We start from the raw sequence: 57,671 nt of genomic DNA on the forward strand, positions 1-57,671 counted from the left end.
CAGCCTGAGGTGCATCTGCGCCCTGTGGCGGTGGTGCCTTACAAATCGGTCGCCGCTGTCATGGCTGCGGCACAGCGTTTGGGCGTCACCAAGATCGGGATGGTCGGGAATGAGCAGTTCTTGAAATAAACCAGGCAGTTTTTTGCCAGGCAGCATCGATGAAAAGGCAGGGCTCAGTTTTGATGCCCTGCCTTTTTACTTTTCACTTCGCTACCATCTGACAGGTTGCATGCCGTATTCAGGCTACGTGTGGCGGTGCCTCATATAATTCCAGCGGTAAATTATCCGGGTCTGCAAAAAAAGTATAACGCCTCCCGGTAAATTCATCGATGCGTATCAACTCCACGATAACACCCAGCGACTCCAGATGTGCCTTGCAGGCTTGCACATCATCGACTTCAAAAGCCAGATGCCGCAAGCCTTGCGCTTCAGGACGTGAAGGCCGTAACGGTGCATGTGGAAAAGAAAATAATTCCAGTTGAGCACCATCCGGCAGAGCCAGATCCAGCTTGTAAGACTGACGTTCTTCCCGGTAATTTTCAGCGATGATGCGCAGGCCCAGAACTTCCGTGTAGAAATGCCTGGAAACCTGGTAATCGGCACAGATGATGGCCGCGTGATGAATGCGTTTGAGCATGAGTCAATGCCGGAAATGTTTAATGCCGATATGAATGACTACCTGTCCCATCGCCAGCACTGTTATGCGGACGATGGGACATAAAGTAGGCCACAGCCCTATGCTTTTTCCATGAATGCAAAATACAAATCACGCGCACGAGTGGCGATTTCACCGACGGGCAGGCTACGGTCTTCAAAGCGCGTACAAGGTGTGACCTTGGCAAAATTGCCGGTATTGAAGATTTCTTTAGCGGTCAGCAACTCTTCTGGTTTTACAGTGCGCTCGGACACATTTTTGCCGTCTTCTTTCAACAAGCCGATGACGCGTGCCCTGGTGATGCCTGACAGGAAACTGCCGTTCGCCACTGGCGTAACGATTTCATCATCAGCAGTGACGAAAAAGATATTGGCCGTAGCAAACTCTGCCACATTGCCATGCACGTCGCACACCACGCCATTATCAAACCCACGCTCTTTGGCTTCGCGCAGTGCCTTGGTTGAATTGGGATACAGGCAAGACGCCTTGGCATCTGTTGGTGCCATCGATGGATCAGGGCGACGCAGGCTCGACAGGCAGGCTGAGAAGCCTGAGAAAGACGGCATCGGTGCATCAAACAATGTCAATGCAAAACCGGATGTCGCCGCGTCAGGGATCAACAAACCATCAGTACCAAAAACCAGCGGGCGTATATACAGCTCCGCATCGGCCGGGAACAGTTTGATGCCTTCACGGCACAAGGCTTCAAGTTCATCAACCGTGTAAGGACATTGCAAACCCAGGCGTTGTGCTGACTGGATGACGCGTGCCAGATGCAGACGCAAATCCGGTGTCAGCCCACGTATGGAACGTGCACCATCAAACACGGAAGAACCCAGCCAGACCGCATGGTCCATGGCACCAAACAGGGGGGTATTACCTTCGCTCCATTGTCCTTTGAAATAGCTGCGGTACATTTTTATTCCTTATACGGGTGAAGTAAACTGGGGTTGCTGCGCATTGCAAAACTGAACAAAATGCAAACAGGCTGTGCCTGGCAAGCTTAAAGCTAGCTTAAATGTAGCACATACCCAAACCGCCTGATGCTTCCGGCCGGTTTCAAAGACTAGTTTAATGAATCGTTTAGTTGCCAGCAGGATCAATGGCATGATTATTGGTCGTGCCTGCTGGTGCCGGGTTCACACTGCGGTCACTGCTGCGGATAACTACATATTGCTTGCGAAATTCCAGGCCACGCTGTGGCCATTTTTTTGCATAAGATTTCAGGTAATCAAGGGCAGGTAAAAAGTCTTCTCCATTTACACGGCAGTCCGCCGCCAGATTGCCGTCATTGTCACGTGACGCAAATAGTCGCACACCAAGAAACTGGTCGGTTTGCAATAGGTCATGAAATGCATCCATGCTTTCGGTAAACAGGCAGCAAGGGCAAAACGGGTGTTCTTCTTTTTGTTTCGGTGCAGCCAGGGTCGCCAGATGGGCAACAGGCCCGAGGATGACCTGGCGAAAGGGCGATTTACCTTCGGCAGTTTCACTTTCCGGTGTCACATTCATCTCTATGACGGTGCATGCCTTCGGGGTATCGTCAATGGCATCGAGCAGGGTCAGCAAATCCATCCTGGCCCAGGTGCGAAAACCCTCAGTTATCGCCGCCTCTTCTATTGCGCCCATGGCATGCTGATATTCATTCAAACCTAGGGGGAAATAACTGGCATGGTTCAGGTAAATGCGGGTGCAGGTACGTATCTTGTCTTCTGCCAGGGTGATATTTTCCAGACGTTCTGCCGTCAATATCAGGCCACCTGGCAACAACAGGCTAGTCCCTTCCGGGGCTGGCTTCATGCCTTCAGCAATCAAGACATCGGCCAGCATTTGCATCAATTGCGGATCAGCTTTGATCTGTGGCAATGTCAGCGCAGGTAAGTCCTGACTGACTTTAGCGGAAGTGAATTTGTTCCTGATGGCCTTGAAGGCGTTGGTGAATGACATAGAGATGCAGGCTTAAAATTAAATCAGCCTGCATTGTAGCAAGAATGTTTCAGCTACCGCCGCAGGGTCATGTCTTACGCAGCGGTGCCGGCATTGCCTGCGTTAGCGTCAAGCGCCTGTGCATAGCGCGCCAGCGAACGATTGTAGCGTGGCAGATAAGTGGACAAGGCTGTCAGGCTCAGGGCAAGGGCTTCACGTTCACGACCCAGGTCTGCCAGCGCCAGGGCCAGGAAACCACGCAATGCGCCATCGAGTTCATCACTGCCCGCCTGCATTTCGGCAAATAATAAATCAGCCGCCCGTTGCGGGTCCCCCAGGTAACGGATGGAGCTGGCCATTTGTATATACGCACGCCGACGTCGCAAGCCACTCAGCCCCGCTGCCAGCGCCGCCTGGTATAGAGGCACGGCAAGTGCTGTAACACCGCATGAATCACGTGCGGCCCCACGTTCAAACAGAGCGATGGCATCGCCTTGCGGCAATTCAGCTGTCATTGCATCGATACGGTCGATGAAGTCGGCAGCTTCCAGCGTATCCAGTGCAGCCCATAATTCTGCCAGCCGCTGTTCCCAATCCGGGGGAATACTATGCATGATTTTCCCTTATGCGCTTATCTGCATGCGCTTACTTTGTATGTTCAAGTTTATGCCTTGATCGCGCTGATCAGGCCACGTGCATAGGCGGGTAACTCGTCATATTGCCTTACGCAAATCAACAACTGGCGCACAGCCCAGTTGTCGGTCAACCGTAACTGCCTGAGCGACATGATTTTTTCATAGCGCTGAGCCGCCGTCTCGGGGATGATGGCAATACCAGCACCACTTTCCACCATGCGGCATATGCCGTCAAAACTGCGCAAACGCAGGCGGTAACGCAAGCGCAAGCCGAGTTTTGCTGCATGCTCATTCAAATATTGTTGCAAGGCGCTGTCACCGGCCAGACCGACAAAATCATAAGCCAGGCAGGCAGCAAACGACAAATGATGATTGCTGTTCGCCAGTTGCACCAGCGGGTGATCGGCAGACGTTACCACGACAAGTTGATCGTTGCGGAAAGGGAAAGTCTGCAAACCCGCCGTGCTGACTGTATCGGCGACAATGCCTATGTCACCGAGGCCCTCAAGCATGGCATGCACGATGTCATTGCTCAGTCTTTCTTCCACTTCGATGTCCACTTGTGGATGTTCGCGCATGTAAATCGCCAGCGCCTGCGGCAAAAATTCTGTCAGTGCCGAGGTATTGCATAACAGGCGTATATGGCCTTTCAGACCCTGCGCATATTCACCGAGGTCACCGCGCAGTCTTTCCATTTGCTGCATCACTATGCGTGCATGATGCAGGAGCGTGCGGCCAGCATCGGTCACGTCGACGCCGCGCCGGTTTCGCACCAGCAAAGGCACGCCCAGCAAATCCTCCATGCCGCGCAGCCTGGCACTGGCCGACGCCAGCGCCAGATGGGCGCGCTCTGCCCCGGCGGTAATGCTGCCCGCTTCGACAACATGGCGAAACAGTTGCAGGTCTATCAAGTCAAAGCGCATGGCAGTAATTTCCCTATGGATAAAACGAAGGCTGACTGAGTATATTCCACATTTCCATCAATTGTTAAAAATGGCAAACTGTCCATATGGAAAACCTTTTCAACTTCAGCAATGATGGCCTGCCCCAGCATTTGCTGCTGATATGTGTCGTGTTTGTCATCGCAGGCCTGGTCAAGGGTGCGATTGGCCTGGGCCTGCCCACGGTCGCGATAGGCTTGCTGAGTCTGGTCATGAAACCCATGGAAGCCGCGGCCTTGCTGATTTTACCTTCGTTTTTTACGAATATATGGCAACTGGCCGCCGGGCCCGATTTAAAGCTGCTGTTACGCCGATTGTGGCCCATGCTGCTAGGTGTATGCATTGGTACATTTGTGGCTGGTCTGGCATTCAGACAGGTCAACAGCAGGTGGTCAGGCATGGGCTTGGGGCTGGCACTGATCATCTATGCACTGATGGGCATGGCATCCATACAATGGACAGTCAAGGCAAATAGCGAGCGCTGGCTGGCTCCGGTGATTGGTACCGTGACAGGCATGATCACCGCAATCACTGGTGTCTTTGCGCTGCCAGCTGTACCTTTTTTACAGGCACTCAAGCTGGAAAAGGATGCGCTGGTACAGTCAATGGGACTGGGCTTCACGGTATCGACCGTGGCCCTTGCGGTCAATCTGGCATTTGCCGGCTCCCTCGATTTGTCACGGGCAGGCAATTCCCTGTTTGCCCTGGTACCCGCACTGGCGGGCATGTGGCTAGGGCAAATATTGCGCAGCAAGATGAACCCTGTGCTTTTCAGGCGCTGTTTCTTTGCCGGCTTACTGGGCCTGGGTTGTCATTTCTTTTGGGGAGCCATCGCATGATCAATACCCTTCATCATCTCACTGCCCTCAATAACATCAATACGCCTGATGCAGCAGAGAATGCGTCCCCTCTGAAAATTTGCAGACAGCAAGCCGATGCCGACAAGGCCAACATCGTGCTGTATGCCTTTCTTGACCAGCAGCACGTGGGGGCGCTTGATTGCAGTATCCTGGAACAGCAAATTGATGTGCATGTACTGTATGTCAGGCCCGCGTATCGCCAGCAGGGCATCGCCAAAGCCCTGCTGGCCTCCTTGTGCCATGATTTTCCCGGGCGGGAAATTCACTGTCAGCAGCAACATATTTGATAGCCATGAGGTATGAAAATCCGCACCTGAAATCGCCACAAGCCGCTTAATTTGCTCTACCATCAGTGATACACGCAAGTAAAATTGACATCGCTGAAGAAGGTAAGCCGCAATGAATATTGAAGTTCTTTTCCCCACCCTGATAGGTACAGCACAAGCCGATACCGCCACCATCAGCCTGATCAATGCCGAAGTCTTAAAGCAAAAAGACACCATGAACAAGTTGCTCAGCTATGCATGGGGCGACAATGTCCTGTCTTCATTTGATGCCGAGAAAAACATCTTTGTTGCAGCCAGTTTACAGGCGCTGAAAAAATTCGTCGAGGACAATGTCTTGCAGTTTGTGCAGATGACCAGGAAAGACAAGGACTGGAAAATCGATCACCAGTACACGCAAAGCTGGATCAATGTCACGAAAAAATTCGGTTACCAGGAAAGGCATAATCACGAAAGAAATGTCGAAGGCATACCCATCAGTGGCGCCTACTATTTCAATACCAATCAAAACGATGGCGAGCTGGCGATCTTCCCTTGTGACATGCAATACAAACAATTTGAAAATCACGTGATAGAACCTGTCATAGGCAAGCTGGTCTTGTTCCGCTCAGATGTATTTCACCGGGTTGGCCCCAACCTGACTGACACGGACAGGGTCTCGTTCAGCTTCAATTATCTGTTGAATAAATAATACGGCGGCCCAGAAACCAGCCTGCACCGGATGCAGGCCGTATCTGGCAAGGCTTATTCATTGCTGAGACAATAAATGCTTCGCGAAGAATGCCGTGATTTTCTGGTCTACATCGGCTATCTGGCTGCGGTCAAAACCTGGTGGATCGTTCAGCATATCACCCAGCAAACCTGTAAAACCGGGCGGCAAGGGTGAGAGCAAGGCACCATGTCCACCGGTCTGTATATCTGCAATGCGTTCGCAGGTTTTGCAAGCCTGCATCACACGCTCGCCATGAAATTTTGGAACCAGCCAGCGGTCTTGCCGGGCAGTGACCAGCCCCAATAGCACCGATGGGTTTTCCAGTGAGGTCATGTCAAAATCGGCTGCGGCCGGTACACCAGCGACTACAGCGGCCACACGTGGATCATGATGTTCGCGCATGGTGGTATCGCTGAAGCGATGGCGTATGATCAGGAGGGCGACCCATTTTTTCAGGCCGTCCAGCATGCCACCTGTCAGACGGGTATTGAGCCCGACGCAGGATTGAAAGTCTTCTGCAAGGTCAGCTTCACAATGCTGCTTGAACCCGGCTGGTGACCAGCGCCCGCCCGCCATACTCAAGGCCGTGTGACCGCCGGCGGACATACCGTAGACCCCCACTTTATCCAGATTCAGCAAGGGGGCAAAACGCGGGTCGCGGCCAACTGCATCAATGGCGCGCGACACTTCCCGTGGCCGCAGGGTCCAGCTATCGGGGCCGGGATGACTGTCATCCTTATAATTATCAGCATGATGTTCTGGCAGGGCGACAACAAACCCGGCATTGACCAGCGCCGTCGCCAGATCGGCGTGTACCCAGGGAGAACCGCCAGAACCGTGCGAAATGATGATGAGATGGCCATTACCGCGTACTGGCGCGCCTTGTGCTGCGGCTGTCAGGTCAAGACGGCCATGGTGAATCACCCGCATGTCATCATGGGACGGGTAATACAGGGTTACCGGCCCATCGGTGGCATTAGCAGGAATTTCGCTCAGGCCAACACCAGCCCAGGCAATATTGGAACCCATGCCCCAATCAGCGAGCAGGCTTAACATCAAGGCAAAGAAATAGCGTGACCGGCCTGGCCTGATCATATTCAACACGGCATTCATAGCGGTTTCCTGAAAATGTCCCAAAGGCGGCTGCCCAGGGTGACATCACTATGCGCATCGTCAGCGCCTATGTCTTGCCTAAGACTGAAATTTGAGTTTTCGGCTAGGCGATTTCAGGAATCGGCCATATTTAATTTGCGAAACTCGCTGGGTGTGAGCCCCGTGGCTGCCTTGAACGCCCGGTTGAACGGGCCTATGGATTGAAAACCGGATTCCAGTGCAATACTCAATACCGGCAATTCACGCCTGGCTGGATCACGCAATGCCGCACATGCTTCATCCAGACGAAAGCCATTGATATAGGCATTGAAGTTGCGATGACCAAGACGCTGGTTGATCAGGCGTCGCAGGCGGTATTCAGGAACCTGCAAACGCGTTGCCAGACTGGCCAGGCTCAAGTCTTCGCTACGATAGGCACGCTGGTCTTTCATTAATTGTTGCAAGGCCTGTGCCAGGCTGTCATCGGCGGAGTCGGTCTGGCTGGCTTGTTCAGGTGAATCTGGTGTGTGCTTATCGATACCTTTGCCCGCTAGGTCGCGGTCAGAAACGGCTTCAGTTTGTGCAGGCTGCGAGGCAAGCTGAAAAGCAAGCTGCGAAGATGGAAATAATTCCGTACTTCCCAATTTAAGCAAACGGGAAGCGGTTACAGCAACAATAACCAGCAAAACCAGCACATCCACCATCGCGGCTGGTGCCGCCATCCGGCCTTGCGGCGAACCCAGCCGCATCAGCAAAGACGCAATGGTATAGACAATGCCAGTCAGCACGATAAATGCCCGCAAGCGGCGGCGTGGTTCGACCAGATCAGACTGCCAGTGCCTTGCTGCTGCCACGGCAGCCAGCACCGCAAAAACCAGAGGTGCACCGCGCTGCACAGCGAAGCTGATGTCAGCGAATGGCAAGCCGCTATTGGCAAGCACAGCGCAATTGAGGCCGCTCATGCCAGCCACGGCTACCCACAACATGAAATACAGAGGTTTGAAACTGAATTCGTCGTCAAACAGGGCCAGCGCAAATAGCCAGAACAAGACGGCATTGCCGACCGATACGGCGACCAATGGTGCCTGCCACAGGCGGGGCGCGATCGCTTCAAACAAGGGCGTGCTGGCAAAGACCTGCACACATAAACCCAGGCATAAGGCGAGACCGATACGCACAACAACCAATTGAGACCGCTCGCGCCACAACACCACAGTGAGCGTCAGCAACAGTGCTGACAAGGTGCCGCGCAAGGCGGCATCGATGAGGACAAGTGGGTCAGTTGCGGACATAAAGGTTCATCACTGGCGTATCGTCTATTGGTATCGGCTGATAATGCCAACTCGTTTTCAACAACGATTTTAAATGCCGCTCAACTATCGAGATGCGATATCAGCAAATTGCTGAAGCGTGACAGTTCCTTGCGCTTGATATCTTCCGCACCGGCAGTGTCCGGCGCATCCACCGACAGGCCCACAGCCATGATATCGATGAGCAGCAATTGCAAAATGCGCGAAATCATAGACAGGAAAGTGGCATTGTCCTCGGTATGATTGACCGCCAGGCAGACCGTGGCCTTCTTTGCCAGCGGTGACTGGTTAGGGGTAATGGCAATCACATCCGCACCGGCATGGCGGGCAGCGTCAACGGCTTTCAGCAATTCTGGCAACTTGCCTGAATTGGAGACGACAATGACGACATCACCAGGATTGAGCAATTCTGCCGCCATCGAAAACAGGTGAGCGTCTCCATAAGACGCAGTAGGGATGCGGAAACGGAAGAATTTATGCTGTCCATCCAGCGCCACGGCGCGTGAATTGCCCATGGCATAAAACTCGACCTTGTTCGCCTTGCGCAATAAGGCAATGGCCTGGTCGAGTGAGCGTACATCCAGCTGGTCGCGGAAATTCAGGATGGCCGACACCGTATTGTCGATGACCTTGGCGCTTAAATCATGCGTGCTGTCACTCATGCGCACCTGGCTGTGACGCACAGGGATGGTACCGGTCAGGCTGCTGGCAAACTTGAGTTTGAAATCAGCCAGACCGAGGAAGCCCAGCGAGCGGCAAAAGCGGATGACGGTAGGCTGGCTGACATCCGCCAGGCGGGCGATTTCAGCAATCGCTTCATTCAATACCGTGCGCGGGTTTTCCAGTACCAGGGCGGCAACACGGCGCTCTGCCGGTGTCAGCTCGGTCTGGATTTGCTGTATGCGGTCCATCAGTGAACTGTCGCCACTGCGGCCACGTAAATGTTCGGACAAAATTGCCGACACACCATAAAACGCTGGATTGGGCGTGGTAATGATAAAGGTTGGTATTTGCGCCAGGTAACTGGAAAAACGCCCTTTCGCTTCAAAGCGCATGCGGAAGGCCGACGTCAAAAACCAGTCACCCATGAGCGGCACGATACCGCCGCCTATGTAGATGCCGCCAAAAGCCCCCAGCGTCACGGCGAGGTTGGCACTGAAGCTGCCCAGCATGGCGCAAAAACATTCCAGGGTTTCCAGGCACAGTGCATCGCCATCAGTCAATGCGCCACGCATGATCTCCTGTGCGGGCAAGGCTTTGGCGCTGACCTGGTTGCGGTCAGCCAGCGCACGGTAAATCAGTTCCATGCCGGGGCCGGAGATCAAGCGCTCGGTCGATACATGCGGCCATTCTTTCCAGGCGAATTGCAAAATCGCATATTCGCGTTCATCCGTTGGTGCAAAATTGACGTGACCGCCTTCACTACCCAGTGTCACAAAGCCGTCAGAAGTCGGGATCAGGCCAGATACGCCCAGACCAGTGCCCGGCCCCAATACCCCAATGACAGATTTTGCCACTGGCGTGCCACCGCCGACCTGCATCACGTCTTTTGCCTGCAAGCCTGGCAGGGACATCGCCAGCGCAGTAAAATCATTCACGATCAGGAGTGTGTACAGGCCAAATTCACGGCGTACATCTTCGATGGAAAACGCCCAGTCACGATTGGTCATCCTGACCTGGTCACCGTCGATAGGGTTGGCAATCGCAAAAGCAGCATGATGGACTTTGCTGTTCGGGTTGCCTGACAGGTAATCGCGCAACAAAGGGACGATGCCCGTGTATTCATCGCACTTCAATACACGGACGGCTTCAAATACACCGGGTGAAGATTCCAGCGTAAAACGCGCATGGGTTGCGCCGATATCTGCCAATAAGCGTGGCCCACCGGAAAAGCCCGCTGCGCTGCCATGTTCTACAAGTGCGTGTTCTGTCGTCATGCTGTCTTCATTTTACGGTTTGTTGCCATTTTTTCACAAAGAATGCGATCCCGCAATTTACCACAATCCCTCCTCTGTTCAGGCGACAACATAACAAAAATCCCTGCAGTAAGAAAGTGTTGGCGAATACGTCAGCAATGATATTCAGAGAAATATCATTTATTTAAGTGGATCTGCAAATTTGCGACGGTATTTTTTTGCCAGTGCATATCCAGCGTCAACAGCTTCCCGGCTTCATCCCAGTTAAAAGGCACGATCCTGTTTTGCAGGCGTACCTGCACTGGCTTCTTGATGACATTATGGACATACAACGTGATATCCCTGTCGACGGGCTCAGCATGCCGGCCAGTTTTAGCCCGCAAGCCTATGCGCAATTCTTTTGCCCTGGCGGTGCTATTAAAATGCATGAGGGTATAAGCCCCTTTTTCAAAGGCATTTGCAGTTTCACCATCATCGTCATACAGCTTGCCCGAAGACTGATGGACAGTCGCATCATGGTAATAATGCAGTTCCAGTTTTTTGGCTGAATAGTCACGCGTGTTTTGTATCAACCCTGTCATGGGTACAAACGCACCACCGCGTACATAGAGCGGGATATGGTCTTCCAGCACTGCGACCCTGGCAGTCGTGCCAGCGGGGTATGACTGCCCGCTGTAAAAATCAAACCAGTTGCTGCCTGCCGGAAAATAAACGGTGCTCTCTTTTTCAGCGGCCTTCAATACCGGATGCACAAGAAAGCTGTCACCCCATAAATAAGTGTCATCCACGTTCAACAGTTGCTGATTATCCGGCTCGGCATAAAACAGGGGGCGCATGAAAGGCAAGCCATGCTGGTTATTATCAAAAGCCAGCGTGTAGTTATAAGGCAGCAGACGATAACGCAATTCAATGGCCGCTTTTGCCAGTGCCTTTGTCTTTAGCTCGCGCAAAACCGGCTCAGACGCCACCTCTTCTTGCGCATGCGGGCGAAACACCGGCTGGAATACACCATACTGTAACCAGCGCGCATATAACTCGTCATCGAGATTGGCCCCGGCAAACCCGCCCAGATCAGAATGCATATATGCCATGCCCTGCATGCCCATCTGCAAGGCGATTTCAGGTTGTGAACGCAAGCCACCCCAGGTGCGGTTGACGTCGCCGGACCACGGTATCATGCCCATTCTTTGCGAGCCGGAATAACCAGAACGCATGAGGATGAAGGGCCGTTGATCCGGGTAATCCTTCTTATAGCCATCCGCAATCAGTTTTGCCCAGTTGTGACCGTAGATATTATGCAGTTCATCCGCACTGCCGGTCTTGTGCTGCAAGGCAGAGGGATGCACTTCAGGTTCACCCAGGTCGCCCCACCACCCTGCCACGCCCATATTTTTGAGGTCTTTGTAGATAGACCAGAACCAGTCCTGTGCAGGCGGGTTGAAAATATCGATGAGGCCGGTGTTACCAAAATAAAAATCGTAAGTAAACGGCTTGCCCTGTTTGTCAATGGCCAGCACATTTTTATCTACCGCTTCCTGCCATCTTTTTGAAGTCGTCAAAATGAAGGGTTCGGTAATCAATATCGTCTTGATACCCTGCTGGGCGAAATCGGCGATCATGCGCCTGGGATTGGGGAAACTGTCCGTATCAAATTCCAGGTTGCCCATGGTGCCCTTGATATCCTTGCCGAACCAGTAAAGATCAAAGATGATGGCATCGACCGGGATTTTTTCAGCACGGAATTTATCCAGTATGCTGCGCGCCTCGGCTTCATTATGATAACCAAAGCGGCTGGCGAAGTTGCCAAAAGTCCAGCGTGGTGGCAAAGGCTGGCGACCAGTCAGTTGCGTGTAATTGTCGACGATATCAGCCCAGCTGTCGCCAGCGATCACCTGGTAGGTTTTACGTCCGCTGATGGTTTCATACGCGAGTACATTTTCTTTCCTGCTGTCCAGATCAAGCTGGCCTGTGGCGGCATTATCAAAATGCAGGCCATACATTTTTGATGAAAATACCAGCGGCATGGCAAAGTTCATCTGCGCTGAACGCTCTTCATAGCCATAATGTGCCTTGTTATACAAGGGCAGACGGTTGCCACGCCGGTTCATGCCCAGCGCACGTGCGCCACCACCATACAGGGCTTCGCTGCTGTCGAGATTGAAATCGAGGATGTCGGCATCGCTGGCTTTGCGGTAACCATTTTTTTCCGACAGCAAGTACTTGCCCTTATAAGCATAGGCAACCTGGAATGGCGATTTCGTAATGGTGACCGTCACGCCACCAGCCTGGTAAAGGATGCTGTCAGCGCTTTCCCTGAAGCTGGTCTTCATGCGTGCGGCGGCCAGCACCACCGCGTGCGAAGCCGGGTTGAAGCTTTCCCCGGCCGGAATAAAGCTGGCCTCCATGATCTTGCCAGAATAAGGCTTGAACATATACAGGCCATCATTGGTCCTGATTTCAAGATGGTCAGCCAGGCGGCTTACCTGCACAATGCTGCGCTGGGTATTTTGCGCCTGTACTGCGCTTGCCAGCAAACAGGCGGCAAGGGTGAACAGACTCAATTTTGCTATGTGCTTTTTTTTCATACTGTCTTTACTGATTTTATTTTTTTGCTTTTGCTTTTATTTTCGCCAAAGCAGACTCGTCGGCGGCAATCAGCGCAACGCTCAGGCTGCTGTCAAACTGTACCTGGCCATTGTGGACGATGGCAGTTGTGCCTGAATAGGCGTCCCTGAGCTTTTGCCCATCAGCAAATACACCGCTTACGGTGATCGCTGTCTTCCCTGTCGCGGGCAGGTCGAGTGCAATGACGACCTTGTCGCTGATACCGTCTTTGTTATAAGTGCGCTTGAAGGTGTAGGGCTGGTCTGCCAGTTTTTCATGCAAGCCCGCACCTATGGCAGGATGGGCACGACGGAATAAACCAAGCCGGCTCCAGTGCTGGCGGACATCGGCGATGCGGTAGCCCTGCCTTTCCATATTGCCTGCCAGTTCATCCCAGTTCATGGGCGAACGCAAGGCAGCATCACCCTGTGCATCAGCTGCATTCAACACACGTGCTGTTTCATCACCATAATAAATTTGCGCGGCACCCGGGCTTAACAGCAGCTTGTTCGCGGCTTCAAAGGGCTTCTGGCGTTGCAGGTCAAACGGCCCGCCATCATCATGTGAACTGATGTAATTCAATACCGAATAGCCTTCCAGGGAGCCATGCAGACGAGTGGAATAGTCACTGAACAAGGCTTCATACGATCGTTTCGCATCCGACTTGAAACCAAAATTGATCAGGCTGTCAAAACCATTCTGATAAAAATTGACACTGCGACCAGCTCCCATGTCAAACAACAAGCCATGCGCGAGTGCATAGTTATACACTTCGCCGGTCATGAAGAAGGCCTGATCGCCCAGCTTTTTGGCAGGGTTATTGCGCTTCCATTCTTCATACGCGGCGCTGGCGACGGTGCGCAGTTCTTTCCATACTTCCGGCTCGGTATGTTTGGCGGTATCAGCACGAAAGCCATCGACGCCGTATTTTCTTACCCAGTCGGTATGCCATTTCATCAGGTAATAACGTGGTGCACGTGGCCAGCCGGTATGGGTAAAGAAATCATCCAGCTCGTTGACTTCCCGTTCATAGCGCCCTTCTGCTTTCCACTTGTCGACCAGTGCCGGTGGCAGTACCACATCGGCCGTGCTGTCGGTGCGTATATCCGGCAGGTTGTCTACCAGGGTGCAACTGACTGTGGTTTCGGTATCTTTATAGGTACAGGTAGGGCTGGTTCTTACCCAGGCATCTGGCCAGACCGGGTCTTGTGGCGTGACCGGCCCCAGATGGTTCATCACCACGTCGAGCAAAACACGTATGCCGTGTGCATGGGCGGTATCGACAAATTCCCGCATGTCAGCTTCCGTACCCAGGTTGGCATCGACACTGCTGAAGTCACGCGCCCAGTACCCGTGAAAGCCATAGGATTTGCCTGTGCCTTCATCCGTACCGGCATGGATTTGCTCTACTGGCGGCGTCAGCCAGATCACATCGACGCCCAGATCCCTGAAATAGCCAGCCCTGATTTTGGCAGTGATGCCAGCCAGGTCGCCGCCCATATACGCACGCAAGGGCGCGGCATCCCGCTGGCGGCCATAGGCCAGGTCATTGCCAGGGTCGGCGTTGTAGAACCGGTCTGTCAGCAGGAAATAAACGGTCGCGTTTTCCCAAAGAAAGGGCTGTACTGCTGCCGTCCTGTTTTTTGTGGTTTGTGCCGATTGAGCAAAGGACGCGGGAATCGAACCCGCGGCCAATGCCACAGCAAGCGCTATGGCCTGCGCTGCCAGCCTCATGTTTCTCATGTCTGCAAACTTCCTGTCGTTGCAATCAGATGATGGCTGCACTGGCGGCAGTTTCATCTGACGCTGCTACCTCTACATGTTCTGCCGCTTCATCCTTGACCAGCAGGGTCAGCACACCCGCAAGTATCATGCAGAAGCCACCCAGCATCAATACCTTGACCGACTGGTTATTGAAGAAGTTTTTCATTATCGCGCCCAGGACCACGCCGGCAACGATCTGCGGTATCACCACGAAGAAATTGAACAGGCCCATGTAATAACCCATGCGGTTGGCTGGCAAGGCACCAGCCAGTATCGCATAGGGCATGGTCAGTACACTGGCCCAGGCGATGCCGACACCCACCATGGGCAACAGCAGCATTTGTTTGGACGTGATCATGAAGATGCTGACCAGGCTGACACCGCCAATCACCAGGCACAACATATGGACAAACTTGCGGCTGGTCATTTTCGCCAGTACCGGCAACAGAAAAGCTGCCAGCGCAGATACGCCGCCATAAACGGCAAACATGATGCCGACCCAGTTGCCACCTTCCTGGAAAGCGGCTGATTGCGCGTCACTGCTATGAAACACGGTTTGTGCAATCGAAGGCGTGGTGTAGACCCACATCGCGAACAGCGCGACCCAGGTAAAAAACTGCACCAGGGCCAGTTGCACCATGGTCTTGGGCATTCTGGCAAAGCCACCCAGGATTTCTGTCACAGCCTTGCCTATACCCTGGTTATTTTTGCGTTCCAGTTTAAATTTTTCCAGGTCAGCCGGTGGAATTTCCTTGCTGGTAAACACCGTCCACATTACCGACAGGGCAAATACCGCACCGCCAAAATAAAAGGAATAACGCACGGTATCAGGGATGGCACCATTCACCGGCACATTGCTGACGCCGAGATAATCGGTAAAGATGGTCGGCAGCAACGAGGCAATCACGCCACCGCAGCCGATGAAAAAAGTTTGCATGGCAAAACCTGCCGTCTGCTGCGACACATCAAGCTTGTCACCGACAAAGGCACGGAAGGGTTCCATGGAAATATTGATGGCGCTATCCATCATCCACAGCACAGCAATCGCCATCCACAAGACGCTGGAATTGGGCATGAGGAACATGGCAATGGACGCCAGCAAGGCACCGATGAAAAAGAAAGGACGGCGACGCCCCCAGAAGGGATGCCAGGTATTGTCGCTCAGGTAGCCTATCACCGGCTGTACCAGCAAACCCGTAATAGGCGCAGCCAGCCAAAAGAGGGCCAGATCATCGGGGTTAGCCCCCAGGGTAGAAAAGATACGGCTGGTATTGGTATTTTGCAGTGCGAAACCGAATTGAATACCAAAGAATCCGAAACTCATATTCCAGAGCTGCCAGAACGACAGCCTGGGTTTGTATGCCAATGCTTGCATGGTGTTTTGTCCCCAAATTTTTATGCATTTCTTATGACTGCTTTTGCGATTAATGGTAATGCGCCTCGGTACCTTTACAGTGCCTGGAAATTTTTTATTCTCCATCAAGGAGAGAAATTTCTCTTGGCTGACATCTGTTCAAATACCAGGCTGTAGCTTCCCAACAAAGCCACAAACACCAGGCATGAATCGCAATTTTGAAATACTAACACAGAGAAATGTAATCAAACTACATAAATATTTTCAACCAATTACATCACTCATTCAAGCCATGTAAAAATGGAAAAATCCTTGCATTCATACCAAATAAAACTGGCAACTGTAGCAAGACTACGATACCCACTTTTATGTTTACAGCAGATATGCCATATCGTCGGCGCAAATAAAAATACCCGCACGCTTGGTCGCAAAGCGGCGGGTATTCTTATCATTGAAAACAATTTATTCTCATTTACTCCTGAAAATAATTTCCCTCATTTTCTGCAATTTCGGATACACCACCGGCACGGTCAGCATGGTGCTGGCAATTGCCATGAGCAGCAAGGCAGTAAAGGTTTCACTGGTGATGATGTTTTTATCTAGCAGGATATTGACGAAGATAATCATGATCAGCGCCTTGGTCTGCAATAGCCAGCCGATGATGGATGCTTCGCCTTTTTCCCATTTCAGGATTTTGCCGGCGAGCTGTATACCCACCAGCTTGCCCGCAACGGAAGCCACCAGCAAAACCGCTGCCGCAATAAACACCGCCGTGCCGCCCATGGCCCAGTTGGTGCGCAAACCCGTGCTGAGAAAAAACACTGGCATGATGGCCAGCAAAACATGGTGGCGCATCAAATCCATTTTTTCCTGGTTAAACCAGTGTGCATCCATCACGGCACCGGCCAGGAAGGCTCCCACCATGAAATGCAAGCCAGCCCAGTCTGCCGCAAATGCACAGGCAGCCAGCCAGATCAGGCCCACGTACCAGCGATCACGTTCCTGCAACCAGATCATGAGTTTGCGGAACAGATAGGTAGCGACAGCAAACACGATCAAGAACCCGACTTGCCGCCCTACCCGCGTCCAGTCCAGCAGGATAATCGCCAGCACACCCCAGATGGCAATGTCATCGAGGCTGGCATAACGCAAGATGCGCTGGCCTATGGGCTGGCGCAGTATCTCCAGTTTTTCCATCAACAGGATCAGGATGGGCAAGGCAGTCACGGCACAAGCCATGCCCACACCCAACACGAATTGCCAGCTCAGGGCTTTGGGTCCCATCCAGCCATCTGTACTCAACATGCCATAGCCGGCAATGCAGCCAAACAGCAGGGGCATGCCCAGCGCCAGACCCGCCGTGATGCTGCTCTCTCCCTTGTGTTCCCAGGCTTTCTTCAAGTCCAGTTCTATTCCGGCAATCATGACAAAGATCATCACTGCCCACCAGGCAATGCCATTCAGGGACTGTATCACCTGGGGATTGAAAACAAACTTGTAGTAATCTGGAAAAGCTGCGCCCAATACACCTGGCCCCAGCAAGATACCAGTGATGATTTGCACAACGACCAGTGGTGCGTAATAATCGGTTTTACCTACCCGCCAGATCAGATAAGGCAGGGTGAAAATCACAAACATCGCGATCAGAAAAATCTCGGTGGTGCTCATCCCGGTATGCATAGTATTTTTAGTTTTGAAATTATTTTATGCGGCAAGGCTTCTTGCGAAACCCTGCGCTCCCCTGCCCTGGAAGCTGCTCAACTTTTGGCTGCACAATGCTGGGCAATATAGGCAGCATGTTCGGGCATGATAGCCACACATTTCTGCACTACCTCACGAACACTTTCAAGATATTCGATGGTGTCTGCTTCGGATTGCAAATCTACCAGAGGATTGGTGTTTTCCGGAATTAAATTTTGCCCCTCGAAGACCTGCAACCAACCAACCTCGGAAAATAATTCATTATCGACGCGCAACAGACGTCCGGTGGCGCGGAATAAATCCAGCTTGTGTTGCAAGCTATCTGGTACTGGCATGTCGGCGCAGGCTTTCCAGAAAGCAGAATCTTCCCGCTGATTGAGCTTGTAATGCAAAATCACGAAGTCACGGATGCGCTCGTATTCAAAACGTGACTGACGATTGTATTCTGCGATATCGACAGCATTGAAACCACGGTCAGGGAAAAAATCGATCAGACGCGCAATGGCTGACTGAATGAGGTGAATACTGGTCGACTCCAGCGGCTCCAGGAAACCGCTGGACAAGCCTATCGCCACCACATTCTTGTTCCAGGTCTTGTTGCGCATGCCAGTCTTGAATTTAATGACACGCGGATCAGCCAAAGGTTTGCCATCAAGATTGGCCAGCAGGACGGATGCTGCTTCATCATCGCTGACATACTGGCTGCAATACACATGGCCATTGCCTATGCGGTGCTGCAAAGGGATGCGCCACTGCCAACCGGCACGGTGTGCGGTGGCACGGGTAAATGGCAACAAGGGGCTGACCGATTCACAAGGCACGGCCTGCGCCCGGTCACAGGGCAACCAGTGCGACCAGTCTTCATAGCCAGTCTGCAAGGTTTGCTCTATCAGCAGGCCCCGAAAGCCTGAGCAATCAATAAACAAATCACCGGCAATGCGCTCACCGTTTTCCAATACCACGGCATCGACAAAGCCATCTGTTTCGCGCTGGCTGGCTGACAAGATCTTGCCTTCGGTACGGATGACACCGCGGGACTCCGCCACTTTGCGCAGATAGCGCGCATACAGGCTGGCATCAAAATGATAGGCATGAGCAATCTGATTCAAAGGCGAATTCTGTACATCATGGCGCGCTGGCATGAACTTGTTTGCCTTTGCCGCCATGCGCGTGATCGAATAGGCGGCCAGTTCATCAGCCTTGCCGAGCTTGCGCATTTTTTGCCAGTACTGATCAAAACGCACTGTGCCCAAGTCCTGGCCTATGGTGCCAAAGCCATGCATGTAACGGTCACCCGGCTTGCCCCAGTTGACAAATTCTATCGCCAGTTTGAACGTACCCTGGGTCTCACGCAAAAATTCGTTTTCATCTATGCCGACAACCTGGTTGAATCTTTGTATCATCGGTATGGTGGCTTCACCGACACCGACAATACCAATTTCATCTGACTCGACCACGCGTATCTGATATTGCCCCTGCAATACGCTGGCCAGTGCAGTTGCTGTCATCCAGCCGGCCGTACCACCACCTACTACTACAATATTTTTTATATTTGCATTCTGCATTTTTGTCTCCCCCAAAAAACAAGCCCCTGTAAGCATGCGCTGACTGGGGCTTGTTGGCAATCCGGCTTAGAACCTGTTAACGCTCTTACTTTGCGTGCGTGATCTTAAATTTCTTAGAACTTATAGTTCACGCCAAACAGGTAAGTCCTGCCGTACACGGTCTTGTCTGTGATCTTGTTAGGATCAGTATCATATTGCTGGAACGGTGCATTGTTCCAGTTGTTGGCTTGCGCCAGCAATGATAAACCTTTCAGGTAGCCAGTCTGGAATTCATACGACAACTGGAAGTCTACGATGGTTTCACCCTTGACGAAAGTCAGTTGCTGGTTATCCTGGAAATCGCTGATCTGACCAAGGAAGTCGGAACGCTTGCGGCCTGCGACGGCGATCTGGAAGCCATTTTTCTCATAATACAGGCGCAGATTGCTGACGCGTTTGGACAAGCCAGGCAAAGGAATATTCGCCGAACTGATATTGGTCGTACCAAAACCAATCGCAGGCAAAGTGATCTGACTGGATGTATCCGAATGATTGACCATCACACCAAAACCATCAAGCATGGGTGTAATCAGCGAGAACGGGATATTCAATGCAATTTCAAACCCTGAAATGCTGCCGCCCGTGCCGTTTTGGGGTGTCGTCAACAGACCCATTGTTGAACCCTTGTAAGGGCCAGCCAAAGGCAGAGGTGTTGATGCGCTGACGAAAGGCTTGAAGTCAAACGCACGTGGTGCACGATAGATATAGGTATCAAGCTGCTTGTAGAAACCGGCAAAGCTGAAATAGCCCTTTTTACCGAAATATTTCTCGTACGACAGATCAAAGGCTTTGGCGCTGAAAGGCTTGAGTTCTGCATTACCACCGGTACCGGTCAGGATAGGGAAAGGACCGCCCGTATTGACACCAAACTCCTGGCTGGCACGCAAGTCATCCATATTCGCACGCGACAGGACTTTCGCCATGCCTACGCGCAGGAATTGCTCTTTACCCAGGTCAAACGATACATTCAGGCTAGGCAGGAAATCAGAATACGATTTGCCACCGCTGGTTGTCGTGAACGGGCAGGTTTCAGCCGTGATGCCAGTACATTTCGCCAGGTCAACCTGGTTACCTGTAGAACGCTGATTGGTATGGATGAATTGGCCGCCAAAATTGCCGCGGTAATTCAAGCCCATCATTTGGCCTTCCAGATCACCCATGGCATACGCAGTGGTCACTTTTTCACTGACAGACCAGTCTTTGGCCAGAACAGAAGCATCAATCCAGCGTGCCAGTTCATAGATGGAACCCAGCGAATTATCCGGGTCAAAGGCGACGACAGGCAAGCCTACCGTGCCAGCCGTTGCAGTCAGGCTGCCAGGTACGGTGGCAGAGGCATAACCACTCGTGCCTTTGACGACCAGACGGCCTTCCTGGCCGGTACGGGATTTGTCGCGGTCAGTGTAATTAAAACCAAGCTGCGCTGCCACGATAGGGCCAAAATTGAGGTCACGTTTTGCTGTCAAGCGGATGCTGTTGACCCTGTCGTTAATATCCGGCAAGGCCACATAACCGGCTTGCGGCGTATTCGGGCCACCGCCCCAGCCATCAACGTCAGTCAGCTTGGCGACGTTACGGTCGGCATAGTTGAGGCTGGTGGAGTACTTCACGTCAGAAAAATTGCCGCCATTGAAGCCGGTGTATGAAATAGAGCCCAGTGGTGAAGCATCACCAGGCTGGCCTGCCGTGGTTTCGTAACGCTTGCTGTGCTTGACCGCTTTCGAATAAGACAGGTCGGCAACGGCCGTCCAGTCTTCGAGTTTCATTTCATTGTTCCAGCCTATCGATGTCAGCTTGTCGTCGGCACTTTCCTTGTGATTGCGTACCACGCCCTTGTAGTTGCTGAATGTACCGGAAGTCGCAACCCCATTGACGATGGTTGCATTGCTCAGCACGCCATCGGGATCATAACCGCCAGCAGAACCGGCAACAGCACCTTCCAGGCCCGTCTTTTTCAAGCTGGTGGAACCGGCAGAATAAAATACATCAACAGAAGATTTGAAGTTTTTGTTTGGTTTGTATTGCAAGGTCAGCGAAGCACCATCGCGATTATTCTTGCTGACTTCTGTATCTGATTTAAAACCGCCAGGTGCGACGACCTTGGCACCGTTGTAATCGACCAGCGGCGCAAAGCCGCCCCAGGAATCAAACTTTTGCTGGCCGCCGCCATCTTCCTTGAACTTGGTCAAACCCAGTGACAGACCGATAGTACGGTCCGCAAACTGATCGACATAAGAAAAAGATGCGCGGTCGCCTGTGCCTTCGTCGGAACCTGATTTAACGCCTGAGCGTTCCTTGCGATAACTGGCTGCCAGCACGCGCTTGCCAAAATCCAGCGGCTTGAGTGTATTCAAATCTATCGTCGCTGCCAACCCCTGACCAACCAGAGCAGCATCCGGCGTTTTATAGATCAGTACCGAACCCATCAGTTCTGCTGGAAACAGATCAAATTCCGGGCTGCGTGCATTACCGGTCGATGCCTGTTCGCGGCCATTAAGCAAAGAGCCATTGAAACTCGGCGACAGGCCGCGCACGCTGACATCTGCTGCCTTGCCGGAAGAACGGCTGCGCTGTGCGGTAACGCCAGGCAAACGTGCAATCGATTCGGCCACACTGGCGTCTGGCAATTTACCGATATCTTCGGCAGAAATGGCTTCAACGATGGAGCTGGAATTTTTCTTGATCGAGATGGCTTCTTCTATACCTTTGCGGATGCCTGTCACGACCACTGTATTTTCTGCTGCCTGCTGCGCCGAAGCGATGTCGGTAAAACCAAAAACCAGAACCGCACATCCCGCCGCTACAGGACTTAATTTAAAAGAAAAGCGGTTCAGAGCATGGCTCTGCTTACGCTTCTGCGTAGCTTGTTTCATAAAATGTCCCCTCAAACTTTTATATGACTTGCACTTTTCGATTTGCCCCACCTGAAAACTTACATTTCCTGAGTTTGGCAATCAGAACCCAACGTTCCGAAATGGATTTTGTACTAAAACTAGATTCAATGTCAAATGAAGACTACAAAAAACTACAAAGAAATAACACGCACCAAATCTGCCCTATGAGGCGCAGCATTATTACCGCACTGAAATGTGTTGCATCTGCCCCACAAGAGGGCAAGCAAGATAATGTAGTTAGACTACTTTATGTAAGCAAACTACTTATTATTTTAATAAAATATTTTTTGTATATCTGGTTTGACGTGTGCCTCAAACTGGGCGTAGGGATAGGCGCAGGCGTGGCTGGGAAGCCATGGACAACAGGTAGAATAGAAGATCAGGGAGCGCTTAAAGCGCTAAGCCAGATCTGTAATCTGGCAGGCGAGATGGGGCAAAGAGGAGTTGATGGTTTTCTGCAGCAATCTCTAGTCATCCAATCCCTTCCCACTGAGAATGAGGGGAATGCATTTTTCAATTCTGGATAGACGGGTTTTGGATTGCTTGGCGGAGGAAAAATGAAGCAGGTAGCCTCTTTGCCGCCCTGGGGTCAAGGCATTAAAGGCCGTCTTCAAATCCAGCATTTCAGCCAATTTATTTTGAAACTCTTCAGGAATCGTAAATTCTGTGGTCTTTTTAAAATCTACTTTGGTGCCAGATTTTTCGACTTCGATCGCTTCCTGGATATATGACTTCAAGACAGCTTTCATCTTGACGATTTCCGGTGCGCTGGTGAAGCGTATCTGGCGCGCGGCCTGCACATTCTCAGTTTGCTGGATAAGGACACCCTTGGCATCCTTTAGCAAGGCACCTTTGATAAACAGAAGCGCACAGTATTCTTTAAACCCATGCATGAGGACGACATTGCTTCCCTCATGGGCGTAACAGGGCACACCCCACTTCAACTCTTCTGTCAGATCGAAGTCAAGAATGATGGAACGCAATTTTTCATATTCTTCGCCCCAATTTTTTGCCCTGGCTATAAATGCATCAACCTTGGGATTCATTTTTTGATCATCCATCATGAGATTACTCACCTCAAGTTTGTAAAGTAAATTCTTAGGCTGAGCTTAGGCTTGCTTGCGAAAAAAACACGAAACCAGGATGCAGGCAATCTAATGCATTGCTGACAAAATTCAATATACCAGCCAGTCTTTCATCGAAATGCTTAGGCGCAGAAGCCACAGCAAGTCCCTCAGGCGCTTGCCCTCAGTCGTCGCCATTGCAGGCCGTATAAATACAAAATGGTTACCGGCATCAAAAACCAGAAACAGGCATTTGCAATAACACTGACTTGCGTGAAATTAAAATGGTAATTGTTTTGATTGGCATCGATATACACGACCATAAAGGGCATACCGGCGAACCATCCTTCACCCAGGACATTGGGATAGGGATAAAGCATCCAGAACGTTGCCAGCCAGGACAGCAGCGCTAATAACAGGCCGCAGGCTATGGTCCAGTAGAACAGTTTACGCCAGTTCTTGGGGCTGGCTCCTGAGGCAGGAAAACCCCACGCCTGAATGAAACTGAAGATACCGGCCAACATCAGCAGGCCAGCAGCGACGACGATGGATATGAGCATGTTTTTTTATATGTGAGAGCTTGATGAATGCGATGAATTCAGGACAAGACTTACGCGTCTTCAGCCAGCCTACCCGAAGATGCACTTTATCGCAATGCACACCGGATATATCCATGTTCCGGTAATTTTCTTGTGGCTTGTCGTTGCAAATTGGCAGCAATTTGCATTTGACAGCCATCGTGCTTGATCGCTGACCATGGCTGGATTAAGCTAAAGAAAAAGAAATGCACACTGCCCCATGTTCACGAATACTCACCAATGCTTACCAATATTCACATCAACAACGCCCTCGCCGATCAATGAAACACCGTCATGTCATTTCTACATGAATGAGGGATCGATAAAGAGTCAAAGTAGAAGTACTAAAATGTGCGGCGAAATTTGCAATGCAAGTGCAATTGGCAATTCCTGAAAGAAAGAGATTATGCACTTCTGCTCACGTCTTATCTTGGCCCTGCATCTGGCGTTGCCAGCTCTTGCAGCCAGCGCAACCACCAGCAATGAGGAGGAAGACCTGGCCCTGATTTATGGCGACAAATCCAGCATCAGCATTGCTACCGGCAAACCACTTAGCCTGAGACGTGCACCGGCAGTGGCTTCTGTCATTACTGCCGAAGACATCCGTGCGCAAGGTTTTACTGATTTTGACCAGGTCATGGAAATCATACCCGGCATGCATGTCAGTCGTGCCGCGATTGCCTATTTTCCTGCTTATGTGATGCGCGGCATAGGCGGGGGCGGTGTGACCAATCCGCATATACTGGTATTGCAGAACGGCATCCCGATGACGACCGCCTACACCGGTGACAAGGGACAAATGCTGTGGCGTTCTATTTCTGTTGAAAATATTTCGCGCATTGAAGTCATACGGGGGCCTGGTTCTGCCCTGTATGGTGCCGATGCTTTTTCAGGTGTCATCAACATCATTACCAAAACCGCAGATGAAATACCGGGCACTTATGTGGGTGCGGGCCTGGGTTCAGAAAACACGCGGGATGCCTGGGTCTTGCACAGTGGGCAATGGGGCGTGTTCAAAGTCGCGGCCTACCTGCGCGCAGGCACGACCGATGGACAAAAGGAAATCATCAGTGCTGATGCACAAAGCAGGAACGACACGCTGTTTGGCACCAAGGCCAGCTTGGCTCCGGGTCATGTCAATACTGGCAACAAGCCCGTTGATGCCAATCTGGAACTGGCCTATGGCAACTGGCGCTGGCGTTCCAGCCTGCTGGCACGCGACAGCATAGGAACTGGTGCCGGGGTTTCTTCAGCGCTTGACCCCGTCGGTACTGGCGCAACGGAAAGGCTGACCAGCGACCTGTCATGGAGCGAGCCTGTCTTTGCCAGGGATTGGGCACTGGGCAGCACATTAAGCTATATGTATTACACAGAAAAAAGCAGTCTCCAGCTCTTGCCGCCGGGTGCCAGGTTACCCACCGGGGTTTTCCCCAACGGTATGATAGGTGGTCCTTCGCGCTGGGAAAGGCAATTCCGTGCATCTGCCTTTGCCAGCTATACTGGCTGGGCAGACCATCAGTTACGCCTGGGTCTGGGTCATGACGATGTCAACCTGTACCGCACGCAAACAATCAAGAATTTTCTGCTGAGCCCGGCTGGCATTCCCATCCCCACCGGATCAGTCATGGATTACAGCACTATCCAGCCGCACATCTTGCCAACGCGGCGACAAAATGATTATGTGTATGTGCAGGATGAATGGAACCTGGCAACAGACTGGACCATGACGGCAGGCGTCAGGCATGACCGTTATTCCGATTTTGGTGGTACCAGCAACCCGCGCCTGGCGCTGGTATGGGATGCCAGCCATAGCCTGACAGCCAAGCTCTTGTATGGCCGTGCTTTCCGTGCGCCTGCCTTTAATGAGTCGAATGGCCTGAACCCGGTTGCCAATGGAAATCCCAATCTGAAACCAGAACGCATCGCCACCAGTGAACTGGCACTGGCCTGGCAGGCCAATAAAGATGTACTGTTGAACCTGAATGTGTTCCGCTACAACATGCAGGATATTATCCGCGCCGTGCCCAACAATGTGCCTGGGACAGGTGCCACTTTCTTTAATACCGGCAACCAAAGTGGTCATGGTCTGGAAGCAGAATTGAACTGGGACGTGCATAAAGACCTGAAGCTGATTGCCAATTATTCTTATCAGCACTCGCTCGATGAAACCAGCCAGCTTGATGCCGGTTACGCCCCCCACCATCATCTGTATGCGCGTGCAGACTGGCAGATCAATAAAACCTGGTCCCTTACCCCACAGTTAAACTGGGTGGCTGACCGCAAGCGTGCAGCCGGTGACAACCGCCCGCCTGTTGCAGATTACACCAGCCTGGATCTAAGCTTGCGTACGCAGAGGGGACGTGGCAACTGGGAATTTTCTGCTACGGTGCGCAACCTGTTCAATGCCGATATACGTGAACCCAGTCTTGCGCCCGGGCTGGCAATACCGAACGACTTGCCGGTCGCACCCCGAACCATTTATCTGCAAGCTGTGTATAAATTATAAAGCGAGCTTGATGCAGGCATGCCACACTAAACTTGAAATTCGGTGAAAATATGTGTCAAGTGGATTCATGCCCTACAGAAAGCCATGACAGCCTGCCCACAGCGCTCTATGATCAATATAATGCCGCTTCCGTGCCAGATGCGTTGAACATACAAGAGAGAAGAATGCGCTTATTCAAGCTCGCGACAGCACTGACAAACCGCTTGCCTGTCATGCCACTGGCATGCCTGAGCTTGCTTGCGGGCCTTGGCGTGGCAGTGCCCGCCCACGCCGTTGATGAAGATGATGACCTGAAAGCCATTTATGGCGACAAGCTCACCGTCAGCATTGCCACTGGCAGCCAGAAATCCCTGCGTCTGGCACCTGCCGTTACCAGCGTGATCACCGCTGCCGACATCCGCGCCATGGGGGCGACTGATCTTGACCAGGTACTGGAAAGTGTCGCCGGCATGCACGTGGAGAAGTTTGGCGCAGATTATTTTTCGGCCTATGTGGTACGGGGTATCGTCAGCGAACTCAACCCGCAGATACTGGTCTTGCAGAACGGTGTGCCCTTGACAGTCATGATCACTGGCAGCAAATCGCGCTTCTGGGGTGGATACCCTCTGCAAAATGTGGCTCGCGTCGAAATCATACGCGGGCCAGGCTCTGCACTTTATGGGGCGGATGCCTATAGCGGCGTCATCAATATCATTACCAAGACCGCCGCCGAAATAAAGGGAACAGAATTTGGTATCACCGCCGGTTCATTTTCTACCCGCGATGTCTGGATACAGCATGGCAGCAAGATAGGCAGCGTGGATGTGGCTGCCTATTTGCGTAGCGGCAAGACCGCGGGCAATAAAGACCTGATTACCGTCGATGCGCAGACCGGGCTGGACCGCCTGTTTGGTACCAAAGCCAGCCTCGCTCCTGGCCCCATGAACAATGGCTATGATGCGATTGATGCCAATCTTGATCTGAGTTATGACAAATGGCGCTGGCGTAATAGCCTGATCATACGGGACAATTTGGGCACAGGCACGGGCGTATCATCGGCGCTGGACCCGGTGGGCAAGCTGAAAAGCGAACGCATCATCTCTGATCTGTCATGGAGCGATGCTCACTTTGGCCAGGACTGGGGTCTGGGTTTCAATGCGAGCTTCATGCAGTATTTGCAGCGCATTCCCGTACCTATCGTGCTGTATCCGCCAGGTGTGACTTTCCCTACGGGTAATTTCCCTGATGGCATCATTGGTGCACCGAATACATCTGAAAGACAGATCCGTACTTCCGCTTATGCCGTGTATTCGGGCTGGCGTGAACATCAGTTGCGTATCGGTCTGGGTCATGATGATCTCAATATGTACGATACCTATGAATTCAAAAACTTCACGATTACCGCGGCCGGCCTGCCACAACCCGCAGGCCCCATCCAGACGTATACCGGTGCCCTGGCTTTCCTGGAGCCGCACCGCCGCAAGATCGATTACTTTTATCTCCAGGATGAATGGCAACTCGCCCCCGACTGGAACCTGACCGCAGGCGTGCGGCATGACCGTTACTCCGACGTCGGCAGCACCACCAACCCGCGCCTGGCACTGGTATGGGATGCGGCTTACAACCTGACTGCCAAACTGTTGTATGGCGAGGCCTTCCGCGCACCTTCTTTTTCCGAGTTGTACAGTATCAATAACCCTACTCAGCGTGGTAACCCGGCTATACAGCCTGAAACCATCAAGACCCTGGAAGCTGCACTGGTCTGGCAGGCACGCAACGATGTGCAAGTCAAATTCAATGTATTCAAATTCAGAATGAAAAACCTGATACGCCTGGTGTCCAACCCTATCAAGGGCACTGGTAGCTCGTATGCCAACACGACTGAGCAGGAAGGGCATGGCATGGAAACCGAGCTGAGCTGGCAACCCGGCAGTCAGCTACGTTTTTCGGGTAACTACAGTTATCAGCATAATGTCGATGAAGCAACCGGGCAGGATGCAGGATATGCGCCGCATCACCACGTCTACGCACGGGCAGACTGGCAATTTGCACCATCATGGATGCTGACACCCCAATTCAACTGGGTAGCAGACCGCAAGCGTACCGTGGGTGATACGCGGCCCGCGATTGCCGACTATAAGACCGTGGACCTGAGCCTGCGTACCAATGCGGGAGCCTGGGAAGTTTCTGGCGGCATACGTAATCTCTTCAATGCAGATGCACGTGACCCCAGCTTTGCCCCCGGCAGTATAGTCAATGATATTCCCTTGCCCGGCCGCAGCCTGTTCGTTCAGGTCATGCTCAAGTTGTGATGTATATCCAGGCCACAGCTGCCTGTCTTCATTGATGGATTGCGAGCAGAGAAGCTCTGCTTGCATTCGTTAAAGATATTTAAATATCAACTTCAATCTTGCATTATCATAAATTTCTATTATTCTTGTTATTGCCTTAAATAGTAATTATTTTGACACTGAATTACAAATTAAGTAAATTAAAGAATGTATGCGATACCTGCGATTTATTGTCCTGCTTGCAAAGCCACATCCATACTGTCCCTCCTTTGTACTTTTTATAGCGACCCCCGCCTGTCGTTAAACTGAACTGTTAAACAAACCTGAAACTTAAAGCCGCCCACCAGGCAGGCTGTGCTTTTGTGCGCGCCGTCAAATTGAAAGGATACGCCATGCAAGTGTTTTCTCCTCTGATAAAACAATAAACCAAGTTTTCGCTATTCATTTGCCTGTCCGGTCTACATGGAATGTACCTTTCGTGACAGATGCAAAAAATATCCTTGTTCACAAGTTTTGGCGAATATTTGGGAGTCATAAATGCATATCAAAAATTTAAAAATTGCGCAAAAGCTGGGCCTGAGCTTTTCCCTCATCGTTGTATTGCTGGTGATGATTTCCGCCGTCGCTTATTTGCGCGTTGGCAACCTGAAAACTGAAATCGATTTAATGAATTATGACCGTTACCCCAAGACGGTACTGGCCAATACTATCAAGAGTGAACTCAATGAGACTGCTAGAAACATGCGCAATATCCTGTTGATGACGGATGCGGATACTATCAAGGCAGAATTTGCGAATATGGATAAATCCACCGTGGTGATTTCTGACGCGCTGCAAAAGCTGGACAAGATGATTACCTCTGCCCGCGGCCGCAAAGACATGAAAGCCCTGACTGCCATCAGGCAACAGTTTTTGCAAGGAAAAAACAAATTCATCCAGTTGGCACATGAAGACAAGATTGATGATACCAAGACTTTTCTGCTGACTGAATTGCGCCCCATACAGCTTAAGTATTTCGATATTCTTGACCGCCTCATTGTCCATCAAAGTGAATTGATGCAGATCGCGGGTAAGGATGCAGAGGCGATGGTGAAAGAAACTGAATGGATCATCATCATACTGGCGGGTGTGGGTGTCCTCGTCAGTTGCCTGCTTGCCTACATGGCGTCGAGAATGATTACGCGCCCCCTGCACAAGGCGGTGGTACTGGCCAACAAGGTAGCGGAAGGTGACCTGACATCGCAGATCGACATTGACAGCAAGGATGAAACCGGTCAGTTACTGATGGCACTCAAGCGCATGAATGAAAGCCTGATCAACATTGTGGGTGAAGTACGCAATGGAACAGGCACGATTGCGACAGCATCTACCCAGATCGCCACAGGCAACATGGATTTGTCTTCACGTACCGAAAGACAGGCAGGCTCGCTCGAAGAAACAGCATCGTCAATGGAAGAACTGACATCGACCGTCAAACAGAATGCAGACAATGCGCGCCAAGCCAATGCACTGGCGGCGTCAGCATCTGATATCGCCCAGCGCGGGGGTACTGTGGTGGCACAAGTGGTGGAAACCATGGGCTACATCAACAGTTCTGCGAAAAAGATCGTCGACATCATCGGCGTCATTGAAGGCATCGCCTTTCAAACCAATATCCTGGCCCTCAATGCCGCAGTAGAAGCCGCGCGCGCTGGCGAGCAGGGGCGTGGCTTTGCCGTTGTGGCCAGCGAAGTGCGTAACCTGGCGCAACGCGCTGCAGCGGCCGCTAAAGAAATCAAGGCACTGATCGGTGACTCGGTAGAAAAAGTCGATGCCGGCAGCCGGCTGGTTGACCAGGCAGGCATCACCATGGAAGAAGTGGTGCAAAGTGTCAGGCGGGTTACGGCGGTCATTTCAGAAATCACCGCAGCCAGCCTGGAACAAACCTCGGGCATAGAACAAATCAACCAGGCCATCGTCCAGATGGACGAAGTGACGCAACAGAATGCCTCACTGGTTGAGCAATCAGCTGCCGCCGCAGAAGCCATGCAAAACCAGGCCAGCACATTGGAAAAACTGGTTGGCGTTTTCAAACTGGGCAACCGGGAAGGTAATTCTGTCAGCAGCACACTGGCTGAAAGTATCTATAACCAATCCGGCAAGCTGGCTAGCCTCGCGCAAAAATCGGGCGCAAAAGCACTGGCGATCACGACAGAGCGTATCAGGCCTGCCGTTCCAAAACGGGTTGCCGGCGTCAATAACAGCAATGATGCGTGGGAAGAATTTTAAATACCTGCTACCGCTTTTGACGCAGCCTGCCAGTGCCACACTGGCAAAGGCAAGCAGTGACAACATAATAAGAGTGCGAAGCCAGGTTGATGCACGCAAAGGTCATTAACCTGGTTTGGTATGTATCTGTCAGATCACAATTTGCCGTCAACCAGGCCGACCCGCCGTGGCTAGCTCAGAGTAAGCATCTGATCTGCTCATCCCTATGTTATATTCCCTCAAAATCAGACAAGACAATGGACCGGCCCTGGCGGGGCTGTTCGTACAAAAAATACGCAGCGCATAGGCAACACATACGCAACACACACGCAACACACACGCAGCACAAGCCCATTTTTATTGATAAAAGAAAGAACCAGCATGAAAAAAAGCCGCTTACAGCAAGTACTGCACACCTTGTTTTGCAGCGGGCTTTTGCTGGGTGCTTTGGGTTCTGGCCTGATACAGGCAGAAGAAAAAGCCTTGCCACCCGACATCACCGCCATCAAGGCTGGTCGTTTGATTGATGTGGAAACCGGTAAAGTCTTGCTTGACCAGTTGATTGTCATCAGCGGCGAACGCATTACCGCCATCGTGCCAGTCGCCGGGACACCGATACCGGCTGGTGCCAGACTGATTGATCTGTCAAATTCCACGGTGCTGCCCGGCCTGATTGATGCACACACGCATCTGACGAGCAATCCGCGCATGCATGGTTATGCTTCACTGGGTGTGTCGAATATACGCGCTGCGTTATATGGTGTAAAAGCCGCACGCGATACATTGAATGCCGGTTTTACCACGGTGCGCGATGTTGGCTCGGAAGGATTTTCTGATATCGCCCTGCGCGATGCGATCAACGATGGTGATTTTCCTGGTCCGCGCATTCTGGCGTCTGGCTATGCGTTGGGCATCAAGGGTGGGCATTGCGACAATAACCTCCTGCCACCTGAATACAATGATGTAGGCAAAGGTGTAGCCGATGGCCCGTGGGCAGCACGCAGCAAGGTCAGGGAAATGGCCAAATATGGTGCTGACCAGATCAAGATTTGCGCCACTGGTGGCGTCTTGTCAAAAGGTGATACGCCCGGTGCCCAGCAATATACGCTGGAAGAAATGCAGGCCATCGTCGAAGAAGCACATAAACTGGGGCGCAAGGTCGCTGCCCACGCACATGGCGCCAGCGGCATCAATGATGCCATCCGCGCCGGGGTTGATTCAATAGAGCATAGCAGCCTCATTGATGCAGAAGGCATCAGGATGGCGAAACAGCGCGGCACCTGGCTGGTCATGGACATCTATAATGATGACTATATTTTGGGAGAAGGTGAAAAAGCCGGTTTCCTGCCTGAATCACTGGAAAAAGAAAGAGAAATCGGCCAGAAGCAGCGTGACAATTTCCGTGCGGCCCTGCAAGGTGGTGCGCGCATGGCGTTTGGTTCTGATGCCGGGGTGTACCCGCATGGCGACAATGCCAGACAATTTTACTACATGGTCAAATATGGCATGACGCCGATGCAGGCCATCCAGGCTGCCACCATCAGCGCCGCCGATTTGCTGGGTATCAAAGATAAAGTCGGTAGCATCAAGGTTGGCAAATTCGCTGATCTGATTGCCGTTGATGCCGACCCATTGACCGATGTCACCACTTTGACCAAGGTGCGTTTTGTCATGCGCAGCGGTAAAACTTATAAAACATCAGCACAGTAAACATTTACATCCATCAAGACACAAAGAAAGCAGCAATGAGCCACAAATTATCAATCGACGAATATGATGCGCTGGAGCAACTGAGCAAATTACCGCGTGCAGCAAAACCCAATGCCTGTATCAGCCGCAATGCCAAACGCCTGACCGGCATCAAACTGATGGCACATCGTAAGGACGGTGGACTGGAGCTGACAGATACCGGCAGGCAAACCCTGTTCATCAAACAATGCATAGATGGTTTGCGCGCCATTGCGAACGACCCGGAAACCGTATTGCCCGGCCCGGTCGCGACCTTCCTTGGTAAAAAGGGTCATGTAGAAGCCGTGCCGGATACAGACAAACTCGTCATCAGTCAGCGTGGCCGTGAATGCCTGGCCGATATTGATGCGACGATCGCCAGCACCAAAACGCGCTGAGCAGCTGGAATCCAGTAGTATAAGTAAGCAAAAATAAAAAAATAAGCAGAAGCAATCAGGCCGGGGCGATAACTGTCACACGTCGCCTCAGCCAGAAGGCCAGCAAGATACTCAGCAATGCCAGTACAAGTACGCTGGCATTACCCAGCAAAATATAAGGCGTCATGCCTTGCCTGCCCTGCACGCTCACACTCAGACTATCCTTGGTATTGACCGGCAATAATGCCTCGACCTTTGCCCCCGGAACGATAAATGCCGTCGCCCCCGTATTGGTAGCGCGCAGCATGGGGCGGCCGGTTTCCAGCACACGCATCTGGGATATCTGCAAATGCTGGGCAATGGCATAAGATTCCCCGTACCAGGCGAGGTTGGAGGCATTGAGTAAAATGCTGGCCATGGGTTGCCCTGCTGCATGTTGCGCCGACAACTGTGCGGCAATCTCTTCGCCAAACAGATCTTCATAACAGATGTTGGGCATGACCAGTTGGTCTTTTACTTTCATCGCCGGCTGTATCGGCCCAGCGGTGGAAAATTCGCCCATGGGTATCGCCATCGCTTTGACAAACCAGCGAAAACCCGGCGGGATGAATTCACCAAACGGCACCAGATGATGCTTATCGTAGCGATAAGGCTTATCTGCATACTGCGGCGACAAACCGAGTACGCTGTTGGAATACACATCACCACCATCATAGACGCCAACACCCACCACCAGCGCAATGCCGGTGCGTTGTGCATAGGCGTTCAATGCCGGCAGATAATCAGGCGGCAGTTGCGAAGTCAACATGGGCAGAGCTGTTTCTGGCGTAACCACCAGGTCGGCTGGCGCGGCAAGCAGCATGTCGTGATACAAGCTCAGCGATTCGTTCAGATGAGCCTGTTCGAATTTCATATCCTGCGCGACATTGCCTTGCAGCAGGCGTACCTGCAGGGGCTTGCCATAAGGCCTAGTCCACTCCACTGCCTGCAAGCCTACACCAAGGGCAAAGATTGCCAGGGCAAAACCGGTCAGTGCCGTTTTTTGTGTGCGGCTGACTGTCCCCATAAACAACAGGGCAAACACCGCTGCCAGCATGGCATTCAGCCAGCCCAGGCCCAATACACCGATCAGAGGTGCAAAACCCGCCAGCGGGCTGGTGGTATGGGCGTAACCGGAAATAGTCCAGGGGAAACCCGTTAAAAAGGCAATGCGCAGCCATTCTGCCAACGTCAGCAAGGCAGGCAGCAGCAACAAGGCTGTGGCCAGCCTGCCAAGGCCCCAGCGCTGCCGCAGTTTTTGCGCCAGGTAAGCGGCCGCCGCTGCATACATTGCCAGGGCAGCCGACAACAGGGCCAGCGCCAGTGACGACAGCATCCAGGGCAAGCCACCAAAGCGTGTCATGGCGATGACCAGCCAGCAAACTGTCGCTGCCAGCCAGGCAAACGCATAGGCCCAGGCCAGCAGGGCAGCCTGCTTTGGTGACCTGGCATGGCTGTCTTCACGCAGAATCTGGGTGAACAGCAAGGCCAGGCTCAGCACCTGTACCGGCCAGAAATTGAAGGGGGCAAAAGACAGGACATTCAATCCCCCTGCCAGCAACATCAGCAGGAAGGATGAACGTAACGATAATGTGGATAATGCCGACAACGGCGTCATGGCAGATTTAATCATCTGGCCGTATGGTCGGGCGATTTTCTACCAGCAACATCTGCACTTCGCGGGCATCTGCACGCAAAACTTCAAAAAACAGATTACCTATGGAGAATTCATCACCCATATGCGGCACACGACCGACATAATTGGCGACATAACCACCGATGGTATCGACCTCTTCCGATGACAGGGTCGTGCCCAGCACGCTGTTGAAATGCTCGATTTCGGTCAGACCCTTGACGCGCCAGCGTTTGCCGTTACCCTTGCTTTCCAGCGACAGGATATTGTCTTCTTCTTCCTCGAAATCATATTCGTCTTCAATATCACCAACGATTTGTTCCAGCACGTCTTCTATGGTGATCAGGCCGGAGACACCGCCATATTCATCCACCACCATGGCGATATGGTTACGGTTGGCGCGAAAATCGCGCAACAGGATATTGAGGCGTTTTGACTCTGGAATATAAATCACGGGACGCAGCATTTCGCGCACATCAAAGGCTTCAGCCGCGTAATAACGCAATAAGTCCTTGGCCAGCAGAATGCCGACGACCTTGTCGCGGTCGCCATCCACCGCAGGGAAGCGGGAATGCGCGGTGCTCAGCACTTCAGGCATCCATTCTTCTATCGGGTTGGAAAGGTCGATGACATCCATTTGTGCACGCGGCACCATAATGTCGCGCGCGCACAGATCGGATACCTGGAACACTCCTTCTATCATTGCCAGTGCATCGGCATCAATGAGGTTGCGTTCTTGCGCGTCATGCAAAATTTCCAGCAATTCGGCGCGGTTTTCAGGTTCAGGGGAAATCAGGGCGGTCAATCGTTCAAACAATGACCTATGGGGTTTAAGGTCAGTTGGCCTGACCTTACTAGAGTGCTCTTGCATAATAGGCATAACGCCGTTGTTTCAATCCTACAGAATACAACAAATGCAGGTGGTTTCCCAAATTTTGCAGCGCTTAGTGGAACAAAATAATAATTTTTACAATCTCCAACTTTAATTCAGACTATATGAAAACCAGTCATTCTGGGGTCATCTACGTATGTCAGGCAGTTAAAAACCCATAACAACCCGTAAATGGACAAATGTGTCACTTTCAACACTGTCAAAAGAAAGCAATGTCACTTACAGTACATGAAACGACACAACAAGGAGAAACCGTGTACCTCATCGCCAACATACTGACCGGCATCGTCGCCGCGCTGCATATTTATTTCCTGATACTTGAAATGTTTCTGTGGGACAAACCCATGGGTTTGCGTACCTTCCGCAATACGCCCGAGAAGGCAGAAACCACCAAGGTGCTGGCGGCAAACCAGGGTTTATACAACGGCTTTCTGGCAGCAGGTTTGATCTGGGGCGTGTTGATGGGTGGCGGTGAAGGTTTTCATGTAAAGATTTTCTTCCTCACATGCGTCATCATTGCCGGTGCTTACGGCGCCTACTCTGTCAGCCGCCGCATACTTTATATACAGGCGGCACCGGCTCTGGTGGCATTAGTCTTCCTGCACATCAGGTAGCGGCCTGCTTTTCCGGCATATCGACGATTTCTTCAGAATCGTGGAAGCGAGAATAGTGGATGTGCTGGACAGTATCGTGATTATTTTCAAACACATCGACATAGCGATGGTTCCAGTGTATCTGGCTGCAAGGGTAATAGTGACGTGCCCTTTGCGGCTGGTTGGTGGTGTCATCAACACCCTCGACACTGAGTATCAGTGAAGCACTGAGTTTGTGCAGGGCATCTGCATCAAGGCCAAACAGCGGGCTGCTTTCATCGATGACATGAATCACCGTCCAGCCGAGGATAAAGATGGGATGCTGTTCGCGTTCCAGCTTCATGTCGATGATCTTGCGAAAATTGCCCATGGTCGGAGAACTTTCATCGCGCATCAGACGCATTTTGGCAGTGGCTTCACTGATGATATTCATGCGCGCATTGGCCAGCCTTACCAATAGTACCCGTTTGCCATCCACCACGTGACTGACCGGGTGTGCCGCGAAAATGATGCTGGAACGCGGCCGCGAAAAGCGCGCAAACATGACGCCGGTAATCAACGCCACACTGGCCATGCCGACAAAAATCTCCAGCGTGGCAACGCTATGGCCGTACACGGTTTGCGGATGCATGTCACCATACCCCACCGTTGCCAGTGTCTCGACGCTAAAGAAAAACGCCCCGAGGAAACTGTTGGGATGCAAATTGCCTATGGGGTTGTCACCCAGCATGAACAGAGAGGCGAAACACAGGTTCAAAACCAGGAACACGGCACCAACGCCAGCAAAAAAAACGGGCCAGCTGGACGTCATCGCATAGTAGTAAAGATCTTGCCAGAACTGGGTACGCAAACCATAGGCAATGACAGCACGTCCTCCCATGCTGATGCGCCGGCCATGTGGTTTGTGTTGGGTCATGTTGAGGTGCTTTCCGTTGACTATTTTTATCCTTGAAGAACCGGGAGGGGTTCGTGCCGGATAAATTTATGAAGCTTATATTGTCGTTTAAATTCGCCAAGCTTGCGATGAATTATTGATGCACGACGAACGCCTGCCGGCTCCTGTGCCGGCAGGCGCATAACGGACTGGTGCACCAGTGGCGTTTGTTGATCACTGAAGGAGTACTGAAAGAGTCAGCTGGCGCCAACTTATGCCCGTTTGCCAGGCACGCGGCAAAAATACCTGGTATGACTACTGATAAGGATTCGCCAGACCCAGCCCCGCCAGTATCTCTATCTCCAGCGCTTCCATCTCTTCAGCCTCGTCATCTTCTTCATGATCATACCCCTGCGCATGCAGGACGCCGTGGACGATCAGGTGCTGCGCATGCTCAAGCACGGTTTTCTTTTGCGCTGCGGCTTCTTTTTCCAGCACATCGGTACACAGGATGATGTCGGCCTGGGTTATCTCGGCATCATCATCTTCGGTATAGGCGAAGGTCAATACATTGGTTGCATAGTCCTTGCCACGATAATTGTGGTTGAGTGTTTTGCCTTCTTCTGCATCGACAAAGCGCAAAGTAATCTCTGCCGGGAAAAACAGCGCTGCCTGCACAGTCTTGCGTATCAGGGGGCGGGTCAGACAGTCTTGCAGGCGCTTATCGACATATTGCACTGACAGCGTGAGTTTATGCTTGGGTTCAGATTTACTTTTTGCGACCATGGTGTGCAGAACTCAGAGGGGTAGCGGGTTTTAACATGCCGATGGCGGCACTATTGGCTGTGGCGTGGGCATTCGCAGCTTCATAGGCATCGACAATACGTGCCACCATGGGGTGACGCACCACGTCGACGCTGTTGAAGCGGTTGAAGGCTATGCCGCGTACGCCATCGAGCACCTGGCAGGCATCAATGAGGCCACTCTTCTGGCCACGCTGCAAATCGACCTGGGTAACGTCACCGGTAATCACGGCCTTGCTGCCAAATCCTATGCGTGTGAGGAACATCTTCATCTGTTCCGGTGTGGTGTTTTGCGCTTCATCCAGGATCACAAAAGCATGGTTCAGTGTGCGGCCACGCATATAGGCCAGCGGAGCAATTTCGATGACCTGTTTTTCAAACATTTTTTGCGTACGGTCAAAACCCAGCAAGTCATACAACGCGTCATACAGCGGGCGCAAATAAGGGTCGACTTTTTGCGCCAGGTCGCCAGGCAAAAAACCCAGGCGCTCGCCCGCTTCCACCGCAGGGCGGGTCAGCACGATACGCTTGACGGCATCCCGTTCCAGCGCATCGACAGCGCAGGCCACGGCCAGATAGGTCTTGCCGGTACCGGCCGGGCCTATGCCGAACGTGATGTCATGTTCGAGTATGGCTCTCAGATAATGATTCTGGTGCGGCGTACGCCCGCGCAAATCACTGCGACGGGTTTTCAGTATGGGGCTTTCTATGTCGGCATCGTCTGGCAAGGACGCATCAATCGCGGCCACGTCGTCGGAAACGCCAACAGCAGCTTCCTCTGTGCCAGCCTTATCAGTCTTGTCTGCCTGGCTGCTCTTGCTGGCTCGTTGCTCTACCAGCGCCAGTTGCACTTCATCAATGGAAATGATTTTCTTGGCGACCGCATAGAAACGCTCAAGTATCTCTATCGCTCTTTCCGCATTGTGCCCACTGACGATGAATTTTTCACCACGGCGAAATATCGTCACATCCAATGCTGACGATATTTGCCGCAGGTTTTCATCAAGCGGGCCACACAGATGCGCCAGGCGCGTATTGTCCAGTGGCTGGGGAGTGAAGTGTGCTACCGGCACAGGGGTTTTTGCCATTATGCTGCCACAGTTTCTTCGACTAATTCGCCGCGTAAAGAGTAGTTATAGGATTCGGTAATACGGGTATTGACCAGTGTACCGATCAGTTCTTTTGGCCCTGCAAAATTCACCACACGATTATTTTCTGTGCGGCCCTGCAATTCATTGGCATCCTTGACTGACGGCCCTTCCACCAGAATGCGCTGCACCGTACCTATCATGGCATTGCTGTATTTCTTGGTGTTGGCATCAATCACGGCCTGCAAATGCTGGAGACGGCGCAGTTTCAATTCTGCCGGCGTATCATCTTCCAGGTTTGCCGCTGGTGTACCAGGACGCGGGCTGAAGATGAAACTGAAGCTGTTATCAAAACCGACATCGTTGATGAGCTTCATCAATGCATCAAAATCTTCATCGGTTTCACCTGGAAAGCCAACGATGAAATCAGACGACACCGCAATATCAGGGCGCACCTGTTTCAAACGGCGCAATACCGATTTGTATTCGATGGCGGTATAGCCGCGCTTCATCGCCGACAGGATGCGGTCAGAACCATGTTGGGCAGGCAGGTACAGGTGGTTAACCAGCTTCGGCACCTTGGCATAGCAGTCAATCAGGCGCTGGGTAAATTCTTTAGGGTGGCTGGTGACAAAGCGTATGCGTTCGATTTGCGGGAACTCGGCAATGTATTCGATCAGCAGGGCAAAGTCAGCGACCTCGCCATCTTCCATGACGCCGCGATAAGCGTTGACGTTTTGCCCCAGCAAGGAAATTTCTTTCACGCCCTGCTCTGCCAGGCCGGCCACTTCTGCCAGCACATCTTCAAAACGGCGTGATACTTCTTCGCCCCGTGTATAGGGCACGACACAATAACTGCAATACTTGCTGCAACCTTCCATGATGGAGACGAAAGCGGTAGCTCCCTCAACCTTGGCGGGCGGCATGTGATCGAATTTCTCGATTTCAGGGAAACTGATATCCACCTGTGAACGGCCAGAACTGCGGCGTGCATCGATCAGCTGTGGCAGACGGTGCAAGGTTTGCGGGCCAAATACCACATCTACGTACGGCGCACGCTTGATGATGGCCTCTCCTTCTTGCGAAGCCACGCAACCGCCGACACCGATCAGCAGGTCAGGCTTCTTGCGTTTCAATTCACGCAGCCGGCCAAGATCTGAAAACACCTTTTCCGATGCTTTTTCACGCACGCTACAGGTGTTGAGCAAAATTACATCGGCATCATCCGGGTTATCGGTCTTCACCATGCCGTCATTGGCATTAAGCACGTCAGCCATCTTGTCCGAGTCGTACTCGTTCATCTGGCAGCCAAAGGTTTTAATAAATACTTTTTTTTGCATGACTTTCTAACTTACAAACTGATAAAGAACCGTGAAGGCAACATTCACTGGTTCTTGCTTTTAAACTCCATCGGCGTCCAGACTTCGGGCTTGGGCAAGACCTGCCTGCGTTCATCCGCAGTCAATATCCAAATTTTTTGCAATTCATTGAATTCGTTCTCGGTGTAATTGATGATCAGGTAATTGCCGGTCACATAGGTCGGCAGAATCAGCATGTTCTGGTCATCATAAAACCGCGTTGCCGGTACCGTGTACTTGAGTTTGCCATCGACAATGACATCCGGGTAGTTATCCATATTCAGCACGCCACGCTTGGTGTTGGGCGGAAAAGTACGCACATCCGGCACCTGGGCCAGACTCGGCAAACCGGTCAAAGTAACGCTTGCCAACATCATCAATACCAGCACACGGCGCAAAATCATCAAAACGGACAGTCGGATCACCATAAGCACAGGCCTTTTTTCAAGAAAACAAGGAAATAAGCGGGGAAAACGAAAAAACCAAGGAAATCAATTACTTAAAAGGAAAATTAAGCAAAAATTCAGAATCCGGCAAGGGCATAAGTTTAACACAGACAGCGCCTGACTTCAGCAGTGCCGAGAAGCCTGATATTAAAGCAAGAAATCTGGGATAATGCTAAAAAAAGACCATGGAAACTCATGCACACCCGCTCTCCACGCGCTGAACAACGCGATTTCGATACCCGCCATTTCCGCAATGCCCTGTCGCAGTTTGCCACTGGCGTGACTGTCATTACCACCCGCCTTGCCAATGGCACTTTCCTTGGGCTGACTGCCAGCTCCTTCAATTCTGTGTCGCTGGACCCACCGCTGGTATTGTGGAGCCTCGGCAATGTGGCAAACAGCCTGCCGGTATTTAGCGGTAACTCGCATTATGTCGTCAATGTGCTATCGAGTGAGCAAGCCTGGCTGGCCGAGCAATTTTCCAGCCGCAAGACCGACCGTTTTGAAGGCGTTGACTACACCCTGTCGCGCACTGGCCACCCGATTTTGAGCGGCGTATCGGCCTGGTTTGAATGCCATAACCGCAGCCGCTACCCTGAAGGCGACCATGTGATCTTTGTCGGGGAAGTCGAACATTGCGAATTTACCCCACAAGCACCACTGGTTTTTCATTCAGGCCAGTTCCTGCCGCCTATTTCCAAAGCATAGTCTGCGATGAATTTTTTGCTTTCCGCTGACATCGTCGGTTATTTCGCCGCCAGCATGACCACCGCAGCCTTTGTCCCGCAAGCCTGGATGACCTGGCAACGCAAACGTGCAGAAGGTGTGTCCCTGGGCATGTACCTGATTCTGGTCGTCGGCATTTTGTTATGGCTGATCTACGGCCTCATGCTGCACGCCCTGCCCGTGATTATCGCCAATATGATCACGCTGGTGCTGGCGAGTTTTATTCTAGTGATGAAACTGGTTTATAAATAAATTTGCGACATCGCGCCAAACTAAATCAGAATTGACAATAACCAATACCCGTTTGCTTGAATTTCAACTCTGGTCATGGAAAGTTTGTAGCATTAACGAATGACTATTAAGCCTAAAGTGTAATCAAAATTACAGAAATTGAGAGAAACTCGTTATGGCGATCACGCATCTCTTTTCTGCCGCAATACTGCTAACAGTGAACAATATGGCATCTGCACAGATACAAAGAAGTGTGTATAGCGATGGGTACGTGTCCTTCAAGGACAATGTCCGCGCTAAGGCCGGTGTTAAGAAAAATCGGTAAACGCAGGAGAGAAAATACTTGGGTAAGCGGTAGCAGGTAGAGACAGTAACTTAGCTGCCAAGTTCCACACTGTTGATTAGCGTGACACAAATTACGAGTAGTCAACGACACATGACTGAAAACTTCATCAGTGCACCACTATAACCAAAGTTAACTGCTAAAAATGACAAATTACAAAGTCGAACCTGCCACCTGTTATATAGCACAACGCATCGAATATAATCGGATATAAGCATGCTTACCTTTATAAAAAAAATGTTTCGTACCAACGATTCAAAAGCTAAAGACAACTATTCCATCGAGAGCAGAACCGAGATTAGTCCGAAGGCAAATTTAACCGGCGATGAATTGAAAAATTTGGCTTACGCTCGCATGAGAGAAGGTCAAATCGCAGAAGCCAAGGAACTGTATAAAAAAGCTCTTGTAATAAATCCGAATTTGGAAAACGTCCACAGCATGCTGGGCTACATTTGTAGGGAACAAGGGAAATTGCTGGAAGCAGAGGCATACCTTGGGCAAGCCCTACAGATCAATCCCTTGAACGGCGACGCGCACTTTATGCTGGCGGGCATCGCCATGTCAAAAGGAGATACAAAAACAGCTATTGATGGGTATTTACAAGCCGTGAAAATAGATCCTCAATTGTGCTTCGCCCATAAAGAGCTGTGCGTGGCGTATCTTCAAACAGGGAATTTGTTAAAAGCAGAAGAAGCTGCAACACGGGGGCTTGAGTTTTTTCCTGACTTCGATGAACTTCATTTTTTCATGGGTATCCTGCACTATAGCCAGAACAGATACAAAAAAGCACATGAAAGCTTCGAGCGCGCACTGGCCCTGGAATGTAATACTTCAGATCTGCATTATAACTATGGATTAACCCTGCAAGCATTGAACAGGTTGGACGAGGCGTTGTATCACTTCGAAAAAGCGGTAAATCTGAGTCAAGGGAATGTTACGGAAATACGTTTCAATGAAAGTATTTGCCACCTACTGATGGGTGATTTTGACAGAGGGCTAAAAAAATATGAGTTGCGATGGCAAACAAAAGCCATGCATGAAAAAGAAGCCCTATTCACTCAGCCTAAATGGCTTGGAGAACAATCGTTAGATGGAAAAACCTTATTGATCGTTGCCGAGCAAGGTTATGGTGACGTCATTCAGTTTATACGATATACAAATTTGGCAATTGCCCAGGGCGCTAAAATATTGCTAATGCTGTTTGACCCACTTGCTCCTCTGATGCAACAACTTGCAGGAGGCAGTAAAATACTTTCTATCAATGATCCTTTACCTCACTTTGATTATTATTGCCCGGTAATGAGTTTACCCTTGGCTTTTAAAACAACGCTGGATACTATTCCAGCTTTTTCTTCCTACCTTCATGCTGACCCTAAATTAACCTCAGAATGGCAAGAGACTTTAGGTGAATCCCGTAAATTAAAAATTGGCATCGCTTGGTCGGGAAACCCTATGCACGTGAACGACAAAAATCGTTCCATGGAGCTGCAAAAAATCTTGCCATTGTTTGACAATGAAGAGCTATTCGTTTGCGTACAAAAAGAAATCTTACCAAGCGAACAGACAGTACTAAGTAACTTAAAGAATGCTCGTCACTATGGTGAGAAAATGCCAGATTTCGCCAGCACTGCAGCTTTAATTAATGCCCTGGACCTGATAATTTGTGTAGACACATCATCTGCTCATTTGGCAGCTGCCATGGGAAAAACCGTTTGGCTTATGCTGCCCTTCCACCCAGATTGGCGATGGTTGCTGGAGCGTGATACCAGCCCTTGGTATCCCTCCATGCGCCTGTTCCGCCAACAATCTATCGGCGATTGGGAAAGCGTGATATATCAAGTAAATAAGGAACTGGAAAACTTCCTGCACGTAATGAAACATTAGCGGCCGCTGATTGGTCTGTAATTTCCTTGAACTTCAACACCGTCTGTCAATAAATCATAAAATGTGCGCGCAGAGATATGAATTTAAGTGGAAATTGGATAACTGACAATTTTCCTTACTGTTGCGAGATTTTTCGTACAACTTGCACGGTATGCCGCTTGCATGAACGATAAACACCTGAGTGAAATGAACCAATTATTAGTGGTAAGCACATAGTTATGGCTGATCTACGGCCTCATGCTGCACGCCCTGCCAGTGATTATCGCCAATATGATCACGCTGGTGCTGGCGAGTTTTATTCTAGTGATGAAACTGGTGTACAAATAAGTGGTGTGCAAATAGCCTGCCACAAGAATTCTTTATCAGACTTGCGCATCTTCCTGCTTGAACTTCAACTGGGCTTATGAGATGCTTGAAGCTTGTCCGCAATTGCTATTTGAATTCAAGTATTGCATCATTACCTGTGTCCCAACTAAAAAAAATTGAAGAAATTCTCGCCATGAAAACCTTACATCTTATTTCTGCCGTGATGCTGCTGGCGATGACAAACATGGCGTCTGCACAGATACAAAGATGTGTGGATAGCGATGGGCGAGTGACGTTTACCGATAATGTTTGCGCCAAGAACAGCGTCAACGGAAAATCAGTACGTGCGAATCAGAAAATGGTTGGCTCAGGCAATGAATCAGGTGTGGACACCAGTCTGGCCGCCAAGAACGAAGCATTCAATCAGCGACAAGCGCAGCGTGACAGAACCGCGAGCAATGAACGCATCGTGCATGACTTTCTCACCACGCCCCTTCCACCAGGGGCCAAATCCAAAACACTCACCACCTATACCGACAGACCGCCCAAGCAAGAAAGCCGGTAACCCGCTGCTTGGACCTGGCAAGCGTCAGCAATGCATTAAAAAATGATCCGCGACCTGAATTGTCACGCTCAGGTACTAAGCTTCATGCGCGATCATTCTCCTTCCATGTATTCCTACGCTATCGCCCTACATGACCGAAGCACCTGACAAAAAGAAATTACGCATTGCTGGCGCACTTTGTGCCGGGGTTATTTACGGCATGCTTTTGCGCATAGGCTTTGAATATAAATTTCTCAATGATGGCTGGCTGCAAATCGTTTCTACCGCCTTTCTGGTGATTACGCCTTTCAGCGTAGGTGCGGTTGCCGTCTTGCTGGCAGCAGGCAAACAGCCCATCTCCGTGGGGAAGCAGATCAGCATTGCCAGCACATCCATGCTGCTGTTCCTGTTCACCATGTTTATCTTGCTGTTTGAAGGCTTGATTTGCATTATTCTAGTCTTGCCAGTGTTTCTGGTCGCGGCCATCATTGGTGGCGTCATTGCCGGGGCAATTCATAATCACCTCAGGCCATCCAGGGCGACCCTGCCTTGTTTTGCTTTACTGCCTTTGCTGCTGGGCCCTGTCGAGGCGCATTTGCCGCCCGCCACAAGCGAACAACAAGTCAGCTCAGTCATACAGATACAGGCCAGCCCTGAAGAAGTGTTCGATCAACTGGCCACCGTCAGGGATATCGCCCCCGGAGAACTGGGATTTGCTTTTGTTCACCTGATCGGCCTGCCAAAGCCTGTCGAAGCAAATATGGCTGGCACGGGTGTGGGTGCAGTGCGCAGGTCAGACTGGGAAAAAAATGTGCATTTCGAGGAAATCATCACCACCTGGCAAAGGCCTTATGCCATGCATTACAAGTTCCATATGCTGCCTGGCGGCATACCCAGGGATGCCCTGGACAGACATGTAGAAATGGGGGGCGAATACTTTAACGTACTCGATGGCGGCTTTGACCTCAGGGCCAGGGATGGTGGCACCGAATTACGCCTGAGTACCCGCTTTCAAAACAAATCCCAGCTCAAAACCTATGGCGATTTGTGGGGCAAAATGGTACTGGCAGATTTTCATCAATCCATACTCGGACTGATGAAAAATCGTGCTGAACAGGTACATCAAGGCCTGCCAAAACAAGCTGGCAGGCTTGGCCAATAGCCAGAAATCAAAGCCCTTTCGCCAGGCCACCAAGACGGGTAATGTCATTAACCAAAAAAGACGGTACGCAAGGGATATGCTCAGCCGGACTTGCAGGGCAATCCATGCGCTGTATGAAACCGGCAGCACCCCGTTTCGTCATTGCCTGGAAAGCTGAATCGGTATTCCCGTATGGCACGGTCGTATCATCGCGCCCATGAAAGAAGAAGATAGGCGATTGCGGTGTCCAGTCATAGACATTGCTTTGCGCGGCAATGGCGGCCGTGTCATCGTTGAGGAAATTATCCAGGAAAGCAGGGTCAAAGCTGATATCTGTCTGGCTGCCCAGTGCAGAAAACAGCAACAGGTTACGCACATTCACCCTGTCATTCGCACCCAGACTCTTTAAAAACCCCGGGCTGATCAATGCACCCAGCACCGGGTTTTGTTTGCGGATGGCATCCAGCATGGCATTCAGTGTCAATGCCACATCATACGGCCCGGCACCAATAAAGGTGCTGACAGGCAGGGTTGTCGACGCAGTCTTGTTTTGTGTCAGCAATCGCAATGTCGCCATTGACGCATAGGCGCCTTCAGAATAACCGGTTAAAAACAGCTGACCATTGTCTGCAATGGCCTTGCTTTGCCGCCAGCGTGCACTGGCCGTCATGAAATCTGTTACCGACAAGGCTGTTGGCGCAGCCAGCAGATAAGGGTGAGGTACGCCCTTGGTAGAACCATAGCCGACATAATCTGCCGCACTGACCAGGTAACCCATGGAAGCAAACAGGATCGCCGGTTCATCAGGCGTGGCATGATTGCTCGGTGCCTCGGCATCAGTTTTGATGGTTGCATGCTGGTAGCTTAACACCGGGCTGGGTGTGCTACCGGTCTTGCGCGGTATCGCCGCCAGGCCGGATGCCGTCACAGCACGCCCGGATGAATCTGTCGTGGTATAGGTGATCTTGTAGGCATCCACTGCATACAGCGGCTTGACCGTTGACGAAACTGCCGTCGGCAAGGCGGCCGCCACATCCGCAGCACTGATGGTTTTGATAAAAGTCGCCACTTCAAAATGCCCTGCCCCGGCTGGATTGGATTGATCGGGCGTGGTCACCACAGGCGCACTGGCACTGCTTGAAGAGCCTCCGCCACCGCAAGCTGACAGCGCCAGGCAAGCCGCTACGCCAAGCAGCAAACCAGCTTTGTTGGCAGGGTAAAAAGTGCGCAATAAATTAAGTGTCATAGCAGGTTTCATAATCATTCCAATATAGGCGAGTAATCTCGCATGCAGACTGCATCACGTAAGCGTGGGGTCACAATAAACTGGCGAACGGTTCAACATTCAGGCCGACAGGATCTTTGCTACGTTGGATGCTGAGAACTATCGTATCACAAGCTTTGCCAGTGTTTTTCTCGTCAAATGCATTTTTGACATTTTCGATTTTTATTAACGCAAAAATATCAGCAAATAGCAGAAGTTATTGAATTTTAGGAACTTGTCAGACAAGGATTACTTGATGGTTTTACGACTGCTTACAAAAAAGCGGGCCTGTCTTACCGGTGAGGGGCCGCCCGCCCTGTCCCGCTGCTTAATCAAACAGCGCGCAGTCAATTGATGGGATGAAACCCTTGTGTCGAGGGAGCAATGTCCACTGACCACGCCAGATTCTGCGGTAAAATTTCCCATCGCACACCATACCCACCACGCCTGAAAGGACTTTTCGATGGAAAGCTACGCCCCAATGATCGGCATCTGCGCCGCACTGACTGTGGGGGTCATCAGCCCCGGCCCCAGTTTTGTGATGATTGCCCGCACTGCGATGGCATCTACCCGCGCAGAAGGCGTCAGCGCCGCCATAGGCATGGGCATGGGTGGCACGCTGTTTGCAATTGCAGCGCTGCTGGGCCTGCAAGGTATCTTGCTGGCCGTACCCATTCTGTTCGTTGCATTGAAAGTGCTGGGCGGCCTCTATCTGGCCTATCTGGGTTTTAAAATCTGGCGTGGAGCTGCCAGCCCGCTGTTGATTTCATCCACATCAAACGATACGGCAAACATCCGCACGGTGAGCCTGCGCAAATCACTGTTGCTGGGCTTCACCACCCAGGTCAGCAACCCCAAGACATCGATTGTCTATGCCAGCGTCTTTGCTGCCTTCATGCCCGGCACACAATCGCTGAGCTTTAACCTGCTGTTACTGGCCAGTGTTTTCATCATCGAAAGCGGCTGGTACACCATCGTCGCCATTGCCCTGTCATCAGAGCGCCCACGCAGTACTTATTTGCGCTACAAGCAATGGCTGGACAGGGTTGCAGGTGGCGTGATGATGGCGCTGGGAGTGAAGCTGGTCGTGTCCGCGCGGTAAATTTTATCGAGTCCGGTCAAAAAGATATTGGCAATGTGCGCTAGCGCCCAGAAAGAGAGCGGGCTGACGACTACACTCAGGTAAGTGACAATATGAATTGTGGGTTTGATGGCAATGCATTTGATGTCTGCCCTATGTCCGCATGTACAGAATCTTTACCATTTCAATGAGGTCATGCCATGAAGCATTATCAAACAAAGGTCAACGCCACTCGCCTTTTGCATGCAGAACCACGCATGCGTGTCGTGAAAAAAACAGCGGGACTGATTGCTGGAATCATTTCCTCCTTGCTTCTCGTCAACATATGTGTGGCGGCAGATCGTGAAGATAACGCGCGCTCCCGTTACGACTATGAGCGTAGCCTCTGCGAAAATGGCAAGTCTTATCAATCAAGGGAAACCTGCCTGAGAGAAGCAGGGGCAGCCCGGCAACAATTGCGGTCGGGTCGCCTTACCACGGAGAGCGAAGATCAACTCCAGCGTAACCGTGAGCGCCGCTGCGATGCCCATTCGGGTGAAGACCGCGAATACTGCTTGCTACGCATGCGTGGAGAAGGAACACAATCCGGCACGGCAGAACGCGGCGGCATCTCGCGCGAACTGACAGTGATAGTCAAGCCACCACAGTAAGCACAGTAAGCCCTGAGTCAAATTTACAAACACCAGAAAACTCGCCCGTCTGCCATGGGCAATGCGGGCGACTGGCAAGTTGCAGCTATCAGCTATTTCTTCGCCAGAGTGGATTCAGCACGGACAGTGCGTACAAAAATTCAAGCCATATCAAGCGTCAGCAATGCGGTCAGAACTTCATGGTTGAAGCCACTCCTGGATTCAGCAAAAACCAGTCCACATAAATCATCTGAAAGTTTCATCACCAGTGCGCCTTGGTATCGACCATGCTGATCAGGTTTGTCGCCGCCAGTCTCGCGCGGTTGATGGGCTGAGTAGGGCTGGGCTTGAACACTAGACATTGATTGTCAGCGCCATTGTTGAACATCAGGCCAGTGCAATGCGCAAAGCCCGGATAAAGACTTTGATTTGCGGGAAAGTTAAATAATGTAAAATGGCGCTCGAATTGAAATTCGCCTGCATTACCAGCCAGCGTGGTATGGCAAAAAATGCGGAGCCATCAAACAATGTGATCCATCTTTATTATTCTCATACATGAAAATCTCAGTTTTCCTGTCGTTTTATATTTGTGCACTCAGCGCCAGTCATGCTGAAGATCTCTGGCCGTATCAATTTGAACTGGGTAAGAGTGCCCAGGCCGGATTTGAAAAATACAAGGAACATAAAACCAAGAAAGCCTTTGCCGTGGCTGCCGATGGTGCCTGGGGAACAGGATATGGCTTGAGCAACGACATTCAGGCCACGCGTCTGGCCCTGTCGAATTGCCAGCGCCGTAGCAAGCTCAATTGCAAACTTTATGATCTTGATGATGAAGCTTTCCAGGACAAGTATGCACAGTTCCTGTCTCAGTCTGAACTGGCCATAAAAAATTTCAAAGTCCAGGACGGTTATCAGGATTATGAAAATGGTGACTGGTTTTTACCCCCGGTAAAGCAACTCCGCCCCGGTAGCGAAGGTTTTCACTACGCCACCCCTACCAGCATAGAGGGCATAAAAAACATCAGCACACCTGAACTGGCAGAAAAGCTCGCTAAAAAACAGATCAGCGTGATCGATGCCCTCGGCATAGACAATACCAGCATGACGCTGCCGTTTGCCATCTCCCTTGATGGTGCGGCCAATCTCGCTGACGATCCAGCAGCCGTTTTCAATAAAAACCTGGATGAAGATCTGCACGCGGTCATGAAGAAAAACTTTCCGCAAAAAGAGGCAGCCATCGCCGTATTTTGTGCTTCAGAAGAATGCTGGATGAGCATCAATACTCTGGTTCGCCTCAAAGACATGGGCTATTCCAACCTGTATTGGTATCGCGGCGGCGTTGCTGCCTGGCAGGCGGCAAAATTGCCGCTGGTGAAAGCCGTGCCACTCTTGACGGTATTACGCTAACGCTTAAATATTTGGCTTGCAGCAGCACCAGAACCCAGGGTCATCATCTGATGACCCTGTTTGTTTTGGTCAAGCTGAACAGTGATGATGGTCGCGCAATTGCATGGCAATCATTGCTGCGATCGCAACCAGGATTTCAAAGGCTGCTGCGCATAAGCCTGCATTTTCTCGCCAACAAAAATCTGTGGTGATGAAGGATCAAATTTCGCTTTCTTCTCGCGCTCTGCCACAAGTTCTTTGGTATGTTCAAACACCTGCATCAGGTTTTGATCTGCATCGAGCTTGCTGCCAAACAAGGCATCAATGAAAAAAGTATTATGCGCCAAAGCCTGGCAACCGTATGAAACCTTGTCTTCTGCCGAAGCAGTTACGATGATGCGGTTCGGGGCTTTCAACTGTGAGATCATAGAACCTGAATAGCAGGAAGAAATAATCAATACCGTAGGGAATTTTTCCAGCGGTGCCAGTGCCGTTTTCAGATAGCGCGTCCAGATCGGTGCAGACGGCTTCTTACCTATTTCTACCGCGACCAGATCAGTAAAGCCATGGCTGCTGAGCATGATCGTGATGACGTCATCCGGCTTGGCCTGGCTGGCAATATCCCTGGCTGTCTGGTCTATGCTGCCCAAATGCGCAAATGGAGCATCAAGCTTGTCCTCGTGTGGCTCATTATCAAAACTGTAGCTAATCAGTTCAGGATTGATTTCTGCCAGCCTTTGCCTGACCAGTTGCACATCACCGAGAAAAGCTTTGGAACCTGAATGCAAGCCAAATCCGGCATACCAGACACGGTGATGGCTGATGGCATTGGCTTTCTCCTGATTAGCCAGCCTTTGCCGCTCCATCAGTTGATCACTCATCTGACGCGCCTTTTCCTGACTGGGGTTCAGGTCATACACACCTGGTTTCACAGCACAAGCAGACAAAAATGCCAGCAGGCCAGCCATCAACAGGGAACAGGAAAGTTTCTTCATTTATCTCTACACCACTTCTTCATGCAATCAAGCTGCGCATCATAGCATTTGTTAAAAAATGTGTCTTGAGCTGGTAGAAAATGATGTGACTATATCGACAGGCAATGCAGGACAGGTGATAAGGCCAGTCATCAAAAACAGTCTGCTCAGGTACATGGCCAAGACATTTTGGTGGAAATCAGTTTGACGCTGCATCAAACTGATTTCTTGATTCTTGCTCAATGCGGCAAGTCATGACAAGGGCGCATTGCAAAGCACCAGTTGCAACGCTGAAAGAAGATGGTAACAATATAAAACCGGTAGCCTATAAAACGCAGGCGACACCGATTGCGCATGGACAGAAATCTCACTTCGCCTTCTTTACCCACAACACATCTGGCCACAATGAGCCAAAAGAAAGCAGCGTAGCCAGCCAGCTCGCCAGTTTTGACCCCACGAATTGGATATCGCTGCAACCGTTCTTTGTAAAGCTGGCAGCATATTCCTTGCCGTGGCGGATATCATCGATGAGTGCCTGGCCACCGGGCTTGAGAACACGGGCGATTTCGGCAATGGCCTTGGCGCGATCTTCGGCATCGTAAAGATTGTGAATGGCAGCACGTGAAATGACATAATCAAAACTGCCATCACCAAAGGGCAGCTTGCGCATGTCGCAGGTCTGGATATTGACCTTGTCGGCGACGCCTTCACGATGGGCGTTTTCCAATGTGGCCTCAGGGGAGTTGCTTGAGAGGTCTTCGCTTTGCCAGAGGTCGATACCGGTAGCCTTGCCCGTGGTAAGACGCCTGGCAGCAGCATTGAGCAAGAGCCCACGACCACAGCCAATATCAAGCACTTGCTCATCCCCTGTCCAGTGCAGGCGTTGCAGCATATATTCGCGGCCACGGATTTTACCGATCTTGCTATCCCACAGCATCCACAGTGCAGTAAAGCTCATACCCAAACCCATGGCTAAACCAGTACCGGCCAGACTGAAATCAACATCGCCCTGACCGACAGGAACCAGCAAATGGCCGGACCAGTAAGCCAGTTTGGCACTCGCCCAGCAGGCCAGGCCAATCGAGGCAAAAATCAGCAGATTGCATATCACGCCCGGGGCATCAATCCCATAATCTGGACGCTCAACATTAGCCTTGTTCATATCTAATCCTGTGCAAACTGGTTGGAATAAGATGATTATCCACCCCCAGATGCACATGCAACAGTCGAACCTGTCACCAGTTTTTGATGACATTTGTCATTTTAATACCTGGCTGGACTGCTGACCAGGCAGGCAGAAAAATCAGCGAAAGCGGGGTCTATCCGGGTAAGGTCATAATAGATAAAAATCTTTGTAAAAAGCCCCACCTTTGCAGAAACTGCTTCAGCCGTGGAAAGCCTTGTAACAAATTGACCAATACAGAATATAGTGCACATCGCATGCTGCGATAAATCGCAGCTAAAGTCGCTTTTGCCTGCCCGCTAAAATCAGATAAGCGAGCACAGATAAAGTCTGACCCAAGCTACAATGCTACAAGCATTTGCAAAAAGCTTGTATCAATCCGGGAACTTTATTTTTGCAGCGATACGCTGCGAAATAAATAAAGAGGCATCACTGAAGCGCCCTATTTCGAGTCTTAATGGAGTGTTGTCATGAACAGCAGTACCCGCCAGATTGTTTTTATCGATGGCGTTGGCGGCAAGCGCTATATGCGCAGCAAGTTTGTACGTTATTTTGAAAAACGCGGGTATATTGTTGAGTGCTTTGACTACAAAGTGTCATCGCAATCCTTTGATGAAATCAAAAAGAATCTAAGCGATTTTTTAACCAATGTCGGCAATGATGGTGACTACCACGCCGTAGGCTACTCTTTTGGTGGCGTACTTCTCAGGACTGTGAATAACGAGCTTGCGCCCCGGTTACGGCCAAAACGTGTAGTCTTGCTTGCTTCACCAGTCCGCGCGATGAAACTTGCGCATAGATTAAGGGACTGGAAAATCTACCAGATGCTTACCGGAGAATGCGGCCAGTTTGCCGGCAATGATGAGCGAATGAGCAAAGTACCTCTGCCCAACAGCCCAAGCATCAGCATCTACGGCACTTGGCCATGGCTGGGCGTTTTCGGTTTCTTCTTTGGATTTACATGCGCACACGATGGCATGGTCGCAGCCAACGAGGCAATGCCATCGTCGCAGGAATATGCGCGTCCTGTTTCAGCAAGCCATGCTTTCATTCCATCGAATGAGCATGCATTGCAAGCGATTGAACAATGGTTCGGTATCGTTTAGCAGGCGAGTGCCGATATGATGAGTGAAACGTAATTTTACGCGCGCAGTAGTGTGAAAAACAGGTAAGCCAAAGCCAGTGCAGAATCCGATTTCCTTTTTTCTTAAACGAAGCGTGCGTTTTTACTTTGAATTGACGTTGACATAATAAACAATATAACTTGCCGAAGCCCTTGGAATTAATTGCCGTGCGCAAAATTACGCTCCGCTAATCGTACTTAAGCAAGCTGTTGGATCTTGCCTTCCGTAACGAGACAAAAATTTTTTAAATTTTCATATGCGCTAATTTTAGTTCTCAACATACCAAAATGTGTGGAGTTAATAGACATGGTTAAGATTCGCTACACTAATCGCAACAACCCTCTATTTTTTCGGTTCGCACCATGCACCAGATTCGAAAAAAGGTGCTCGCATCTTGCGCTGTTCTACGTCATCCACAATAGAAAATGTTCTATCTGTTTCAATCCGCTTTAGATTCAGTTGGCAAGATGCTTGCCCGCCACGAGAATAGCTACCTTCGTGTTGCTTTTCATAAATGATCAGATAACTTGCGCCAATTTCAGGAGTGAACTGAAATGTGATCGGGCACCCTATCGTTTCTACTGACTGACCAATAGTAACAGCCAGAAGGGTAGATGCTGGAATTTTAGCAGTGCGAAATCGATCTGCAGGGCGCTGAACGAATGATCGGCCTTTACACTCTTTGGCATCAGCGTAGATGACAAAATCCATTCCGCTATTTAAGCGATTTTCAAGCGTAATCTCCGCAACTGGTCCTTTTTCAGGCGACACATAGATCGCAGCAATCGCTGGCATTGGCAAAACGAATGATACGAGAAGTTGGAAATATATTGAAATTCGATTTATATTTATGCGCATCGCTTGAATGTATATGTTCAGTTAATAACGCAAGATATTCGAATTTAATTTCTACTATACTTACGCTATGACTATCATCTCACCGTAGGAGCACCTTTAGCCGAGCATACTGATGCTGAGCGCGGTTTACACTGCGAAAAATTCTTAGCTTAAGCCACTCCTGCCAATAAGCAAGGTTTAATGTTACGTCAGCATTATCACAACAATCCCTGCAACACATCCCTTGAATCAAACGCCGCACGGCGCAAACGGTCGTTCACACCTTGCCAGTCTTTGTCTTGCGGCAAAGCTTCTACCAAAATCAAATCTGCATGGGCGTGATCAAGTTCACGCAGGCCTGCGTATAAATCATGGGCATAGCCTACCGGGTCAGCAGGCAGGTGGCGCCAGGCTTCTGCTTTGATGGCGGGGTGGGCCTGGTAGCTCATGAGGGCGAGCTTTTTGTTTTTGGCGTGCAGGCGGTTGACGGTGTCGTCGAGTTCGGCGGCTTCGATCAGAATCACCGGTGTGTGCGGCGCGTAGTGGGCGTCCAGCGTACCGGATGTACGTGGGGCGGCGGCGTCTGGAGCGGCGGGTGTAACACCCAGCACGGCGGCCATTTGGGCGACGGTGATGTGTCCGGGGCGCAACAGAACGGGGCCGTGGGTGGCGAGGCGGCTCAAGTCAACGATGGTTGATTCTATGCCGACATCGCTCTGGCCGCCGTCAAGTATGTGGGCGATGAGGCCGCCGGGTTGTATCTCTTGCTCGAATTCTTCTTCTACGTGGGCTGCCATAGTCGGGCTGACGTGACCAAACTTGTTGGCTGATGGTGCAGCTACGCCGCCCTTGCCTGCCTTGAAGGCGCGCAAGAGTTCTTGCGCTACAGGGTGCGACGGGCAGCGTATGCCGACAGTATCTTGCCCGCCTGAGACGGCATCGGGGATATGGTCGGCGCGTTTCAAGATCAACGTCAGCGGGCCGGGCCAGAAGGCGACGATGAGCTGGTGCGCTTCTGCCGGGATGTCCTTGGCCCAGTAGCTGATGTCAGCGCCCGGTGCGACGTGGACGATGACGGGGTGGTTGGTTGGCCTGCCCTTGGCGGCGTAGATATTGGCGACAGCAACTGGGTTTTCTGCATCTGCCCCCAGACCGTAAACGGTTTCAGTCGGGAAAGCGACCAGTTGGCCTTGTTCCAGTGCTAATGCTGCTTGTGCGATTGCCTCAGGTGTACTGACTTGTGACTTCATGCCCACTCCGGTGCTGCGATGCCAAGGATAGTGCAGGCTTTGCTGAGGTTAGCCTGCGCTTCTGCCATCGTCGGTGAGACGAAGCTGATATGGCCCATCTTGCGGGCACGGCGGGCTTCTGCCTTGCCATAGAGGTGCAGGTGCGCACCCGGGATGGCCAGCACCTGATCCCACGCAGGTTCGCGCATGTTGTCGGTGTCGCCTTCATACCAGACATCACCGAGGATATTGAGCATGGCGGCTGGCGAATGCTGGCGTACGTCGCCCAGCGGCAATTGCGCCAGCGCCCTGACCTGTTGCTGGAACTGGCTGGTGATGCAGGCATCGATCGTGTAGTGGCCGCTATTGTGCGGGCGCGGTGCCATTTCATTGACGACTAGGCTGCCATCCTTGAGCACAAAAAATTCTATGCACAACACGCCGACATAGCCCATTTCTGCAATGATGTGCAAGGCCGCAGCTTGCGCCTTGTTAGCGACATCTGCCGACACATGGGTGCTGGGGGCGATAGTGGTGAACAGGATGCCATCGCGGTGAACATTTTCTGCAATCGGGTACACCACCGCTTCACCATCAACACCACGGGCGACGAGGACGGACACTTCATAGGCCAGTGGCAGCATTTTTTCGAGTACGCAGACCTGGCCGTTCATGCCAGCGAAGGCAGCGGCAAGTTCGGTGCGGTCACGTACGCGGGCCTGGCCTTTGCCGTCATAGCCCATGCGCACGGTTTTCAAAATGCCGGGCAAGAGCTCATCGCTGACTTTGGCAACGTCGTCCTGGCTATTGATAGCCAGATGCGGTGCCGGATAAACGCCAGTAGTCGTGCCACAGCGGGTGAAGAAGTTTTTTTCTGCGATGCGGTCTTGCGCGATGGAAACGCAGGCAGCAGCCGGGGCGACGAAGCTGGTTTGCGCCAGCAGATTCAGGCTTTCTGCCGGGACGTTTTCAAATTCTGTGGTGACGGCTTTGCTGACTTTGGCCAGCGCCATCAGGCCGGGGTGGTTTTCATAGCCAGCCTGGATATGCTGGCCTGTCACTTGTGCGGCAGGGCAGCCTGCTTCAGGTTCCAGCACGGCCACCTGGTAACCCATGGCTTGCGCCGCCTGGATAAACATGCGGCCCAGTTGGCCACCACCCATGATGCCGAGGCAACTGGCGGGGGTATTGGGTAACAATGGCTGGCGGGGCTGGGCGGGCTGTGGATGAGTGGTCATGGTAGTGATTTCAAACTAGGGATTGTTTGTACACAATAGTACAAATCAAATGAGATACGGATATTTAGGTAGATAGAAATCCGGGTTGCGATATCAAGTTTCGTTAATTGGCCGTGCACGTAGATTGGGCCGTGCCGTAGGTTGGGCTACGCTTCACCAGCCCAACACTGGGCCTCAACAAACGTATACGTGATTCAAACGCCAAGTGTTGGGCTGATAAGGCGTAGCCCAACCTACGGGATTAACCCAACTCACGGAGTTAACTCAACCTACGAGGTCAATCCAACCTACGAGCTTAACTCAACCCACGATCATTCACACTCAAACCGGCAACACCATATCGCGTGCAACTTGCGTTTGCTTTTCGCGGAACTCGATCAACCTGGACGCCAATGCATCATCTGTCGTCGCCAATATCGCAATCGCGGCCAGGGCGGCGTTTGCTGCGCCTGCCTCGCCTATTGCAAAAGTCGCTACCGGTATGCCTTTGGGCATTTGCACGATGGACAGCAATGAATCTTCACCGCGCAAGTATTTGGATGGCACGGGCACACCCAGTACTGGCACGATGGTCTTGGCAGCGATCATGCCTGGCAAGTGGGCTGCACCGCCAGCACCGGCGATGATGGCGCGCAGGCCGCGGTCGCGGGCGGTTTCTGCGTATGTGAACATTTCATCAGGCATGCGGTGGGCCGAAACAACTTTGGCTTCAAAACCTATGCCAAATTCCTTGAGGATGGCGACGGCGTTTTGCATGACGTCCCAATCTGAAGATGAACCCATGACGACGCCAACGACGATTT

51 protein-coding genes (1 of these 51 running past the window's edge) are annotated in these 57,671 nt (G+C 51.4%); 20 read left to right on the forward strand and 31 right to left on the reverse strand.

Features of this window, described 5'->3' with window-relative positions; all coding sequences use genetic code 11:
* Positions 1-129: ExbD/TolR family protein (locus tag ACO0LH_RS00005; RefSeq protein WP_422940545.1), on the forward strand; the 129-nt coding region annotated here is incomplete at its 5' end.
* A gap of 109 nt (positions 130-238) precedes the next feature.
* Here ACO0LH_RS00005 and ACO0LH_RS00010 read toward each other — a convergent pair.
* From ACO0LH_RS00010 to ACO0LH_RS00030, 5 genes are all read right to left on the reverse strand, one after another.
* Positions 239-637 (reverse strand): VOC family protein, encoded by a 399-nt coding sequence (locus ACO0LH_RS00010; RefSeq protein ID WP_422938980.1) that lies wholly within the window; start codon positions 635-637, stop codon positions 239-241.
* A gap of 98 nt (positions 638-735) precedes the next feature.
* Positions 736-1,572: a branched-chain amino acid aminotransferase gene (locus ACO0LH_RS00015; RefSeq protein WP_422938981.1), complete on the reverse strand. Its 837-nt coding sequence runs from the start codon at positions 1,570-1,572 to the stop codon at positions 736-738.
* Between the two features lie 166 nt (positions 1,573-1,738).
* Positions 1,739-2,602 carry a DUF6348 family protein gene (locus tag ACO0LH_RS00020; RefSeq protein WP_422938982.1) on the reverse strand — a complete coding sequence of 288 codons (864 nt, stop codon included), beginning with the start codon at positions 2,600-2,602 and terminating at the stop codon, positions 1,739-1,741.
* A 74-nt stretch (positions 2,603-2,676) separates the two neighbouring features.
* On the reverse strand, positions 2,677-3,195 hold the full coding sequence (locus tag ACO0LH_RS00025; protein ID WP_422938983.1) for a tetratricopeptide repeat protein: 519 nt from the start codon (positions 3,193-3,195) through the stop codon (positions 2,677-2,679).
* Positions 3,196-3,245: 50 nt separating this feature from the next.
* Positions 3,246-4,139 carry a LysR substrate-binding domain-containing protein gene (locus tag ACO0LH_RS00030; RefSeq protein WP_422938984.1) on the reverse strand — a complete coding sequence of 298 codons (894 nt, stop codon included), beginning with the start codon at positions 4,137-4,139 and terminating at the stop codon, positions 3,246-3,248.
* 86 nt (positions 4,140-4,225) lie between these two features.
* Between ACO0LH_RS00030 and ACO0LH_RS00035 the strand changes: the two genes are divergently transcribed.
* The 3 genes from ACO0LH_RS00035 to ACO0LH_RS00045 all read left to right on the forward strand — a co-directional run bounded on the left by ACO0LH_RS00035 (position 4,226) and on the right by ACO0LH_RS00045 (position 5,992).
* Entirely contained in the window at positions 4,226-4,996 is a 771-nt protein-coding gene (locus tag ACO0LH_RS00035) for a sulfite exporter TauE/SafE family protein (protein ID WP_422938985.1), read from the forward strand.
* On the forward strand, positions 4,993-5,304 hold the full coding sequence (locus tag ACO0LH_RS00040) for a GNAT family N-acetyltransferase (RefSeq protein WP_422938986.1): 312 nt from the start codon (positions 4,993-4,995) through the stop codon (positions 5,302-5,304). The genes ACO0LH_RS00035 and ACO0LH_RS00040 overlap by 4 nt, the downstream gene beginning before the upstream one ends.
* Before the next feature lie 112 nt (positions 5,305-5,416).
* A complete protein-coding gene (locus ACO0LH_RS00045) occupies positions 5,417-5,992 on the forward strand; it encodes a putative 2OG-Fe(II) oxygenase (protein ID WP_422938987.1) in 576 nt (191 codons plus the stop codon).
* A 57-nt stretch (positions 5,993-6,049) separates the two neighbouring features.
* Here ACO0LH_RS00045 and ACO0LH_RS00050 read toward each other — a convergent pair whose 3' ends face one another.
* From ACO0LH_RS00050 to ACO0LH_RS00090, 9 genes are all read right to left on the reverse strand, one after another.
* Complete coding sequence (locus tag ACO0LH_RS00050) at positions 6,050-7,126, reverse strand: alpha/beta hydrolase family protein (RefSeq protein ID WP_422938988.1); 1,077 nt, start codon at positions 7,124-7,126, stop codon at positions 6,050-6,052.
* A gap of 113 nt (positions 7,127-7,239) precedes the next feature.
* The gene (locus ACO0LH_RS00055) at positions 7,240-8,397 is read right to left on the reverse strand and encodes a helix-turn-helix domain-containing protein (RefSeq protein ID WP_422938989.1); all 1,158 of its coding nucleotides are present in this window, start codon (positions 8,395-8,397) and stop codon (positions 7,240-7,242) included.
* Between the two features lie 80 nt (positions 8,398-8,477).
* Positions 8,478-10,352, reverse strand: a complete 1,875-nt coding sequence (locus tag ACO0LH_RS00060) for a glucokinase (RefSeq protein ID WP_422938990.1) — start codon at positions 10,350-10,352, stop codon at positions 8,478-8,480.
* Positions 10,353-10,507: 155 nt separating this feature from the next.
* Positions 10,508-12,916: a TIM-barrel domain-containing protein gene (locus tag ACO0LH_RS00065; protein ID WP_422938991.1), complete on the reverse strand. Its 2,409-nt coding sequence runs from the start codon at positions 12,914-12,916 to the stop codon at positions 10,508-10,510.
* 16 nt (positions 12,917-12,932) lie between these two features.
* Positions 12,933-14,678 (reverse strand): alpha-amylase family glycosyl hydrolase, encoded by a 1,746-nt coding sequence (locus ACO0LH_RS00070; RefSeq protein WP_422938992.1) that lies wholly within the window; start codon positions 14,676-14,678, stop codon positions 12,933-12,935.
* A gap of 25 nt (positions 14,679-14,703) precedes the next feature.
* A complete protein-coding gene (locus ACO0LH_RS00075; RefSeq protein ID WP_422938993.1) occupies positions 14,704-16,074 on the reverse strand; it encodes an MFS transporter in 1,371 nt (456 codons plus the stop codon).
* Positions 16,075-16,521: 447 nt separating this feature from the next.
* Positions 16,522-17,721: a cation:proton antiporter gene (locus ACO0LH_RS00080; RefSeq protein WP_422938994.1), complete on the reverse strand. Its 1,200-nt coding sequence runs from the start codon at positions 17,719-17,721 to the stop codon at positions 16,522-16,524.
* Positions 17,722-17,810: 89 nt separating this feature from the next.
* Positions 17,811-19,319: a tryptophan halogenase family protein gene (locus tag ACO0LH_RS00085; protein WP_422938995.1), complete on the reverse strand. Its 1,509-nt coding sequence runs from the start codon at positions 19,317-19,319 to the stop codon at positions 17,811-17,813.
* Positions 19,320-19,432: 113 nt separating this feature from the next.
* Positions 19,433-22,231, reverse strand: a complete 2,799-nt coding sequence (locus ACO0LH_RS00090; RefSeq protein WP_422938996.1) for a TonB-dependent receptor — start codon at positions 22,229-22,231, stop codon at positions 19,433-19,435.
* 101 nt (positions 22,232-22,332) lie between these two features.
* Here ACO0LH_RS00090 and ACO0LH_RS00095 point away from each other — a divergent pair, with 101 nt between their 5' ends.
* Complete coding sequence (locus ACO0LH_RS00095; protein ID WP_422938997.1) at positions 22,333-22,779, forward strand: hypothetical protein; 447 nt, start codon at positions 22,333-22,335, stop codon at positions 22,777-22,779.
* On the opposite strand, the gene ACO0LH_RS00100 is transcribed toward ACO0LH_RS00095, so the two are convergent.
* Complete coding sequence (locus ACO0LH_RS00100; RefSeq protein WP_422938998.1) at positions 22,720-23,313, reverse strand: YdeI/OmpD-associated family protein; 594 nt, start codon at positions 23,311-23,313, stop codon at positions 22,720-22,722. The two genes, ACO0LH_RS00095 and ACO0LH_RS00100, sit on opposite strands and share 60 nt — an antisense overlap.
* Before the next feature lie 173 nt (positions 23,314-23,486).
* Positions 23,487-23,876: a hypothetical protein gene (locus ACO0LH_RS00105; protein ID WP_422938999.1), complete on the reverse strand. Its 390-nt coding sequence runs from the start codon at positions 23,874-23,876 to the stop codon at positions 23,487-23,489.
* A gap of 424 nt (positions 23,877-24,300) precedes the next feature.
* On the opposite strand from ACO0LH_RS00105, the gene ACO0LH_RS00110 reads away from it, so the two are divergent.
* The 5 genes from ACO0LH_RS00110 to ACO0LH_RS00130 all read left to right on the forward strand — a co-directional run bounded on the left by ACO0LH_RS00110 (position 24,301) and on the right by ACO0LH_RS00130 (position 33,043).
* Positions 24,301-26,400, forward strand: a complete 2,100-nt coding sequence (locus ACO0LH_RS00110) for a TonB-dependent receptor plug domain-containing protein (RefSeq protein WP_422939000.1) — start codon at positions 24,301-24,303, stop codon at positions 26,398-26,400.
* A 164-nt stretch (positions 26,401-26,564) separates the two neighbouring features.
* Positions 26,565-28,691, forward strand: coding sequence for a TonB-dependent receptor plug domain-containing protein (locus ACO0LH_RS00115; protein WP_422939001.1), 2,127 nt, complete (start codon positions 26,565-26,567; stop codon positions 28,689-28,691).
* A gap of 516 nt (positions 28,692-29,207) precedes the next feature.
* Complete coding sequence (locus tag ACO0LH_RS00120) at positions 29,208-30,938, forward strand: methyl-accepting chemotaxis protein (RefSeq protein ID WP_422939002.1); 1,731 nt, start codon at positions 29,208-29,210, stop codon at positions 30,936-30,938.
* 360 nt (positions 30,939-31,298) lie between these two features.
* Complete coding sequence (locus tag ACO0LH_RS00125; protein WP_422939003.1) at positions 31,299-32,627, forward strand: amidohydrolase family protein; 1,329 nt, start codon at positions 31,299-31,301, stop codon at positions 32,625-32,627.
* 35 nt (positions 32,628-32,662) lie between these two features.
* Complete coding sequence (locus ACO0LH_RS00130) at positions 32,663-33,043, forward strand: hypothetical protein (RefSeq protein WP_422939004.1); 381 nt, start codon at positions 32,663-32,665, stop codon at positions 33,041-33,043.
* Between the two features lie 55 nt (positions 33,044-33,098).
* Here ACO0LH_RS00130 and lnt read toward each other — a convergent pair whose 3' ends face one another.
* Positions 33,099-34,694 (reverse strand): apolipoprotein N-acyltransferase, encoded by a 1,596-nt coding sequence (gene lnt / locus ACO0LH_RS00135; RefSeq protein WP_422939005.1) that lies wholly within the window; start codon positions 34,692-34,694, stop codon positions 33,099-33,101.
* Positions 34,687-35,565, reverse strand: coding sequence for an HlyC/CorC family transporter (locus ACO0LH_RS00140; protein ID WP_422939006.1), 879 nt, complete (start codon positions 35,563-35,565; stop codon positions 34,687-34,689). The genes lnt and ACO0LH_RS00140 overlap by 8 nt, the downstream gene beginning before the upstream one ends.
* A 233-nt stretch (positions 35,566-35,798) precedes the next feature.
* On the opposite strand from ACO0LH_RS00140, the gene ACO0LH_RS00145 reads away from it, so the two are divergent.
* Entirely contained in the window at positions 35,799-36,200 is a 402-nt protein-coding gene (locus tag ACO0LH_RS00145; protein ID WP_422939007.1) for a DUF1304 domain-containing protein, read from the forward strand.
* Here the strand turns inward: ACO0LH_RS00145 and ACO0LH_RS00150 are convergent.
* From ACO0LH_RS00150 to ACO0LH_RS00170, 5 genes are all read right to left on the reverse strand, one after another.
* Positions 36,193-37,095, reverse strand: a complete 903-nt coding sequence (locus tag ACO0LH_RS00150) for an ion channel (RefSeq protein ID WP_422939008.1) — start codon at positions 37,093-37,095, stop codon at positions 36,193-36,195. The two genes, ACO0LH_RS00145 and ACO0LH_RS00150, sit on opposite strands and share 8 nt — an antisense overlap.
* A gap of 273 nt (positions 37,096-37,368) precedes the next feature.
* Complete coding sequence (gene ybeY / locus ACO0LH_RS00155) at positions 37,369-37,839, reverse strand: rRNA maturation RNase YbeY (protein WP_422939009.1); 471 nt, start codon at positions 37,837-37,839, stop codon at positions 37,369-37,371.
* Positions 37,823-38,947 (reverse strand): PhoH family protein, encoded by a 1,125-nt coding sequence (locus ACO0LH_RS00160; protein WP_422940546.1) that lies wholly within the window; start codon positions 38,945-38,947, stop codon positions 37,823-37,825. Before ACO0LH_RS00160 ends, ybeY begins: the two co-directional genes overlap by 17 nt.
* On the reverse strand, positions 38,944-40,284 hold the full coding sequence (gene miaB / locus ACO0LH_RS00165) for a tRNA (N6-isopentenyl adenosine(37)-C2)-methylthiotransferase MiaB (RefSeq protein WP_422939010.1): 1,341 nt from the start codon (positions 40,282-40,284) through the stop codon (positions 38,944-38,946). The genes ACO0LH_RS00160 and miaB overlap by 4 nt, the downstream gene beginning before the upstream one ends.
* A 44-nt stretch (positions 40,285-40,328) precedes the next feature.
* Positions 40,329-40,730 carry a hypothetical protein gene (locus ACO0LH_RS00170; protein ID WP_422939011.1) on the reverse strand — a complete coding sequence of 134 codons (402 nt, stop codon included), beginning with the start codon at positions 40,728-40,730 and terminating at the stop codon, positions 40,329-40,331.
* 213 nt (positions 40,731-40,943) lie between these two features.
* Here ACO0LH_RS00170 and ACO0LH_RS00175 point away from each other — a divergent pair, with 213 nt between their 5' ends.
* From ACO0LH_RS00175 to ACO0LH_RS00195, 5 genes are all read left to right on the forward strand, one after another.
* The gene (locus tag ACO0LH_RS00175; protein WP_422939012.1) at positions 40,944-41,456 is read left to right on the forward strand and encodes a flavin reductase family protein; all 513 of its coding nucleotides are present in this window, start codon (positions 40,944-40,946) and stop codon (positions 41,454-41,456) included.
* A 6-nt stretch (positions 41,457-41,462) separates the two neighbouring features.
* Positions 41,463-41,726 (forward strand): SemiSWEET transporter, encoded by a 264-nt coding sequence (locus tag ACO0LH_RS00180; protein ID WP_422939013.1) that lies wholly within the window; start codon positions 41,463-41,465, stop codon positions 41,724-41,726.
* 538 nt (positions 41,727-42,264) lie between these two features.
* Entirely contained in the window at positions 42,265-43,932 is a 1,668-nt protein-coding gene (locus tag ACO0LH_RS00185; protein ID WP_422939014.1) for a tetratricopeptide repeat protein, read from the forward strand.
* 499 nt (positions 43,933-44,431) lie between these two features.
* On the forward strand, positions 44,432-44,803 hold the full coding sequence (locus tag ACO0LH_RS00190) for a DUF4124 domain-containing protein (protein ID WP_422939015.1): 372 nt from the start codon (positions 44,432-44,434) through the stop codon (positions 44,801-44,803).
* A 130-nt stretch (positions 44,804-44,933) separates the two neighbouring features.
* Positions 44,934-45,944, forward strand: a complete 1,011-nt coding sequence (locus tag ACO0LH_RS00195) for a hypothetical protein (protein ID WP_422939016.1) — start codon at positions 44,934-44,936, stop codon at positions 45,942-45,944.
* 7 nt (positions 45,945-45,951) lie between these two features.
* Here ACO0LH_RS00195 and ACO0LH_RS00200 read toward each other — a convergent pair whose 3' ends face one another.
* On the reverse strand, positions 45,952-47,181 hold the full coding sequence (locus ACO0LH_RS00200; RefSeq protein ID WP_422939017.1) for an alpha/beta hydrolase family protein: 1,230 nt from the start codon (positions 47,179-47,181) through the stop codon (positions 45,952-45,954).
* 469 nt (positions 47,182-47,650) lie between these two features.
* On the opposite strand from ACO0LH_RS00200, the gene ACO0LH_RS00205 reads away from it, so the two are divergent.
* Complete coding sequence (locus ACO0LH_RS00205) at positions 47,651-48,289, forward strand: LysE family translocator (protein WP_422939018.1); 639 nt, start codon at positions 47,651-47,653, stop codon at positions 48,287-48,289.
* A 179-nt stretch (positions 48,290-48,468) separates the two neighbouring features.
* Positions 48,469-48,918 carry a hypothetical protein gene (locus ACO0LH_RS00210; protein ID WP_422939019.1) on the forward strand — a complete coding sequence of 150 codons (450 nt, stop codon included), beginning with the start codon at positions 48,469-48,471 and terminating at the stop codon, positions 48,916-48,918.
* Between the two features lie 140 nt (positions 48,919-49,058).
* Here the strand turns inward: ACO0LH_RS00210 and ACO0LH_RS00215 are convergent, their stop codons facing one another.
* A complete protein-coding gene (locus tag ACO0LH_RS00215) occupies positions 49,059-49,259 on the reverse strand; it encodes a hypothetical protein (protein ID WP_422939020.1) in 201 nt (66 codons plus the stop codon).
* A 193-nt stretch (positions 49,260-49,452) separates the two neighbouring features.
* Here ACO0LH_RS00215 and ACO0LH_RS00220 point away from each other — a divergent pair, with 193 nt between their 5' ends.
* Complete coding sequence (locus tag ACO0LH_RS00220; protein WP_422939021.1) at positions 49,453-50,304, forward strand: rhodanese-like domain-containing protein; 852 nt, start codon at positions 49,453-49,455, stop codon at positions 50,302-50,304.
* 110 nt (positions 50,305-50,414) lie between these two features.
* Here the strand turns inward: ACO0LH_RS00220 and ACO0LH_RS00225 are convergent, their stop codons facing one another.
* Positions 50,415-51,278, reverse strand: coding sequence for a C13 family peptidase (locus ACO0LH_RS00225; RefSeq protein ID WP_422939022.1), 864 nt, complete (start codon positions 51,276-51,278; stop codon positions 50,415-50,417).
* A gap of 346 nt (positions 51,279-51,624) precedes the next feature.
* A complete protein-coding gene (locus ACO0LH_RS00230) occupies positions 51,625-52,419 on the reverse strand; it encodes a class I SAM-dependent methyltransferase (RefSeq protein ID WP_422939023.1) in 795 nt (264 codons plus the stop codon).
* Positions 52,420-52,910: 491 nt separating this feature from the next.
* On the opposite strand from ACO0LH_RS00230, the gene ACO0LH_RS00235 reads away from it, so the two are divergent.
* Complete coding sequence (locus ACO0LH_RS00235; RefSeq protein WP_422939024.1) at positions 52,911-53,546, forward strand: hypothetical protein; 636 nt, start codon at positions 52,911-52,913, stop codon at positions 53,544-53,546.
* Positions 53,547-53,906: 360 nt separating this feature from the next.
* Here ACO0LH_RS00235 and ACO0LH_RS00240 read toward each other — a convergent pair whose 3' ends face one another.
* The 4 genes from ACO0LH_RS00240 to purE form a co-directional block, all read right to left on the reverse strand.
* On the reverse strand, positions 53,907-54,422 hold the full coding sequence (locus ACO0LH_RS00240; RefSeq protein ID WP_422939025.1) for a hypothetical protein: 516 nt from the start codon (positions 54,420-54,422) through the stop codon (positions 53,907-53,909).
* A gap of 197 nt (positions 54,423-54,619) precedes the next feature.
* Positions 54,620-55,651 carry an L-threonylcarbamoyladenylate synthase gene (locus ACO0LH_RS00245; protein ID WP_422939026.1) on the reverse strand — a complete coding sequence of 344 codons (1,032 nt, stop codon included), beginning with the start codon at positions 55,649-55,651 and terminating at the stop codon, positions 54,620-54,622.
* Positions 55,648-56,868 carry a 5-(carboxyamino)imidazole ribonucleotide synthase gene (locus ACO0LH_RS00250; protein ID WP_422939027.1) on the reverse strand — a complete coding sequence of 407 codons (1,221 nt, stop codon included), beginning with the start codon at positions 56,866-56,868 and terminating at the stop codon, positions 55,648-55,650. The genes ACO0LH_RS00245 and ACO0LH_RS00250 overlap by 4 nt, the downstream gene beginning before the upstream one ends.
* Positions 56,869-57,189: 321 nt before the next feature.
* A protein-coding gene (gene purE / locus ACO0LH_RS00255) for a 5-(carboxyamino)imidazole ribonucleotide mutase (RefSeq protein WP_422939028.1) crosses the window boundary here: on the reverse strand, positions 57,190-57,671 show its 3' portion. 16 nt of this gene lie beyond the right edge of the window; the window shows 482 of its 498 coding nt (coding positions 17-498); its start codon lies beyond the right edge, outside the window; it ends in the stop codon at positions 57,190-57,192.

The organism is Undibacterium sp. TJN19 (genome assembly GCF_049339485.1).
In the GTDB taxonomy this organism is placed as follows: domain Bacteria; phylum Pseudomonadota; class Gammaproteobacteria; order Burkholderiales; family Burkholderiaceae_D; genus Undibacterium.

Coding starts and splice junctions, on each gene's coding strand:
- ACO0LH_RS00170 (WP_422939011.1), bottom strand. CDS start 40,730: ATGGTGATCCGACTGTCCGTTTTGATGATTTTGCGCCGTGTGCTGGTA.
- ACO0LH_RS00125 (WP_422939003.1), top strand. CDS start 31,299: ATGAAAAAAAGCCGCTTACAGCAAGTACTGCACACCTTGTTTTGCAGC.
- ACO0LH_RS00180 (WP_422939013.1), top strand. CDS start 41,463: ATGAATTTTTTGCTTTCCGCTGACATCGTCGGTTATTTCGCCGCCAGC.
- ACO0LH_RS00110 (WP_422939000.1), top strand. CDS start 24,301: ATGCACTTCTGCTCACGTCTTATCTTGGCCCTGCATCTGGCGTTGCCA.
- ACO0LH_RS00225 (WP_422939022.1), bottom strand. CDS start 51,278: ATGAAGAAACTTTCCTGTTCCCTGTTGATGGCTGGCCTGCTGGCATTT.
- ACO0LH_RS00015 (WP_422938981.1), bottom strand. CDS start 1,572: ATGTACCGCAGCTATTTCAAAGGACAATGGAGCGAAGGTAATACCCCC.
- lnt (WP_422939005.1), bottom strand. CDS start 34,694: ATGATTAAATCTGCCATGACGCCGTTGTCGGCATTATCCACATTATCG.
- ACO0LH_RS00100 (WP_422938998.1), bottom strand. CDS start 23,313: ATGGATGATCAAAAAATGAATCCCAAGGTTGATGCATTTATAGCCAGG.
- ACO0LH_RS00045 (WP_422938987.1), top strand. CDS start 5,417: ATGAATATTGAAGTTCTTTTCCCCACCCTGATAGGTACAGCACAAGCC.
- ACO0LH_RS00120 (WP_422939002.1), top strand. CDS start 29,208: ATGCATATCAAAAATTTAAAAATTGCGCAAAAGCTGGGCCTGAGCTTT.
- ACO0LH_RS00220 (WP_422939021.1), top strand. CDS start 49,453: ATGAAAATCTCAGTTTTCCTGTCGTTTTATATTTGTGCACTCAGCGCC.
- ACO0LH_RS00105 (WP_422938999.1), bottom strand. CDS start 23,876: ATGCTCATATCCATCGTCGTCGCTGCTGGCCTGCTGATGTTGGCCGGT.
- ACO0LH_RS00190 (WP_422939015.1), top strand. CDS start 44,432: ATGAAAACCTTACATCTTATTTCTGCCGTGATGCTGCTGGCGATGACA.
- ACO0LH_RS00020 (WP_422938982.1), bottom strand. CDS start 2,602: ATGTCATTCACCAACGCCTTCAAGGCCATCAGGAACAAATTCACTTCC.
- ACO0LH_RS00040 (WP_422938986.1), top strand. CDS start 4,993: ATGATCAATACCCTTCATCATCTCACTGCCCTCAATAACATCAATACG.
- ACO0LH_RS00090 (WP_422938996.1), bottom strand. CDS start 22,231: ATGAAACAAGCTACGCAGAAGCGTAAGCAGAGCCATGCTCTGAACCGC.
- ACO0LH_RS00130 (WP_422939004.1), top strand. CDS start 32,663: ATGAGCCACAAATTATCAATCGACGAATATGATGCGCTGGAGCAACTG.
- ACO0LH_RS00235 (WP_422939024.1), top strand. CDS start 52,911: ATGAACAGCAGTACCCGCCAGATTGTTTTTATCGATGGCGTTGGCGGC.
- ACO0LH_RS00025 (WP_422938983.1), bottom strand. CDS start 3,195: ATGCATAGTATTCCCCCGGATTGGGAACAGCGGCTGGCAGAATTATGG.
- ACO0LH_RS00230 (WP_422939023.1), bottom strand. CDS start 52,419: ATGAACAAGGCTAATGTTGAGCGTCCAGATTATGGGATTGATGCCCCG.
- ybeY (WP_422939009.1), bottom strand. CDS start 37,839: ATGGTCGCAAAAAGTAAATCTGAACCCAAGCATAAACTCACGCTGTCA.
- ACO0LH_RS00030 (WP_422938984.1), bottom strand. CDS start 4,139: ATGCGCTTTGACTTGATAGACCTGCAACTGTTTCGCCATGTTGTCGAA.
- ACO0LH_RS00055 (WP_422938989.1), bottom strand. CDS start 8,397: ATGTCCGCAACTGACCCACTTGTCCTCATCGATGCCGCCTTGCGCGGC.
- ACO0LH_RS00070 (WP_422938992.1), bottom strand. CDS start 14,678: ATGAGAAACATGAGGCTGGCAGCGCAGGCCATAGCGCTTGCTGTGGCA.
- ACO0LH_RS00145 (WP_422939007.1), top strand. CDS start 35,799: ATGTCACTTACAGTACATGAAACGACACAACAAGGAGAAACCGTGTAC.
- ACO0LH_RS00140 (WP_422939006.1), bottom strand. CDS start 35,565: ATGCAAGAGCACTCTAGTAAGGTCAGGCCAACTGACCTTAAACCCCAT.
- ACO0LH_RS00205 (WP_422939018.1), top strand. CDS start 47,651: ATGGAAAGCTACGCCCCAATGATCGGCATCTGCGCCGCACTGACTGTG.
- ACO0LH_RS00240 (WP_422939025.1), bottom strand. CDS start 54,422: ATGCGCATAAATATAAATCGAATTTCAATATATTTCCAACTTCTCGTA.
- ACO0LH_RS00195 (WP_422939016.1), top strand. CDS start 44,934: ATGACCGAAGCACCTGACAAAAAGAAATTACGCATTGCTGGCGCACTT.
- ACO0LH_RS00215 (WP_422939020.1), bottom strand. CDS start 49,259: ATGTCTAGTGTTCAAGCCCAGCCCTACTCAGCCCATCAACCGCGCGAG.
- ACO0LH_RS00085 (WP_422938995.1), bottom strand. CDS start 19,319: ATGCAGAATGCAAATATAAAAAATATTGTAGTAGTAGGTGGTGGTACG.
- ACO0LH_RS00250 (WP_422939027.1), bottom strand. CDS start 56,868: ATGACCACTCATCCACAGCCCGCCCAGCCCCGCCAGCCATTGTTACCC.
- ACO0LH_RS00245 (WP_422939026.1), bottom strand. CDS start 55,651: ATGAAGTCACAAGTCAGTACACCTGAGGCAATCGCACAAGCAGCATTA.
- ACO0LH_RS00010 (WP_422938980.1), bottom strand. CDS start 637: ATGCTCAAACGCATTCATCACGCGGCCATCATCTGTGCCGATTACCAG.
- ACO0LH_RS00060 (WP_422938990.1), bottom strand. CDS start 10,352: ATGACGACAGAACACGCACTTGTAGAACATGGCAGCGCAGCGGGCTTT.
- ACO0LH_RS00075 (WP_422938993.1), bottom strand. CDS start 16,074: ATGCAAGCATTGGCATACAAACCCAGGCTGTCGTTCTGGCAGCTCTGG.
- ACO0LH_RS00065 (WP_422938991.1), bottom strand. CDS start 12,916: ATGAAAAAAAAGCACATAGCAAAATTGAGTCTGTTCACCCTTGCCGCC.
- ACO0LH_RS00080 (WP_422938994.1), bottom strand. CDS start 17,721: ATGAGCACCACCGAGATTTTTCTGATCGCGATGTTTGTGATTTTCACC.
- ACO0LH_RS00115 (WP_422939001.1), top strand. CDS start 26,565: ATGCGCTTATTCAAGCTCGCGACAGCACTGACAAACCGCTTGCCTGTC.
- ACO0LH_RS00095 (WP_422938997.1), top strand. CDS start 22,333: ATGGATTTTGTACTAAAACTAGATTCAATGTCAAATGAAGACTACAAA.
- ACO0LH_RS00150 (WP_422939008.1), bottom strand. CDS start 37,095: ATGACCCAACACAAACCACATGGCCGGCGCATCAGCATGGGAGGACGT.
- ACO0LH_RS00210 (WP_422939019.1), top strand. CDS start 48,469: ATGAAGCATTATCAAACAAAGGTCAACGCCACTCGCCTTTTGCATGCA.
- ACO0LH_RS00185 (WP_422939014.1), top strand. CDS start 42,265: ATGCTTACCTTTATAAAAAAAATGTTTCGTACCAACGATTCAAAAGCT.
- ACO0LH_RS00175 (WP_422939012.1), top strand. CDS start 40,944: ATGCACACCCGCTCTCCACGCGCTGAACAACGCGATTTCGATACCCGC.
- miaB (WP_422939010.1), bottom strand. CDS start 40,284: ATGCAAAAAAAAGTATTTATTAAAACCTTTGGCTGCCAGATGAACGAG.
- ACO0LH_RS00050 (WP_422938988.1), bottom strand. CDS start 7,126: ATGAATGCCGTGTTGAATATGATCAGGCCAGGCCGGTCACGCTATTTC.
- ACO0LH_RS00200 (WP_422939017.1), bottom strand. CDS start 47,181: ATGAAACCTGCTATGACACTTAATTTATTGCGCACTTTTTACCCTGCC.
- ACO0LH_RS00035 (WP_422938985.1), top strand. CDS start 4,226: ATGGAAAACCTTTTCAACTTCAGCAATGATGGCCTGCCCCAGCATTTG.